The sequence below is a fragment of the Nonomuraea deserti genome (assembly GCF_004348685.1).
GTDB lineage: Bacteria > Actinomycetota > Actinomycetes > Streptosporangiales > Streptosporangiaceae > Nonomuraea > Nonomuraea deserti.
The window spans coordinates 1-55392 of sequence record NZ_SMKO01000038.1 but is presented as its reverse complement, the minus strand read 5'-3'; the positions used below and the strand labels follow the sequence as shown (position 1 = coordinate 55392).

The 55392-nt window shown below is 67.3% G+C and carries 62 protein-coding genes, 2 tRNA genes and 2 pseudogenes (1 of these 66 only partly in view); 31 read left to right on the top strand and 35 right to left on the bottom strand.

Annotated features, from left to right (window positions below):
- Together E1292_RS16995 and E1292_RS16990 are read right to left on the bottom strand one after the other, a co-directional pair.
- Positions 1–1334 carry the 5' portion of a hypothetical protein gene (locus E1292_RS16995; RefSeq protein ID WP_132596186.1) on the bottom strand. The gene continues 37 nt to the left of window position 1, outside the view, so the window shows 1334 of its 1371 coding nt (coding positions 1–1334); the start codon lies at positions 1332–1334; the stop codon falls past the left edge of the window.
- Positions 1335–1603: 269 nt separating this feature from the next.
- Complete coding sequence (locus E1292_RS16990) at positions 1604–3214, bottom strand: ice-binding family protein (protein WP_165974588.1); 1611 nt, start codon at positions 3212–3214, stop codon at positions 1604–1606.
- Positions 3215–3908: 694 nt separating this feature from the next.
- On the opposite strand from E1292_RS16990, the gene E1292_RS55415 reads away from it, so the two are divergent.
- Positions 3909–4778, top strand: a complete 870-nt coding sequence (locus tag E1292_RS55415; RefSeq protein WP_342775663.1) for a L,D-transpeptidase — start codon at positions 3909–3911, stop codon at positions 4776–4778.
- A 189-nt stretch (positions 4779–4967) separates the two neighbouring features.
- Here the strand turns inward: E1292_RS55415 and E1292_RS16980 are convergent, their stop codons facing one another.
- Positions 4968–5186, bottom strand: a complete 219-nt coding sequence (locus E1292_RS16980; RefSeq protein WP_132596185.1) for a hypothetical protein — start codon at positions 5184–5186, stop codon at positions 4968–4970.
- A gap of 804 nt (positions 5187–5990) precedes the next feature.
- Entirely contained in the window at positions 5991–6254 is a 264-nt protein-coding gene (locus E1292_RS16975; RefSeq protein WP_246090159.1) for a GntR family transcriptional regulator, read from the bottom strand.
- 99 nt (positions 6255–6353) lie between these two features.
- Between E1292_RS16975 and E1292_RS16970 the strand changes: the two genes are divergently transcribed.
- Positions 6354–6539, top strand: coding sequence for a hypothetical protein (locus tag E1292_RS16970; protein ID WP_132596183.1), 186 nt, complete (start codon positions 6354–6356; stop codon positions 6537–6539).
- Between the two features lie 31 nt (positions 6540–6570).
- Here the strand turns inward: E1292_RS16970 and E1292_RS16965 are convergent, their stop codons facing one another.
- A complete protein-coding gene (locus tag E1292_RS16965; protein ID WP_132596182.1) occupies positions 6571–6792 on the bottom strand; it encodes a hypothetical protein in 222 nt (73 codons plus the stop codon).
- Positions 6793–7693: 901 nt separating this feature from the next.
- Between E1292_RS16965 and E1292_RS16960 the strand changes: the two genes are divergently transcribed.
- Entirely contained in the window at positions 7694–8131 is a 438-nt protein-coding gene (locus E1292_RS16960; RefSeq protein WP_132596181.1) for a hypothetical protein, read from the top strand.
- Between the two features lie 148 nt (positions 8132–8279).
- Entirely contained in the window at positions 8280–8606 is a 327-nt protein-coding gene (locus E1292_RS16955) for a hypothetical protein (RefSeq protein WP_132596180.1), read from the top strand.
- 19 nt (positions 8607–8625) lie between these two features.
- On the opposite strand, the gene E1292_RS16950 is transcribed toward E1292_RS16955, so the two are convergent.
- From E1292_RS16950 to E1292_RS16940, 3 genes and pseudogenes are all read right to left on the bottom strand, one after another.
- The gene (locus tag E1292_RS16950) at positions 8626–9159 is read right to left on the bottom strand and encodes a hypothetical protein (protein ID WP_246090156.1); all 534 of its coding nucleotides are present in this window, start codon (positions 9157–9159) and stop codon (positions 8626–8628) included.
- A gap of 53 nt (positions 9160–9212) precedes the next feature.
- Positions 9213–9299 (bottom strand): annotated as a pseudogene (locus E1292_RS55775) (hypothetical protein); the annotation flags it as partial.
- A gap of 136 nt (positions 9300–9435) precedes the next feature.
- On the bottom strand, positions 9436–10212 hold the full coding sequence (locus E1292_RS16940) for a transposase family protein (RefSeq protein ID WP_132596177.1): 777 nt from the start codon (positions 10210–10212) through the stop codon (positions 9436–9438).
- Positions 10213–10855: 643 nt separating this feature from the next.
- On the opposite strand from E1292_RS16940, the gene E1292_RS16935 reads away from it, so the two are divergent.
- On the top strand, positions 10856–11317 hold the full coding sequence (locus E1292_RS16935) for a hypothetical protein (protein WP_132596176.1): 462 nt from the start codon (positions 10856–10858) through the stop codon (positions 11315–11317).
- 580 nt (positions 11318–11897) lie between these two features.
- Here E1292_RS16935 and E1292_RS16930 read toward each other — a convergent pair.
- Entirely contained in the window at positions 11898–12431 is a 534-nt protein-coding gene (locus tag E1292_RS16930) for a flavoprotein (protein ID WP_132596175.1), read from the bottom strand.
- The gene (locus E1292_RS16925; RefSeq protein WP_246090155.1) at positions 12428–13756 is read right to left on the bottom strand and encodes an XRE family transcriptional regulator; all 1329 of its coding nucleotides are present in this window, start codon (positions 13754–13756) and stop codon (positions 12428–12430) included. Before E1292_RS16925 ends, E1292_RS16930 begins: the two co-directional genes overlap by 4 nt.
- A 404-nt stretch (positions 13757–14160) precedes the next feature.
- Between E1292_RS16925 and E1292_RS16920 the strand changes: the two genes are divergently transcribed.
- Positions 14161–14442, top strand: coding sequence for a hypothetical protein (locus E1292_RS16920; protein ID WP_132516197.1), 282 nt, complete (start codon positions 14161–14163; stop codon positions 14440–14442).
- Between the two features lie 292 nt (positions 14443–14734).
- Positions 14735–15427 carry a GntR family transcriptional regulator gene (locus E1292_RS16915; protein WP_220446878.1) on the top strand — a complete coding sequence of 231 codons (693 nt, stop codon included), beginning with the start codon at positions 14735–14737 and terminating at the stop codon, positions 15425–15427.
- On the opposite strand, the gene E1292_RS16910 is transcribed toward E1292_RS16915, so the two are convergent.
- The gene (locus E1292_RS16910) at positions 15412–15738 is read right to left on the bottom strand and encodes a hypothetical protein (protein WP_246090154.1); all 327 of its coding nucleotides are present in this window, start codon (positions 15736–15738) and stop codon (positions 15412–15414) included. The two genes, E1292_RS16915 and E1292_RS16910, sit on opposite strands and share 16 nt — an antisense overlap.
- Before the next feature lie 213 nt (positions 15739–15951).
- On the opposite strand from E1292_RS16910, the gene E1292_RS16905 reads away from it, so the two are divergent.
- The 8 genes from E1292_RS16905 to E1292_RS16875 all read left to right on the top strand — a co-directional run bounded on the left by E1292_RS16905 (position 15952) and on the right by E1292_RS16875 (position 21585).
- The gene (locus E1292_RS16905) at positions 15952–16377 is read left to right on the top strand and encodes a plasmid replication, integration and excision activator (protein WP_132596172.1); all 426 of its coding nucleotides are present in this window, start codon (positions 15952–15954) and stop codon (positions 16375–16377) included.
- Positions 16378–16644, top strand: coding sequence for a hypothetical protein (locus E1292_RS16900; protein ID WP_132596171.1), 267 nt, complete (start codon positions 16378–16380; stop codon positions 16642–16644). It abuts the gene before it with no gap.
- A complete protein-coding gene (locus E1292_RS16895; RefSeq protein ID WP_132596170.1) occupies positions 16641–16955 on the top strand; it encodes a hypothetical protein in 315 nt (104 codons plus the stop codon). Before E1292_RS16900 ends, E1292_RS16895 begins: the two co-directional genes overlap by 4 nt.
- Before the next feature lie 91 nt (positions 16956–17046).
- Entirely contained in the window at positions 17047–18471 is a 1425-nt protein-coding gene (locus E1292_RS16890) for an FtsK/SpoIIIE domain-containing protein (RefSeq protein WP_132596169.1), read from the top strand.
- Positions 18468–18623, top strand: a complete 156-nt coding sequence (locus E1292_RS51150; protein ID WP_165974587.1) for a hypothetical protein — start codon at positions 18468–18470, stop codon at positions 18621–18623. The genes E1292_RS16890 and E1292_RS51150 overlap by 4 nt, the downstream gene beginning before the upstream one ends.
- Positions 18620–20224: a replication initiator gene (locus tag E1292_RS16885; RefSeq protein WP_132596168.1), complete on the top strand. Its 1605-nt coding sequence runs from the start codon at positions 18620–18622 to the stop codon at positions 20222–20224. The genes E1292_RS51150 and E1292_RS16885 overlap by 4 nt, the downstream gene beginning before the upstream one ends.
- A gap of 12 nt (positions 20225–20236) precedes the next feature.
- Positions 20237–20443: a helix-turn-helix domain-containing protein gene (locus E1292_RS16880; RefSeq protein WP_132596167.1), complete on the top strand. Its 207-nt coding sequence runs from the start codon at positions 20237–20239 to the stop codon at positions 20441–20443.
- Complete coding sequence (locus E1292_RS16875) at positions 20443–21585, top strand: tyrosine-type recombinase/integrase (RefSeq protein WP_132596166.1); 1143 nt, start codon at positions 20443–20445, stop codon at positions 21583–21585. Before E1292_RS16880 ends, E1292_RS16875 begins: the two co-directional genes overlap by 1 nt.
- 56 nt (positions 21586–21641) lie before the next feature.
- On the opposite strand, the gene E1292_RS16870 is transcribed toward E1292_RS16875, so the two are convergent.
- The 3 genes from E1292_RS16870 to E1292_RS52685 all read right to left on the bottom strand — a co-directional run bounded on the left by E1292_RS16870 (position 21642) and on the right by E1292_RS52685 (position 22596).
- Positions 21642–21717: transfer RNA gene (locus E1292_RS16870), tRNA-Ala, on the bottom strand.
- 15 nt (positions 21718–21732) lie between these two features.
- Complete coding sequence (locus E1292_RS16865; protein WP_132596165.1) at positions 21733–22461, bottom strand: HAD-IA family hydrolase; 729 nt, start codon at positions 22459–22461, stop codon at positions 21733–21735.
- Positions 22462–22476: 15 nt separating this feature from the next.
- Positions 22477–22596, bottom strand: a complete 120-nt coding sequence (locus tag E1292_RS52685; RefSeq protein WP_020542320.1) for a DLW-39 family protein — start codon at positions 22594–22596, stop codon at positions 22477–22479.
- A 550-nt stretch (positions 22597–23146) separates the two neighbouring features.
- Between E1292_RS52685 and E1292_RS16860 the strand changes: the two genes are divergently transcribed.
- Positions 23147–23359, top strand: coding sequence for a heavy-metal-associated domain-containing protein (locus E1292_RS16860; RefSeq protein WP_132596164.1), 213 nt, complete (start codon positions 23147–23149; stop codon positions 23357–23359).
- Between the two features lie 120 nt (positions 23360–23479).
- Here the strand turns inward: E1292_RS16860 and E1292_RS53775 are convergent.
- From E1292_RS53775 to E1292_RS16840, 4 genes and pseudogenes are all read right to left on the bottom strand, one after another.
- Positions 23480–23620: pseudogene (locus tag E1292_RS53775) on the bottom strand (carboxymuconolactone decarboxylase family protein); the annotation flags it as partial.
- Between the two features lie 138 nt (positions 23621–23758).
- Positions 23759–23950 (bottom strand): hypothetical protein, encoded by a 192-nt coding sequence (locus E1292_RS51145; RefSeq protein ID WP_165974586.1) that lies wholly within the window; start codon positions 23948–23950, stop codon positions 23759–23761.
- A gap of 255 nt (positions 23951–24205) precedes the next feature.
- A complete protein-coding gene (locus tag E1292_RS16845) occupies positions 24206–24724 on the bottom strand; it encodes a universal stress protein (RefSeq protein ID WP_220446877.1) in 519 nt (172 codons plus the stop codon).
- Between the two features lie 127 nt (positions 24725–24851).
- On the bottom strand, positions 24852–25565 hold the full coding sequence (locus E1292_RS16840) for a hypothetical protein (protein ID WP_132596162.1): 714 nt from the start codon (positions 25563–25565) through the stop codon (positions 24852–24854).
- A gap of 77 nt (positions 25566–25642) precedes the next feature.
- Here E1292_RS16840 and E1292_RS16835 point away from each other — a divergent pair, with 77 nt between their 5' ends.
- The 3 genes from E1292_RS16835 (at position 25643) to E1292_RS16825 (ending at position 27930) form a co-directional block, all read left to right on the top strand.
- Positions 25643–26179, top strand: coding sequence for an MFS transporter (locus E1292_RS16835; protein WP_132596161.1), 537 nt, complete (start codon positions 25643–25645; stop codon positions 26177–26179).
- Between the two features lie 96 nt (positions 26180–26275).
- A complete protein-coding gene (locus tag E1292_RS16830; protein ID WP_132596160.1) occupies positions 26276–26803 on the top strand; it encodes a copper chaperone PCu(A)C in 528 nt (175 codons plus the stop codon).
- Positions 26800–27930, top strand: a complete 1131-nt coding sequence (locus tag E1292_RS16825; protein WP_132596159.1) for a Dyp-type peroxidase — start codon at positions 26800–26802, stop codon at positions 27928–27930. The genes E1292_RS16830 and E1292_RS16825 overlap by 4 nt, the downstream gene beginning before the upstream one ends.
- A gap of 3 nt (positions 27931–27933) precedes the next feature.
- Here the strand turns inward: E1292_RS16825 and E1292_RS16820 are convergent, their stop codons facing one another.
- Positions 27934–29262: an aminotransferase class I/II-fold pyridoxal phosphate-dependent enzyme gene (locus E1292_RS16820; protein ID WP_132596158.1), complete on the bottom strand. Its 1329-nt coding sequence runs from the start codon at positions 29260–29262 to the stop codon at positions 27934–27936.
- A gap of 34 nt (positions 29263–29296) precedes the next feature.
- Between E1292_RS16820 and E1292_RS16815 the strand changes: the two genes are divergently transcribed.
- Both E1292_RS16815 and E1292_RS16810 read left to right on the top strand, forming a co-directional pair.
- Positions 29297–29935 (top strand): FMN-binding negative transcriptional regulator, encoded by a 639-nt coding sequence (locus E1292_RS16815; protein WP_132596157.1) that lies wholly within the window; start codon positions 29297–29299, stop codon positions 29933–29935.
- 46 nt (positions 29936–29981) lie between these two features.
- Entirely contained in the window at positions 29982–30437 is a 456-nt protein-coding gene (locus E1292_RS16810) for a GbsR/MarR family transcriptional regulator (RefSeq protein WP_132596156.1), read from the top strand.
- 363 nt (positions 30438–30800) lie between these two features.
- On the opposite strand, the gene E1292_RS16805 is transcribed toward E1292_RS16810, so the two are convergent.
- The 6 genes from E1292_RS16805 to E1292_RS16780 form a co-directional block, all read right to left on the bottom strand.
- The gene (locus E1292_RS16805) at positions 30801–31049 is read right to left on the bottom strand and encodes a hypothetical protein (protein ID WP_132596155.1); all 249 of its coding nucleotides are present in this window, start codon (positions 31047–31049) and stop codon (positions 30801–30803) included.
- Between the two features lie 58 nt (positions 31050–31107).
- Positions 31108–31446, bottom strand: coding sequence for a hypothetical protein (locus tag E1292_RS16800; protein WP_132596154.1), 339 nt, complete (start codon positions 31444–31446; stop codon positions 31108–31110).
- A 175-nt stretch (positions 31447–31621) separates the two neighbouring features.
- Positions 31622–32323, bottom strand: a complete 702-nt coding sequence (locus tag E1292_RS16795; RefSeq protein WP_132596153.1) for a class I SAM-dependent methyltransferase — start codon at positions 32321–32323, stop codon at positions 31622–31624.
- A gap of 44 nt (positions 32324–32367) precedes the next feature.
- Positions 32368–33051, bottom strand: coding sequence for a response regulator (locus E1292_RS16790; RefSeq protein ID WP_132596152.1), 684 nt, complete (start codon positions 33049–33051; stop codon positions 32368–32370).
- Positions 33048–34232: a sensor histidine kinase gene (locus tag E1292_RS16785; protein WP_220446876.1), complete on the bottom strand. Its 1185-nt coding sequence runs from the start codon at positions 34230–34232 to the stop codon at positions 33048–33050. The genes E1292_RS16790 and E1292_RS16785 overlap by 4 nt, the downstream gene beginning before the upstream one ends.
- A 476-nt stretch (positions 34233–34708) precedes the next feature.
- On the bottom strand, positions 34709–34990 hold the full coding sequence (locus E1292_RS16780; RefSeq protein ID WP_132596151.1) for a hypothetical protein: 282 nt from the start codon (positions 34988–34990) through the stop codon (positions 34709–34711).
- Positions 34991–35192: 202 nt separating this feature from the next.
- Between E1292_RS16780 and E1292_RS16775 the strand changes: the two genes are divergently transcribed.
- Both E1292_RS16775 and E1292_RS16770 read left to right on the top strand, forming a co-directional pair.
- On the top strand, positions 35193–35618 hold the full coding sequence (locus tag E1292_RS16775; protein ID WP_132596150.1) for a DUF5980 family protein: 426 nt from the start codon (positions 35193–35195) through the stop codon (positions 35616–35618).
- A 96-nt stretch (positions 35619–35714) separates the two neighbouring features.
- Entirely contained in the window at positions 35715–35942 is a 228-nt protein-coding gene (locus tag E1292_RS16770; RefSeq protein WP_132596149.1) for a hypothetical protein, read from the top strand.
- A 34-nt stretch (positions 35943–35976) separates the two neighbouring features.
- On the opposite strand, the gene E1292_RS16765 is transcribed toward E1292_RS16770, so the two are convergent.
- The 10 genes from E1292_RS16765 to dnaA all read right to left on the bottom strand — a co-directional run bounded on the left by E1292_RS16765 (position 35977) and on the right by dnaA (position 48419).
- Positions 35977–36318: a VOC family protein gene (locus tag E1292_RS16765; protein ID WP_132596148.1), complete on the bottom strand. Its 342-nt coding sequence runs from the start codon at positions 36316–36318 to the stop codon at positions 35977–35979.
- Between the two features lie 296 nt (positions 36319–36614).
- Positions 36615–36688 (bottom strand) — tRNA-Ile (locus E1292_RS16760).
- 125 nt (positions 36689–36813) lie between these two features.
- The gene (locus E1292_RS16755) at positions 36814–37497 is read right to left on the bottom strand and encodes a DUF3566 domain-containing protein (RefSeq protein ID WP_132596147.1); all 684 of its coding nucleotides are present in this window, start codon (positions 37495–37497) and stop codon (positions 36814–36816) included.
- 2 nt (positions 37498–37499) lie between these two features.
- Positions 37500–39998: a DNA gyrase subunit A gene (gene gyrA, locus E1292_RS16750; protein ID WP_132596146.1), complete on the bottom strand. Its 2499-nt coding sequence runs from the start codon at positions 39996–39998 to the stop codon at positions 37500–37502.
- Positions 39999–40082: 84 nt separating this feature from the next.
- Positions 40083–42026 carry a DNA topoisomerase (ATP-hydrolyzing) subunit B gene (gene gyrB / locus E1292_RS16745; protein WP_132596145.1) on the bottom strand — a complete coding sequence of 648 codons (1944 nt, stop codon included), beginning with the start codon at positions 42024–42026 and terminating at the stop codon, positions 40083–40085.
- Between the two features lie 338 nt (positions 42027–42364).
- Complete coding sequence (locus tag E1292_RS16740; protein WP_246090153.1) at positions 42365–42862, bottom strand: DciA family protein; 498 nt, start codon at positions 42860–42862, stop codon at positions 42365–42367.
- Positions 42852–44096: a DNA replication/repair protein RecF gene (gene recF, locus E1292_RS16735; RefSeq protein WP_132596144.1), complete on the bottom strand. Its 1245-nt coding sequence runs from the start codon at positions 44094–44096 to the stop codon at positions 42852–42854. The genes E1292_RS16740 and recF overlap by 11 nt, the downstream gene beginning before the upstream one ends.
- Before the next feature lie 69 nt (positions 44097–44165).
- Entirely contained in the window at positions 44166–45110 is a 945-nt protein-coding gene (gnd, locus tag E1292_RS16730) for a phosphogluconate dehydrogenase (NAD(+)-dependent, decarboxylating) (protein WP_132596143.1), read from the bottom strand.
- Between the two features lie 45 nt (positions 45111–45155).
- Complete coding sequence (gene dnaN / locus E1292_RS16725) at positions 45156–46295, bottom strand: DNA polymerase III subunit beta (RefSeq protein ID WP_132596142.1); 1140 nt, start codon at positions 46293–46295, stop codon at positions 45156–45158.
- A 543-nt stretch (positions 46296–46838) separates the two neighbouring features.
- Complete coding sequence (gene dnaA, locus E1292_RS16720; RefSeq protein WP_132596141.1) at positions 46839–48419, bottom strand: chromosomal replication initiator protein DnaA; 1581 nt, start codon at positions 48417–48419, stop codon at positions 46839–46841.
- Between the two features lie 457 nt (positions 48420–48876).
- Here dnaA and rpmH point away from each other — a divergent pair, with 457 nt between their 5' ends.
- The 8 genes from rpmH to E1292_RS16680 all read left to right on the top strand — a co-directional run bounded on the left by rpmH (position 48877) and on the right by E1292_RS16680 (position 55145).
- Entirely contained in the window at positions 48877–49014 is a 138-nt protein-coding gene (gene rpmH / locus E1292_RS16715) for a 50S ribosomal protein L34 (RefSeq protein ID WP_043614899.1), read from the top strand.
- Between the two features lie 63 nt (positions 49015–49077).
- Positions 49078–49443: a ribonuclease P protein component gene (gene rnpA / locus E1292_RS16710; RefSeq protein WP_132596140.1), complete on the top strand. Its 366-nt coding sequence runs from the start codon at positions 49078–49080 to the stop codon at positions 49441–49443.
- On the top strand, positions 49440–49721 hold the full coding sequence (yidD, locus tag E1292_RS16705; RefSeq protein WP_132512467.1) for a membrane protein insertion efficiency factor YidD: 282 nt from the start codon (positions 49440–49442) through the stop codon (positions 49719–49721). Before rnpA ends, yidD begins: the two co-directional genes overlap by 4 nt.
- Positions 49722–49725: 4 nt before the next feature.
- Positions 49726–50676 (top strand): membrane protein insertase YidC, encoded by a 951-nt coding sequence (yidC, locus tag E1292_RS16700; protein ID WP_132596139.1) that lies wholly within the window; start codon positions 49726–49728, stop codon positions 50674–50676.
- Between the two features lie 20 nt (positions 50677–50696).
- Positions 50697–51185, top strand: a complete 489-nt coding sequence (locus E1292_RS16695; RefSeq protein WP_132596138.1) for a Jag family protein — start codon at positions 50697–50699, stop codon at positions 51183–51185.
- 425 nt (positions 51186–51610) lie between these two features.
- Positions 51611–52282, top strand: coding sequence for a 16S rRNA (guanine(527)-N(7))-methyltransferase RsmG (gene rsmG, locus E1292_RS16690; RefSeq protein ID WP_132596137.1), 672 nt, complete (start codon positions 51611–51613; stop codon positions 52280–52282).
- 137 nt (positions 52283–52419) lie between these two features.
- Positions 52420–53355: a ParA family protein gene (locus E1292_RS16685; RefSeq protein WP_220446875.1), complete on the top strand. Its 936-nt coding sequence runs from the start codon at positions 52420–52422 to the stop codon at positions 53353–53355.
- 827 nt (positions 53356–54182) lie between these two features.
- On the top strand, positions 54183–55145 hold the full coding sequence (locus E1292_RS16680) for a ParB/RepB/Spo0J family partition protein (RefSeq protein ID WP_132596136.1): 963 nt from the start codon (positions 54183–54185) through the stop codon (positions 55143–55145).
- Positions 55146–55392: the final 247 nt, after the last annotated feature.

Here is a 55392-nt window from a genome sequence, read left to right as displayed (position 1 = left end):
CCCACCCAGGTGCGCAGGTGTCCTACGAGCCGCAGCAGCGGCCCCGCCAGCAGATAGACACCCACAGCGAGACCATAGGTGAGATAGATCCACTGACCAGTACTCAAGGGCTTGCCTCCAGCCACGAACGGATACCACAATGCGCTGAACTCCGGCGTGTAGAAGCAGATCGGAGCCTCGTACTGGCCAGCTCCGTCGGGCCAGCACACCTTGGGAACGTCGACGTCTCCGAACACCGCGCCGTTGAGGCCGGCCCAGATCGACAGCCCGAGTGCCAGCACGGTGACGAGGTCGGCCCCAGCCGAGTCCCCCGGCCGATGGCACCGCACGGCAAGCGCGAACGCCGCAGGAACCGCCGCGAACAGCAGATATCGTGGCCCCCAGAACGAGGAACCGCTCCATGACCAGTACATCGCGTACAGCAGCAGCAAACCGATCACGAACGCCAGCCACAATTCGTAGAGCTGTCGACCGGCGGCCAGGTCGCGCAGGCGCTGCCGTACGGGCAGGAACAGACCGGGCGCGAAGAAGAGCAGGCCCTTGCCGAAGGAGAGGATCAGCGACAGCAGCCCGAAGAAGATCGGATAGCTGAAACCTGGCAGGCCTGAATACGGCATGATCGTGCGGTTCCCCCGGTCGTCCCCCTCATAGCCCGTAGCGAGTGGACTGCCACGACGCAGCCACGCCTCCGCCATCACCAGCCCGACCGCCGTGAGCACCGCCAGCACCCAGCGCAGTCGCCGGACGTCCCAAACCCACTTGGCGACCATCATGATCAGCGCGGGCAGGGTGGCGGGCGTGTTGGCCACCCCGATGGCGACCGTCAGCCATCCCGGCCACGTTCTGCCTCCGACCAGCGCAACAGACCCGCTGAGGACGAGGATCGCGGTGAACATCTCGCCGTTGTATCCGAGCTGATGGTGGGCGAACATCGACGCGAAGATCAGCAGCAGGATGAACCTTCTCAGAAGCGGCCGGGGCAGCAGGTCACGGAGGGCGAACCAGACGAACACCACCCCGCCGACAAGCAGAAAGAGGTTGTAGCGCAACGTCCACCAGTCCGGCGACCCCCCGATTTCCCCGATCAGCCAGAGCGGCGCCGAGAACAGCGGCCCGACCATCGAGTACTTCCCTTCCGGCACCGCCCCCTGTTCGAGCAGAGCCGTCAGTTGGTGGTAGCGGACCGAGCCGTCACCCCAATCCAACCGGGGCAAAAGAAAGAGCATTCCGGCGAACCCGATGATGATCAGAACTGTTTCGACCGTGGCGGCCAGGCGATTGTCGACCTCGCGAGGCACACGCTTGGTTGGGCGCTCTGCGGCTCTGATGCTCACGCTTCAAGACCATGACGGGTTGCCGATCAAGAGAGAACCAAAGACACGGCCCGGCATCATCACAAGCGACTGGTCTTGTCTAGGGGGATCTCTATCTCCATTCGCCAGCGGCGATGCGAGGGGTGGAGTGCGCGCGAGCCCGTACTGAGCGACGCAGGCACTTTTCGGGTATGCCCACTACGTGCCAAAGCGATGATTGTTGCCGGCTTCTATTCTTTATAGAAGCCGGCAACTTCACTATTGACACCCTCTGTCAACGGACAGAATCTTCAGCCAGCCACCCGAAGGTTCCGCTTGACCAGCTTAGGCATGGGGGCCATCGCCAGCCCCTGAGCACTGGCCATGCGGAACTTGACGTCCTCCAAGCAGAACTCCTCGTCGCAGGACCCATGGCCGCTGTCCCCGTCGCAGTGCTCTGCATGGCAGGGCTCCATGTGGCAAGGCTCGTGATGCCCGGAGTCGTGAGACAGCTCGTGATGGCACCGTCCCTCATCGCAGGCCTCGTGCTCCCCATGGTGGGGAGATTCCACGTAGCACCCCTTGTCGCAGGCCTCACGGTACCCAGAGTGGGAAGACTCGACGTAGCACCCCTTGTCGCAGGCCTCACGGTACCCAGAGTGGGAAGACTCGACGTAGCACCCCTTGTCACAGGCCTCACGGTACCCATAGTGAGAAGCGTCGACGTAGCACTGCCACTTGCCGCAGGGCTCGTGATAACCATGATCGTAAGTACATGGCTGGGGCTTGCTCGGCTTCTTGGTCGGCTTCTTGGTCGGCTTCACGGTCGGCGTCACGGTCGGCGTCACGGTCGGCGTCACGGTCGGCGTCACGGTCGGCGTCACGGTCGGCGTCACGGTCGGCGTCACCGTCGGCGTCACCGTCGGCGTGACCGTCGGCGTGACCGTCGGCGTCACCGTCGGCGTCACCGTCGGCGTCACCGTCGGCGTGACCGTCGGCGTGACCGTCGGCGTCACGGTCGGCGTGACCGTCGGCGTGACCGTCGGCGTCACGGTCGGCGTGACCGTCGGCGTCACAGTCGGCGTCACGGTCGGCGTGACCGTCGGCGTCACAGTCGGCGTCACGGTCGGCGTGACCGTCGGCGTCACAGTCGGCGTGACCGTCGGCGTGGGCGTCGGCCCTTCGCACTCCGCGATGTTGACGGTGTTGGTGTCGAGGCTGACCTGACCATTACGGGCCAGCAGTCGGCCGTCGACGGTGGTGCCTGTGGTCGCCGAGATCGAAGCCAGGGCAAGAATGTTGCCGACGAAGGTGGAGTTCGTTCCCAAGGTCGCGGAGCTGCCCACTTGCCAGAAGACATTGCACGCTTGAGCACCGTTGATCAAGTTGATGTTACTGCCCGATGCGGTGATGAGCGTGGAAGAGATCTGGAAGATGAACACGGCATTGGGATCACCCTCGGCGTCGAGAGTGAGCGTTCCTGTCAGCCCGATTGAAGAGCTGGAGGCGTAAATGCCATGTGTGAGAGTCTGACCGCCGAGGTCGCCTGAAATACTAGTGGCCGGTGTGCGGCCGGCGGCATCGTTGTATGCGATCGTCAAGTCGGATTGCGCCTGAAGGGCTACAGCGTCGGCAGCGTGCTGCGCGCCCAACACGATGCCGGGCGGGAATCCGACGATCGCGGTACCCGGGCTCACTCCCAGATCCCCCGTAATGATACTGGGACCGGTGTTGGTGACCGTGGTCCCCGCCAGAACAGCGAAGGCGCCGGCTGTTCCCAGATCGACTGGGGCTACTTGAGCGGAGCTCTCGCGGGATTGCACGAGAAAGAATGCGACTAGGACCGGGATGAGTATCAAAGCCGCCGCCATACGGGAAAGCCCCGGCAGCCTTAGCAAGGCCTGTTTACAGGTTCTGTCCATTTAGCGAGTCGTTCTCCTTGCAGAAGGGCATCGGATACGCCCGGTTCTTGGTGTCCACAGAAAGCGAGACGTTCAACTGCGCGAGATACCGAACTTTCAGACTTGCCATCAGACCGGTGATCACGGAATCGCAAGAGCATCACCCCGCGACTTGGCACGCTAGTCGTAGAGGTAAGCAATAGTGAGCACCAACGCTTAAACAGAACATAAAGCTCGATCAATATTGGTATGGCCTACACTCCGCATCCTAATGAGTGTTTGGGCAGGTTTGTCGACTTTGCCGGTTGCATTGAGCAAGTCACCACGACAGGCGAATGGGGACGACAGCCGCAATTCCGTAGACCTCGAGGCCGGACATGACTGGACGGCACCTTCACCACCCACACCGATAAACATGATGTTATCGGCGCACATGCGGCGCACGTCATACATCGCCCAGACAGACGCGTACTCGGCCAGGCGTGGCCGGAGGCCATCAGCCAAGACGCTGTGTCACAAATCAGCGAACACAAAGTCGATCGACGAGTCCTGGCAAATCTTTACATTCATCCGGCCGGAGGGGAGATGATGAGCAGTATTCGCTGGTGCTATATCTGGAGCCGCGGAGCCGCGGAGCCGCGGGCGTCCATCATTGCGTCGACAGCGCAAGATGAGGGGGTGATGCCACCACCCTCTCGATATCAACCGTCGAATCATGGGAGTTTTTATGCGTGATCGATTTCACTTCGACATGCTCGGTCGTGTGACCGCTTGGCGCATAAAGATGATTGCGTACGGCGTGGTAATAACGATCACACCCTTGGCCGCCTCTTGCGGCACAGACACAGACGTGCCGCCACGTGCTGTAGCACCATCCAAGGCCGCGCAAGTGATCAGACCTGTATCCGTGTCAGCAGCAGAAGTAGCACGGTTGCCGAAGGCGACAACCTTCACCCGCTTGCGCGGAGCTCCTAAGGACTCGACCCACAACAACCCGGGATCTGGGGTTGTGACACATCCCACGGCACCACAGATTGTCTATGCCCAACCAGGTGGGCGACCACTGGCGATATTGCCGACCACTCAAATGGGAAGTGAGACCTGGGTTCCGGTGGTGGGGAAAGCGCCGGGATGGGTTCGTGTTCTGTTGCCGAGCCGGCCGAACAAGTCGACAGGATGGATCTACAGTGACGGCGGAGGGCTGCAGAATGCTTACAGCCCTTATCGGGTGGAAATCAGGTTGTCCGCTCACAGGCTCACCCTGTTCAAGGCCAATCACCGGCTCCGTTCATGGACAGTGGCCGTGGGGGCTTCGGCCACCCCCACTCCGACAGGACGGACGTTCCTGCTGGCAGCCCTGTCTCCGCCCAAGCCGACGTACACCCCACTGATTCTGCCGCTGGGCCTGCATTCGACTGCCCTTGACAACTTCGATGGCGGGCCCAGCACGATCTCCTTGCACGGCTGGCCGGACGCCAGCGTGTTCGGTCGGCATATCAGCCATGGTTGCGTACGGGTTCCCGCAGCTGCACTGCGCGTGTTGTCCCGCATACCGCTCGGCAGTCCGGTCCTGATCACTGCTTGATCTTCACAACGACATGTGCTGGACATCGCCTTTGCGACGGCAAATGCAGCCTTCCGAGCCAGCTAGGCATCCAACTTCGATCATGCCGATCGAGAGAATGACAACCGGCCCTGCCGGCCTTCCACTTCGCAAAAGCGACGGAATGGCCGAACAGGGCCGATCGGCGTAGAGGTTGACACCTCAAGATTGCTAGCAGATGTTCTGAACGCCCCCCGGGCCAACGGATCCCATGTTCTCGGGCGCAAGCAACGGAAGATTGATCTGCAAAAGCTGGTAGGTCATGGCATGGGCGGGCGGATCACAGGGGGCGATGGCGCGACTGGCTGAGGCAGCGCCCGCGCCCAGCATTGGCATAGTCAGTACGGCGGTGGCAGCAGCCAGCGCGAACATGCGGGAACCGAAACGCATGAGCAGTTGATTCCTTCCTACGATGGGGTCGCGACAACACTACTCACCTCAATGAGGCGACACCATGCTGAACATCCCAAGCAAAGCTAGAAACCGTTCAAGAACTTAGTGTGGAAATACTTATCGTCTTCCCATGCACCACAGCTGGCCTTATCCCTTGGCCAAATGTGTCAGATTGTCCAGGAGATATGGCAGCAACGCAGAATATGCCTGGCCAGAATGGACGCGGACGGCTAGTACGACCGTCCGGAATCACCATGGCACCCTTACGCATCGGGAGTAGGCGCCGCTGCGGGAGAAAGCGCAGTTAGGCGCCTTACCAAATGCCCGATCGGCCAATATACGTCCTCGACGCGGCGGGGTCCGCCCATGCAGTGTTCCAGCCATTACACGGTCGCCATATCGACGCGGCCGGGGTGTCGAGGGCACGGATGATGCGCTCGTACGATCCGGCATCGGGGGCCAGCGCCGGCAGGGCGAGGGCGGGACCGGCTTGGGTGCCAAAAGACCACATCGGCGCTTCGCCACCCCTTCCAGCCCGTGCTTCGCACGGAGAAGCGCTGCAACATGTTGGAGCCGCACTTCCTGCGCGCAGCGCAACTGGCAGGGCGCGCGAAGCACCTCTTCGTCTTCCGTCGTCGGGGGACAACGGGGACACTCGCCGCAGAGAGTGTCCCTTTTGATCTTTCTTCTTTCCCCTGGTAGAAGCCGGTCGAGGGACCCCGGGGACACTGGAGACCCTTCCGTCCCGAGAGTTTCCTACGCGGTGTGACATGACGACGCCGGGAGCAAGCGGATCTGCGATCAACTGGTGTTGCGGTCTGCCGGTTCGGCGTCATCCTCGGGAGGCTTCGGACCGGCGAACGAGCCCAGACCCGGGACCGTGTAGATCACGCCTTCCTCGCGAAGGTGCGCGATCACCTTCCGCGCCGTTCCGCGCGCGATGCCGAACTCCTGGACCATCGATTGCTCGGAGTCCACCAGGTCGCCCGGCGACATGGCCGCGATCCGCCGGCGCATCTCATCGGCCACCTGTCGCCACACGGGGCGATCCTTCCGGAACTCCATCACAGCTCGACCGTAAGCAGGCGTGTACGTGCTCGGAAATGCAGATACGTTCATAAACAGGCATGTACGTGTATGGACGTGTGACGGTAGAGTCAGCGCATGGCCGAGTTGGAGCATCCCGACTTCGACGCGTGGCAGGAGGAGTCCGGCATGTACAGAGCGAGGCATAAGAGGACGAAGCAGGAGATCGAGGCCGACACATGGCGTCGACTCGAACTGCTCGCGTGCGCCGTACAGATCGGGGTCATGCTAAGCGAGTCCGCCGGTGTCCGCGATACCCGATGAACCCCTGGATATCGACTGGACAGCGTACGACTCACGAGGGACACGCTCCCGCGTCCGGGAGTTCGTAACACACGGCGCGATCGAGTACGAACTCTGCCTCGAAGGTGGGCAGTACGTCATCCGGCGAACCGATCGGCGGCGCGCGAACCATCCCACGGTTGTCGAAGCTGGTCGGAATCAATGCCGTCAGGCCATGCTTGAGCTTCGGCGGCTCATCGTCGAGGGATACGCCGACTAGCTTCGGTCGCCTCACCCACTGTCCCTGACCTGCGCAAACGATGGCCATTCAGGAAATGATCTTCCTAGGAGCTCGGCGCAAGTTCAGCGTGGGGGCGGCACAGGGTCATGCCGCCGGACCGGCAACGGAACCCACCCTGGGATATGGAGATCACCCACCCGACTAACTGGAGGTTGAGACATGGTTGTTCCTCTCCGAGGTACCGCCTTCCTTGACCAATACGACGCTGCCAGCGCAGACGCGCGGAGTGGTCCAGGGGCGGCGATCTCAGTCGCAGGGCCTTATCATCCCTGGCTTGCTGGGTACGTGGCCCAGCTCCAGCGGGCCGTGCGCGCACGAGTCGGCGAGGCCTGCTCCCATCTGACGGCGCCGACGGTGATACACGCGGCCGTATGGGCGCCGGGCCGGCTCGTCTGCTCTGCTGCACCGCCCACCTTGTTGCCGCCTCCCCCGCATGTGATCACTGCGGCAAGGTCACGGACCACGTCCGCACAGGGCTATGCGTCGTCGGCCCGCCCCAGGCCACATGCCCAGGCGCCGGGTAGCAACGAGCCACTGCGCGGAGCGGAACGCCCGTCGTACGACGGTTAGCGACTCCCGGAGAACGATCGCTGCCGGACGACGACCACGGGTGGGGTGCGTGACCACGGGACCCGGTAGTCACTCACTTAGTCACTCTCCCCCGCCGAGTGCCCCTCAGCGGGGGAGAGTCTTCCCTGGTGGAGCCTAGGAGATTCGAACTCCTGACTTCCTGCTTGCAAAACGGCCCGATTTTCGAGCGCAACCGCCTCGACCTGCGCCGAAGGCAGTCCGCGAGTGACCATGATTGACCGCTGCTGACCGCCCTTAGTGGCCCGCTAATGGCCCGACGATCACGCCTTGCGCTCACACTGCGATCGATGCCACTCTGACCGGCGTGTACGACGAGAACCTGGTGGGCCTCTGGGACAGTGGGCCCTACGACCTTGGGTACATGGAGACCAGTTGGTTGGGATTTCTGCCGGATGGCCGTGGCTGGAGTGCATGGGAGAACGCCGCCGGTGGCATCGAGGTTGGCCGCTTTCGTTGGCATTGCCCAGAACCTGCAACCCTGGAGTTGCGCTACGAATGGCAAGTTTCCGGTGGATGGCAAGACCCAGGAGATGCATCTCGATTCGGCTCGATCGACAGCCAAGGGCCAGACCACGAAGTGCTGAAGATCAGCTACGTTATCAGGCCAGATGTGACGATCTCGGAGCCATTCACCGCTCTTCACCTGGGCCAAGATGTCAACTTCTGCTCGGCCTACGGTCTGCACCGGCGTGAGCTCTCATTCCAGGACGACCCTGCTTACCACCTCGCACCATGGCAATAGCCATCGGGTCATCGCGGGCTCGGCCGAACTACGACGGCTGCACAGGGCGTCACCCGTTCGGATTCCAGGATTCGAGCTTCGTCGACAGGGACTACGGTGGACCGCACCAAGGCCAACTACTTCGGCCCCATTCCTGGATGGAAAGCTTTTGATCACAGGTTTCGACACCGTGCTCGTGGCTCAAGGTCCCGTCCCGACGGCGATTGAGCGGTTCTTCGACCGGTGGTCCGCGCGCTGGCCACAGCCCCGGATCGCGACTGTCGGCGAGGCCTCCGGCGAGTTTTTGCCGTGGACTCCCGGGGCAATGACATGGGCAGAGTCCACGGACGAAGTGTACGTGGCACGCGACCAGGAGATGCTGGCACACTGGGACGAGTTCGGCTACGCGCTCGACATCCGGGAAGAGGGACCCTTTGCCCTGATGTACGAGCCAGCGGAATGGCGGTCCCTGAAGGCCTTAGCCCAATGCCGTTAACTTTGATCATCTCTGCTGATCAAGCGGCATTGTCGAGTTCTTGAACGTTGTTGTCCGGGGTGGGAAGGGCGTGGACGGCCGCGTCCGGCGGGGTATCGGGTTCGGCAGGTTGTCGCTGGTCGAGAAGCCACAGGGTGATCTTCGTGCGGGGCGGGAGGGGCTTCTTGGCCCGGTCGCGTTGTTTGGGGAAGCGGCGTCCGGATCGGCGTTGTTCGCGATGGAAGGAGTGCGTCCGCCGGGTTTCGGGCAGCAGGTGACGCGGGTCGGTGATTTCGTAGATGACGTCGTCGACCAGGTCAGCAAGCGCTGAGGGGGAAAGCGCCGCCTCGTCGGAGACGTGGCGGCGGACGGCCTCGACGGTGCGGGTGAAGGAGATCCGGTCCGGGTCGATCGCCGCGCTCTCGGCGGCGGTCGCGATCAGGTGGCGGATCGCCTGATAGACACAGAGCAGGGCGTAGATCTCCTGGCGGACCATGTCCGGGGATTTCGAGCGCAGCAGTACGTCAGGGCCGCCGCGCAGCCGGGTCTCCACCTCGCCGATCGCGGTCTCCAACTCCCAGCGTTCGGCGTAGCGGCCGGGAACTCCTCCAGCGTCACCAGCCGCGCGGGCAGATCCCGTCTACGCAGCTCACGAGCGTCACAGGTATCGACCGCAGCATCGACCATGTCCGGCGGGTACGCCGCCGTGAGCACGCCAATCGCGACTCGATCCGGCAGCCCCGGCTCCCGACCTGCCCTTACCCGCTGTCCTGCTCTCACCACACGAAGATCATACCGGCACCGCGACCATCTAAGTTAACGACATTGCCCCACTGAACCTATTTCAGCCTCACGCGGCCTGCTGGGCTACACGATGGTTTTGAAGGATGGCGATGGCCTTGCAGAGGTGGCCGGCCTTGGACGGGCTGCAGCGTAGCTTTCGGAGGATCTTCCAGCTCTTCAGCTGGGCATTCGCGCGTTCGCCGGGGCCGCGAAGCTTGGCGTGGGCACGGTTGGCCTGCTTCTGTGACTCGGGCTTGTCCTTGCCCTTGTACGGGGTGAGCACCGGGCCTTCGGCCCCTTGGTAGGCCTTATCCGCCAGGGTGACGATGCCGGCCTGCTCCAACGCACGCAAGATGCCCCAGATGCGAACTGCGCTCAGATCATGGGCCTTGCCGGGCAGAGCTCCGGACGTCCAAAGGATCGTCCCGTCCGGGGAGGCGATGACCTGTACGTTCATCCCGTGTACCCGGTGCTTGCCGGAGAAGTAGGGCCGGTCCGCCTTGATCCGGTCGGTGCGAATCAGGGTGCCGTCCAGCACCAGGTAGTGCAGCCCGTCCCGCTTGGCCTTGCGCAGCGCCTGGCTCAGTTTCGGCGAGCGCGCTGACAGCAGGGCTACCGTCTCTTCCACATACCGCCATGCGGTCGCCGCTGATACTCCGAACCCGGCGCCGAGCTCGGCATAAGTTTCGCCCTTGCGCAGGTAAACCAGCACCAGCAGGGCCTGCTGAGCGGGGTTGAGCCGCCGCCAGAGCGACCTCATCGTCTTGCGGTGCCGTCGAATCACCCCGGCGACGTAGTTCAGGGTTCGATGCGACAAATCAACGGCAGCACGGTAGAACAGCACCTGAAGCTCCTGGTGGCGACGGTGTGGATTGTGGTGATCAACCCGTCTACCAGGAGCTTCTTTACGTCATCGGTTGAACACCGGCATCGCGATCATGCTGTGACTAGGCCTCTCGCCGCGGAGCCTGAAAAGGGTTCACTGGTCGAGGAGTCGCACGAGGCTATCCGAGACCTTCTCGCCTGCCCGTACGGACTCGTCGATGGGCCAAATAGTACGTATCGCAGACATGCCGATAGGTGCCCAGTCGCAGCATTAAGTCGCGGTGGACATCACGATCGGTGGTGCGCTCCAAGCGCAGTAGCACGTGGTTCATGGTGAGAACTCCTGTCTAAACGAGGCCCCGCAACAGCGCCACCCATGCTTGCCGCCTATCATCTAAGTTAGAATCAGTGGTATAATGGTGCAAAATAATCCCAGGCTTGCGCCTGACAATACAGATATCATGAAAATAACGAAAATTGTGGCCCGCAGAATAACCGCAGACTGGTCTCGTCTTTTTCCTGCGTTCACCGTGTGGCAGTCGCTCCGGCTTATGCGCCGCATTGGACCCGTGCTACAGGGAATCACACTCGACCTATCCACTAGCGGGGAGTCGTATTATCCTCATGCGCATGTGCACGCGCTGACTAAGGATTTCCCGGTTGTGTCTCTCGACTTGTCACAGAGACTCATAACGGCGGCGGGTGTGGGGGAGGGCATTCCTGCCCGTCTCCATGGGGAGAGGTTTGAAGATGCCGCGCGTCGTCTGGAGGCGCAGAGTCAGCTGCCCTTATGGGAGGCGCCAACGCTCAAGCAGATCGTCCACGAGTATCGACGCCATGCCCTGGATGCCCAGCGCTGGCGCCTGCCGAATGCCGAGCCCCAATTAGAGGACAGTGTGCTCGTTCCAGCGGCTGCTGGGAAGCACGTACTCGCAACAGAAAGCCTTCGGCTGGTGTCACACGTCGCTTCGGGTTGGTCGAAACTGGAAGCTCCGCGGGGCTGGGAAAGAACCTCGGATTGGCTGGATTGGCTGGCGGCCAGGATGCATGATACCGAGGGCTTGACGGTCACCGTGGAAGAGCAGATTCTCCGACACAAGTTGTCGGAGGTGCAGACGGCATGAGTGAAATTTTACATTTCCCGGCAGTGGCGCGACTCAACGAATCGCCGGTTGGCGGTTGTACTCGAAATGGGTTATTGCAAGCATATTGTATGCCTCCTCAGCGCCCGCGATGACGAACACCGTTGCCCTTCGAACGGATCTTGTGGCGTTAATTCCGCCCAGAGGACTACGAGATCTACAGAGGCACTAGCGAAGCACACAAGGATCCAGCATTATGTGCACCCGCCCGCTGCCGCCCCCAGGACGAAGGCTCCTTGTGACCTATGGTCGTGCTCTCACCAGCACGGTGATCAGACACGTTTCCGGTGAGCCAGGGTGAGGAACGAACCCTGGATCGTCGATCGCCCCCAGCAATCTACGGCGTCCAGCCATGCAGTGGCGATCGAAGGGCTGCATCTGTGCGGCGGCACGGCAACCCCGGCCGGAGCGTTCGGTTGGTACGGCGGGCTGGCGTGCGGTGCCCGGCCCGGTGTCCCGCCGCCGTTCGGGACCGGCCCCCAGGCCGCACGCCCGGACGGCGGGCGGGCGGAGGGCCGGGGGTACGGCGGCGCGCCGCGCCGCCGTCTTGATACCTAAGGGATCAATTCGGCAAGTTTTCGAGTGTCAGTGCCCAGGGGTAGGTGTCGATGCGTTCGGCGCCGGAGCTTGGTGGGTGTGGTTCGAACTGGCCGGGGCCGAGCAGTACGTGTACGCCTTCGGCGCGGAGCTGGTCGACGCTGCGTTGGAACGGGGTGCGGGAGGCGAGGGCGGTGTTGACGAAGGGCAGGATGATGACGGGGATGCCGAGTCCGGGGGCTTCGGAAAGGACGCCGAGTGCGTAGGTGTCGGCGGTGCCTTGGGCGAACTTGTTGATGGTGTTGTAGGTGGCGGGGGCGACGATGATGGCGTCGGCTCGGGGTGATTTGGGTTCGTGGGGTTTGCGGTACTGGCTGCGGACGAGGCGGCCGGTCTGCTTCTCCAGTTCGGCAACGTCGATGAAGTCCAGCGCTGACGGGGTGGCGATGATCTGGACGGTCCAGCCTGCGTCTTGGGCGAAGGTGACGAGGCGGCCGACGTCGGGGGCGGGTCCTGCGGCGCAGACGATGATGTAGAGGACCTTGCCGGGTTGGGTCACGCGTTGACTCCCAGGGTTGCCGCGTACTCGCGGGCGTCGCGGCGGACGCTGATCGGGGCGGTTGCCAGGATGTCACGTACGAGCCGGAGGGCTGTGGGGCGGCCGGTGACTTCTTCGGGGGCGATCTCGCCTGCGGCGCGCAGGATGTGCAGGGCTCGGTCGTGCTGGTTGCGCATGAGGAAGGCGCGGGAGGTGTCGAGGAGCAGGGTGGCTTTGCGTTCGTTGATCGGGAGCTGCTCTAGTTCGACCTGGCGGGCGTAGTCGATGGCGGTGCCGGCGTCGCCGAAGCGCAGGGCGACGTTGACGCGGTGGCACAGGACGTTGTTGGGGCCGAACGCGGTCCACATGTGGTTGGCGTCGTGGCCGAGTCTGGTTCCTGCTTCGGCGGCTTCGTCGAGGAGTTCGGCGGTGGTGTGGCGGTTGCCGGTGCTGGCGGCGGCGATGGCTCCGCGCAGCAGTAGTGATCCGTAGATGGACAGGTCGTCCGGGGAGGGTGCGGACAGGTCGGCGTCCATGCGTTGGGCTGCGCCGCGTGCGGTGTCGGTGGCGGCGAGGTGGTGTCCGCCGTCCATGAGGGCATGGGTGATGATGCGGGAGCTGGATCCGATCATGAGCGGGCTCTGGCTGGCGTGGCCGGCTTGGACGCTGCGGTCTGCGGCGAGCCAGGCGAGGCCCTTGTCTTCCTGTTTGAGCAGGATGGAGGCGGTCACGTGGTAGGCCTCGGCGGCCAGGGCGTGGGCTCGTAGCCGGTCGTCGCCGTGCAGGGAGGTGCAGGCGGCGCGGAGTTTGCGCAGGAGGGCGGGCAGTTTGGCGGTCACCTGGGCGTACCGGCAGGCCTGGTAGTTGCGTTTGGCGGCCGAGACGGCGTCGGCGAGGGATGCGAGGTTGATGGGGCCGTCTGGCGGGGTGGAGTAGTCGACGAGTGTGGCGGCGATCTTCTCGATATCGAGGTCCGCGGTTCGGGTGGCTGCCTGTGGGGCGAGTACGGCGCTGAAGAGTGCTGCTCCGGTCAGGCCGACGAATTCACGGCGTCGCACGTCCTCGTCCTCTCCTGGTCCGACGAGATCCACCACGCTCGGCGCTCTTGTGACGCTCTCGACCGTTGTGGAGGTCTTTGTGAGCGTACGTGCGCGTCTGGTGGGGGTGAAGCCCAGGTCTTCCGGGTCGAGGTGGGTGACCTCGGTCAGTGCCAGCCGGTAGGGCTCGCGGGGCCAGGTGACCTCGCCTGCTTCCCAGCGGCGTAGGCGTTCCTCGTCGCAGGTCAGGGCGTGCTTGATTCCGCTCTTGCTGAGGTTGACCATTTTGGCCATTTCGGCTCGGGTCAAACCGGCATTCTGGCGCCAGTTCCGAAGTCGCTCATTTGGTGTCGCTTCGGGCATTTCTGGCCTTCTTTCCGAGCGGAGATCGAAAAGGGGGTTAAGAGGGGGGCCTATCGGCGGGTCCCCTCATTCTGCTTTGCCGGTGGACTTGCCATCAATCAACAACGTAAGTGAAGCGGACTTCCGCCGCAGGAAGTACCGGAAACGACTCGCGAGGAGATGGCGACGGTGACCCGGCCAGACGAGAACTGCGAGGCAAGCCCCTGCCCTGCGTGCCGGGGACGTGGTTACAAGCTGACAAGCTCGCGCCGCGCTCTCCTGATCAGCACTGACGGGGAGGAGGCGGAACGGATTGGGGAGCGGAAGTGTCTCGACTGCCTCGGCGACGGCCAGGGCGAAGGGAGCGGGAGATGAATTCGATCATGCAGGCGGCTATGAACGGCTTCGGCCAGCAGGACGAGGCGAACGCCCTCATCCGGCTGCGCGACGAACTCGTGAGCCTGCGCGTCCGGGCCGAACTGCGCGACAACAACAGTGCGCTCATGGTGCACCGTCTGGAGCACGGGCTACCGGTGTGGGTGTTCGTCGGCTACGGCGGGACCCACTACTCGTGGCAGAACGCCGAGAAGCGTCATCCGGTCGATGACGTGAAGGGCGCTGCGAACGTCTTGGCGGAGTACGTCGCCAAGTAGCAGGCAGGCGCGGCGGGGCAGTGACGGCACCCGATCGAGGGGATCGGGCGGCTTACCCCCTTCCCCGTCGCGCCTCACCGCCCGGCGGACGGTCGAGTCCACGCCCGGATGAAGGGTCCGCCCCCGGCCCCTCCGCCGACTGTCTGCCGGGCCATCATCTCGTGTGCGCTTGTGCCGTGACGTGGACACGGTGCGCCAGGCCAGGCTACGCTCAAACTTGGTAAAACAACCTGTCGGGTGTTGGACGGTCATCATGTCGCTAGAGTCCGTGCCGCCGAAGTATGCGCAGCTTGTGCAGGCCCTTCAACGGCGTATCGAGTCGGGAACCTACCCGCCCGGCTCCCTGCTCCCCAGCGAGCACCAGCTCATCCAGGAGTTCAGCGTGTCCCGGCCCACGGTGGTCGCGGCGCTGCGGGTGCTGCGTGAGCAGGGCTGGATCGAGTCGCAGCAGGGCAAGGGCCGGTTCGTACGCGGCCGTCCCGCGATGGCGTCAGTGGAGTCCAACCGTCCCGGACAGGCGTACCTGACCAGCCCGGAGACCGACAACCCTGGCGAGCTGATCGAGGCCGGCGCCGTAGCCCTGCCCAACCGGGTGGCGACGCTGCTGAAAACGGCACCCAAAAGCAAAGCGTTCCTGCGCCGGCGGTTGGTGCTGCGGGAGGGCGAGCCGAGTGAGCTGGTCTCGTTGTGGCTGCCGCTGGAGTTGTCAGAAGGCACCGACCTGACCAGTGGCGAGCCGTTGCCACAGGGCATCCGTGAGCATCTGACGATGCGAAAGGGAGTGCGCTTCGATCACATCGTGGAGCAGATCACCGCGCGCATGCCCACCACCCAGGAAGCCAAGCAGCTCGGCATGCCGAAGAACGTGCCGCTGCTGGCCGTCTTCGGCGCGGTCCGTGACGCCTCCGGGCGTCCGCTCGCTGTGGTCGAGGTGCTGCTCCCAGCCGACCGGCACGAGCTGGAAGACGCCTACCCGGTCGCGTAGGGAACCACGACGACCTGATGGGGGTCTTCGTAGACCACGGTGCCGGGGTCGATCTCCTCGACGCGCACGCATGCGACGCCGTGGGCGGCGAGGATCGCCAGGTAACCGGGCACGCGTTCGAGGAGATGGGTCGCGGTCGGCCTGAACCAGGCCGTGGCCTTCGGGTTCAGCGTGCGGTCGTAGACGTGGGGGTCGACGTCGCTCGGATCGATCAGGTTCGCGTGGAACCAGGCGTGGTTCTCCTCCTTGAAGCGTGTCTCCTCCGGCGATAGTTGGCCGTGTTTGGCCAGGCCGTTGATGAGGCCGAACACGCCAGGGTGGACGCCTCTCGCGTTCGGGGCAGGGCTCTGAAACCTCACGTACACGCCCCTGATCATCCGTGTTTGCGCGGGGTTGTCGCTACCGAATCGGTAAGAGGTCCGTCACCACCGACCTAGTCACTTGACGTAGCAAGTTTGTGCGGCCTATTCTCAGAGCATCACTTGATAGGTCAAGTGTCAGTCAGTCAAGAGAGGAGAGCCATTATGGCTCTGCAAGGCCCCATCCCCGTCACCTTCGCCATGGTCTTCCCGCACGGCTGCTACATCGTCGGCGAGGTCGAGCCCGTCAAGGACTTCGACGCCTCCGCCAACGGCCGGTTCGTGCAGGCCCGCGACAAGCAGACCGCAGAGCTGGTCTGGCAGGTCGCGGTCATGGACGGTGACCCAACCCTCAAGCCCGCCCAGAAGACGGTGGCGGTCAAGATCCTCGCGCCGGTCCAGCCGGTACCCCCGTCCCCGATGGCAGGGCTGCCGTTCACGCCGGTCGAGTTCGACGGCATCACCGTCACCCCGTACGTCAACGCCGCCGGACGGCTCGCGTACTCGATCAAGGTGCGTGAGATGCACGCACCCCGCCAAACCGCACAGCCCGCTCCGAGCAAGGCTTCGGCCGGAAAGGACGCCGCCTAAATGACCCGCCGCCGTACCCCACGTACGAGCGTGATCCGGCTGACCACCGGGCACGCCGCCCGCACCCTCACCCACCCCTACGCCCGCCGCCAGCCCGTCCTGGCGCTCGACTTCGGCGCCACCTCCGTCCTGGTCACCACCCACGGTCCCGCGACGGTGGAAGACCTGGAGTTCGCGCGCCAGCTCGCCCGCGAGGCATCCCGCTTCGCCCGCTCGCTGGAGCGCAGCCTTCACAGCCTGCCCGACGGCACGGGGGTCGCGGCATGACCCTCGGCCCCTACACCTACCTCACCCTGTCCATGCATCCCGGCTGCGAGCCGCACGTCGGGATCTCCTTCCACACGCCGCAGCTCAAGGTGCGTGCCGGACTGCTGCTCAGCAGCCCGCGCCCGTACCTGGAATTCAGCACGCACGAGGCCGACGTACACATCTCCACCACCGGGGCCGGACCGGTCACCGACACCGACCTGGCCAACGCTCGGGAGATCTTCAACGCCGCCGCTCGCTACCTGGCCGACTGCGAGCAGCTCCACGCCGAACAACTGGCCGACAAGGACGCCACCGACACGGCGGCCTGACAGCAGGCGGGGCCGCCAGAAGCGGCAACTTCCGGCGGCCCCCTTTCACATCTCTCCCCTGACTTGCTCCATCACGGAAGGTTCCCAGCTTATGTTCAAGCGGCTGCCTGGCGACGAGGCGCGCAACCTCGTCTCCACCACGCCCGACACGGCCGTCGTCTTCCGCCCGGCCGTCGTCACTACACCCGCCATCATCACCATCGTCATCCTCGTCTGGCGCATCCTCGCCGGGCTCGTCCGCACCATCTGGCGTCACCCCATCGCCACCGCCATCCCAGTCGTTCCCGGGGCTGTCTGGTACCTCTACGGCTGGCCGCCGGCGGCCTGCCTGGTCGGCATCGTCGTCCTGGGCCTCCTCGCGTGGGCGTTCATCGACCGGGCGTCCTTCGCCCACCTGGTCGGCTACCGGCTGCTGGCCTGGTGGCGACTCATCTGGGTCTACCGCCGGCACTGGCAACCCGTCATGATCGTCTCCGGTCTCGGCCGTCACCTCCGGGGCCGCGACTACCTGCCCCGGCTCGGCAAGGTCACCTGCACCTTCTGGGCCGACATCATCACTGTCCGCATGCTCAAAGGCCAGGCAGTCAAGGACTGGGCCGACCGCACCGACCACCTGGCCCAAGGCTTCGGCGCGAAATCCTGCCGGGTCGCGCTGTCCCAGGCCGGACGGCTCACCCTGACCTTCCCGCGCAACGATCCCCTCTCCACCCCACTGCCAGCGCTTCCCGTCCCAGAAGAGCCGACCGTGGGTCCAGTGGAGATCGGCCGGTGCGAGGACGGGCGGCCATGGCGGCTCAAGGTCCACGGCACACACGTCCTCGTCGCGGGCGCGACCGGGGCCGGCAAGGGATCGATCATCTGGTCCGTCATCCGCGCCCTGCTCCCCGCCGCCAGTGCGGGCCTGGTCGAGTTGTGGGCGCTCGATCCCAAACTGATGGAGCTGTCCTACGGACGCGACCTGTTCGGCCCCAGGTACGCGGCCACTCCCGAAGAGTGCGCCGACCTACTGGACGAAGCCGTGTGCGTCATGCAGAAACGGGCTGCCCGTTTCGCCGGGCTCCAGCGCTCCCACACCCCCACCGTCGACGACCCGTTCGTCCTGGTCGTGGTGGACGAGGTGGCGTTCCTGACCGCCTACCAGTCCGACCGGCAACTCCGGCAACGTATCTCCGCCGCGCTGGCCACGCTCACCACCCAGGGACGCGCGGTCGGCGTCGGCGTCCTGGCCGCGCTCCAGGACCCGCGCAAAGAGGTCATGAACATCCGCAACCTGTTCCCCGACAAGATCGCCCTCCGCCTCGACGAGTCCGAACAGGTGGACATGGTCCTCGGCGACGGCGCACGCGACCGGGGAGCCCTCGCCGACCACATCTCACCCATCCCCGAACGCGGCGCGGGCGTCGGCTACATCCGGCTGGAAACCAGCCCCGATCCGGTCCGCGTCCGCGCCGCCTACGTCTCCGACGACGACATCCGCGCCATGGCCGCCACCTTCACCGGAGGTGAGGACCGATGACGCTCGCCCACGCCCTGGAGGGCCTGCGCTGCTCCGTCTGCCGCACCCTGAACGCTCTGCGGCTCGACCCGGCCCGCGCCCTGGTCGAGTGCCGCGAGTGCGGCCAGAGCGCGCTCATCGTCACCGACTCCGACGAAGGGAGGTCCGCATGACCCATCCGCACGACCGCGCTCTCCCCCGGGCCGTCCGCCAAGCCATGCCGATAGCCCGGGACATACTCGAAGAGGTCGCCAAGCAGCACGGCGTCTGCATCCGCCCCGTCCCGCTGCGACGGCTCGACACCATCACCGGCAAGTCCGAGATCATCGACGTACCGTGCGGGGCCGTCCTCGACAGCAAGTGCCCGCCCTGCGCCAAGCGCAACCGGCAGCTCCGCATGGCCCAATGCCGCGAAGGCTGGCACCTCGACACCGAACCCTCCATCACGCCCGACGAGCCGAACGAGGAACAGCGCTGGCTGGTGGAGTTCCGCGCCGACATGCAAGCCAAGCGTGATGCCGCCGAGCAGGCCGGCGACGACACCACCGACCTGGACGCCGTCCTGTCCGGCCTCGATGACGAGATCAACAACGCTGGCATGCGGGGTAGCGTCACCGGATCCGCGGTGCCCAAGCGCACCCGATCGACCCGGCGGCGGCAGGACGCACCGGACCTGCCCAAGCGCAAGATGACCAATACCACCCTGGGACGCACCTTCACCAGCGGAGATGGCAAGACCTACCGGCCGTCGCTGTTCGTCACGCTCACCCTGCCCAGCTACGGCAAGGTCCGTAACAGTGTCCCGATCGATCCCGACACCTACGACTACCGGCGCGCGGCTCGGGACGCGCTGCACTTCTCCAAGCTCGTGGATCGCTTTGTGCAGAACTTGCGCCGGGTTGCGGGCTATGACGTGCAGTACTTCGCCGCCGTGGAGCCTCAGAAGCGGCTGGCGCCGCACCTGCACATGGCTATACGGGGAACCTTGCCGCGTGCGGAGATCAAGCAGATCGCCGCCGCCACCTACCACCAGGTGTGGTGGCCCCAGGCCGACGAAGTGCGCTTCGACGGCGATCACCTGCCCGTCTGGGACGAGGAGGCCGGCTACCTCGACCCGGCAACCGGCGAGGTCCTGCCCACCTGGGACGAAGCCCTCGACGCTCTGGACGAGGACGCCGAACCCCTCCACGTGCTGCGCTTCGGCGAACAGGTGGACGTTCAAGGCGTCCTCGCCGGAACCCCGGACGCCGACCAGTGCATCCGCTACCTGTCCAAGTACCTCACCAAATCCATCGGCGACACCCTCGACGGTGGCCAGGCCCAACGCGAGCACGCCACCCGCATGCTCGACGCCCTGCGCTACGAACCGTGCTCGCCCACCTGCCCGAACTGGCTGCGCTACGGCGTCCAGCCCAAGAGCGCCAAACCCGGCATGACGCCCGGCCACTGCCGTGGCAAGGCCCACAAGCCCGAACACCTCGGCTACGCCGGACGCCGTGTCCTGGTCTCTCGTAAGTGGTCCAACAAGACCCTGGCCGAGCACAAGCAGGACCGCCGTACCTGGGTCCTGGAAGCCCTCGGCCAGACCGACGAACCCACCGACCTACACCGCTACATCTGGCGACCTGTCCCGGCCGGAGACGCCAACGTGCCGCCGTTGGCCGTACGGCTCCTCCGGTCCGTCCACGAACGGCAACGCTGGCGAGCTCACCTCAGAGAGCTGGAAGCCAGAGCAGCCGGACAAGATCTTTCGGCAATTCCGCAGGCCGCGTGAAGGGGGAGAGACATGGACCAACTGCTGACCGTTGACGAAGCGGCCGATGCGCTCAACACCTCGGTGCGCTTCGTCCGCCGACTGATCGCCGAACGCCGGATCGAATTCGTGAAGGTCGGACGCCACGTCCGCATCCGCGAGTCCGCACTGATCGCCTTCGTCGTGGCCGGAACCGTCACGCCGATGACCACCGGCACCGTCAAAGGGAGGGCTGCCTGATGGCCAACAGAGACGGTCACCGCCGTTTCGGCAATATCCGCAAGCGAGAGTCCGGCCGGTTCCAAATTCGCTATCCAGGACCGGACGGGCGTCTGCGGACCGGGACCACAACCTACGCCACCCGAACTGAGGCCGACCGTGCTCTCACGATCATCGAAGCTCAGATGATCGCGGGCGACTGGACGGATCCCGATCGCGGCAAGGTCCTGGTGGGCGACTACGCGCGAGCGTGGATCAAGGAACGTCCCGGCCTGCGCCCCAAGACCATCGAGAACTACACGTGGCTGCTGGAGCGGCACATCATGCCCACTCTTGGCGGTGTCCAGGTCGGCAAGCTGACAACCCAGATGATCCGCGCGTGGCGGTCCGAACGGCTGGAGCATGGCGTATCGGTCTCGACAGTCGCCAAGGCGTACCGGTTCATGCGGGCCGTTCTGATGACGGCGGCGGAAGAAGACAAGTTGATCAGCCGCAACCCCTGCCGGATCAAGGGCGCCGACAATGAGCACACACCCGAGCGTCCCGTGATCACGGTGTCTCAGGTGTTCGAGCTCGCCGACCGGATGGCGGACAGGCGGTTTCGAGCACTGATCCTGCTGGCCACGTTCGCCAGCCTGCGGTGGGGTGAGGTGATCGCACTTCGACGGCATGACCTGGACCTGGTGGCGCGCACGGTCCGGGTCCGGGAACAGCTCATCGAGCTGGACGGCGGGGAGATGCGCCTGTGCCCGGTCAAGTCCAAGGCCGGTCGTCGTATCGTCGGCATCCCCGCAGTGATCGTTCCGGCGCTCACCCAACATCTCGCGTCCTATGTCGAGCCAGAAGAGGACGCCTTCGTGTTCCTGGGCAAGCTGGGCGGGTTCCTGCGGGGCAGCAACTTCCGGCGTGCCGCGAAGTGGGGTGAGGCGCTCAAGGAGATGGGGCTCGCCGGCCTGCACTTCCACGATCTTCGCCACACGGGCAACACGCTCGCCGCGCAGTCAGGGGCGAGCCTGGCCGATCTCAAGGCGCGGATGGGGCACGACAGCGATCGGGCGGCGCTCATCTACCAGCACGCCACCAAGGACGCCGACCAGCGGATCGCGGATGCGCTCAGCGCTCGTGTGGAGGCTGAGAGGAAGAGGCTGGGCCAGGATGGCTAATGGCCCGTTAATGGCCCGAACACCCCGTCACAAGATCAGTGGCGGGGTGTTTTCCCTGGTGGAGCCTAGGAGATTCGAACTCCTGACTTCCTGCTTGCAAAGCAGGCGCTCTGCCAACTGAGCTAAGGCCCCTTCGACGAAGATAGCTTACCGGGCCGACGAAGCCACCTGCGTCGTACCGAGGTCGTCGCTCAACACCAAGCTCGGGAAGTCTGCGATCGAGTCGAGGAGGTGGGTGGCGCCGCCCTTCAGGAGGCGCTCCCGGCTGTGGACGCCCGTCAGGATGCCCGCCACGATCGATGCCCCGGCTCGTGTGCCGCACAGCATGTCGTTCTCCGAGTCGCCGATCACCGCCACGTGCCGTACGTCCGCCACCTCCGTGCGGAGGACGGCGTGCAGCACCATGTCGGGCCAGGGGCGGCCGCGGCCGCCGGCGTCTTCTGGGGAGATGGCCAGGTCGATCTTGTCGTGCCAGCCGAGCACGCTCAGGACGCGGCTCAACGTGATGCGGCTGAAGCCGGTGATCAGGGCCAGTTTGATGCCGTTGCCACGGAGTTTGTCGAGGACCTCCATGACTCCGGGCATGGGCGTCAGACCTGCCCGCTCCAACGCGCCCTCATAGGAGCGTTCGAACGTCAGGTTCGCCGCCTGGGCCTGGGCTTCGTTCCCGGGGAAGATCCCGCGGAAGACATCGATCGTGGGACATCCCCGGGACCGGTGCACGTGAACCATGGCACGCGCGTAAGCCCCGGTCCCGGGCACTATGCCCTGGGTCGCGATCGCCTCGGCAAAGGCGCGCTCGACCATGGCGATGTCACCGACTGTGGTGCCTGCCAGGTCCAGGCACACCAGCTTGATGGGGACGACGTCACTCATCGCCTCGCCGGTCGGTTAGTTCTCGCTGCCGGTCGCCTCGGTCCAGAGATCAAGCTCTGCGCGGTCGGCCTGCACCTTACGCCAGATCAGCAACCCCCCAAGGGCGATCAGCGCCAGAACGAGCAGCTTCTTCACGGTGTGACCCCACTTCTTCGACGGTCTCACCTGCCGGGGTGAGACCCAACGGTTGACAAGCAGCCTAGCAAGGGATGGCTGCGCTACCTGTGTTGCGGATGTGTGGAATGTGCGATGGACGAGTGTTCAGCCGCAGGTGGGACCCGAATACTGCCCCATCTCGGACGAGCATCCGACAACCATCTATCGGCAGCCCTCATGGGCAACAGCTCGATCATGCCAAATATCCGGCGCGGATGCGCGAAACGTCCGTGCCCGAGGTCAGTTCATGCGCGCAGGGAGGAGGCCGGTGAGCCTGATCCTGGTGGATGTGTGCCCGGGAGGAGCGTAACCCGAGGTGGGCGCGCTTGCCAGCCGTCTGCGGGTCGGATTGTGGTTGCTGATCCAGAAGGGCAGGGGCGGGGCCCAGGTTTCGGGTACGGGGTGCGGGTCAGGCGCGGCACCGTAGGGACTGTTTGCTCAGGACGAACATGCTCGCGTCCGGTGCCTTCGAAATACGGTAGGGGGGTACGGTTAACGGAGCAATCGCACACGTCCTGAGGAGATCGCCATGAGCACTGCCACCTACACCGTCACCGGCATGACCTGCGGCCACTGCGTGAGCTCGGTCAAGGAAGAGGTCAGCGAGGTGGCCGGGGTGACGTCCGTGGAGGTCGACCTGGCAGGTGGCCTGCTGACGGTCGGCAGTGACGCTCCTGTCGACGCGGCGCTGATCGCCGCGGCGGTGAAGGAAGCCGGTTACGAGATGGGCGGGCAGGCCTGAGCTCGGGGGTCGCCGCCGCGGCCTGGCTCCGATCGCGGAGGTGACGAGGTCGGCGAGTTGCTGCTCGGTGAAGAAGGGGGCCTCGCGCCAGACGGCGACGGCGTGGAGGCGGGCGTCGCTCTCCCCGGCCGTCTTGGCGTCGGTGCTGTGCATGTCGACGCAGTAGACGCAGCCGTTGATCTGGCTGGCGCGCAGGCGTACGAGTTCGAGGAGGGGTTTGGGCAGCGTGCTGCGGGCGACGAACGCGTCCAGGCCGGCCATCGCCTGGTAGGCGTCGCGGGCGAGCGTTCCGAGGTCCACCCGTTCGGTCATGCAGCCATCTTGGAGCGCCAGCGAGTTCCGTTTCGGCGAGCGCCCGCTCGAACCCCTCCAGAGCCTCGACCGGGCGGGCCGCGTCGTCTACGTGGGCTCGTTCTCCAAGACCCTGCTGCCCATGCTCAGGCTCGGCTTCCTGGTGGCGCCCGCCTCGCTAGGGCCGGCGCTGCGCGCGGCCAGGCGGCCGTCGGGCTGGCACGGGGAGGTGCCGACGCAGGCGGCGCTGGCCCGCTTCACCGACGAGGGCCTGCTGGCCAGGCACATCAGGAAGTCCACCCGTGTGTACGCCGCCAGGCACGCCCTGGTCGCCGAGGCGCTGGCGGCCGACGAGCGCCTGCTGCCGGTGCCGTCCGCGGCGGGGCTGCACCTGTGTGCCCGCCTCGCGCCCGGCGTGTCCGTACGCCCCGCGCCGGAGGTGGCGGTGGAGCGGCTGGAGGCGTACTGCGGGGAGCCCCGGCCCAGGCCGGCCTGGTGCTGGGCTACGGCGCGATCGCGACGGACGCCATCCCCGAGGGGTTGCGCCTGCTGCGGTCACGGATGTCGGCGGCTCCAGAACCCGCGAGCCCGCTCCCCTGACATCTCCGGGTCGTCCGGCGACGTCGGTTGTCGCACGATGACTACGGTGGTGCGGGCGTGTCGGGCGCAGTACATGCTGGTCGAGGGCATGAAGATGCGGCTGAACAGCCCGCGTCTCCCCCGCCCCAGCACCAGCAGGTCGCCTTCGCGGGCCAGATCCACGAGGTGGTAGCCGGGGTCGCCGACCCGGCCGACCACCGCCGTCGTGAGATCCTCGGGCACTCCGCCCGCGACGTCGTCGAACACGCCGGTGATCACCTCTGAGCAGCGCGCCTCCTCACCCGCTCTGATGGCGTGCTGCACGGGCAGCGCCTCAGGGAACGGGTGGACGGGCGCGCGGCTGACGTGCACGGCGACCAGGGCCATCCGGTGCAGCCTGGCCGCGCCGATGGCCCAGGCGAGCGCCCAGCGCGATGACGGCGACTCGTCGACCCCGACGATCAGCCTCGCACCGCCGGGCAGTTCCTGTTCCACGGTGCCTCCTGTTGAGAAGTACGACCATAGTGCGCCTACCCGTCGATTACCGGGAGGTGGCATTTTGGAACCTTGGCGTCGCCGCGTGGAAAACCAGAGGGAAGGCCCGGCTCGGTGAGCGGCGCGATCAGACCAGCTTCAGCAGGCCGCCGCGCAGGGTGTCCCGTTCGTCCGCCGACAGGATCCGGTACGGCGCCGCGGCCCGCAGGTTGGTCTCCGCCTCGATCCCGGCGCGCAGCGGCCCGTCCGCCAGGGCGACGATCCCGGCCGCGGTCAGGCCTTCCGCCTGCCAGGCCGTGGCGTGCGCGTCGGCGCGGTGGTGGCGCAGCGCGGCGATGCGGTTGAACAGCAGCACCCCCGGCGAGGTCCCCTCCGGTTCGTACGGCGGCGCCGCCACCTCCAGCGCGCCGCCCGGCACGCGTTCGGCCGAGTCGAGCACCCGTCCCGCCAGGTTTGCCAGCGCGGGCAGGTCGTGGCCGGCCCAGACGCGTTCGGCCGCGGCGGCGTGCAGGTCGTACAGCCTGTGGATGAACGCCAGCCCTTCGCGCGTCGGCCGGAGCCGGCCGCCGGGGTCCTCGGTCATGGTGCCTTCGCGCAGGTGGTCGTCGAGTTCGGGGAGCGCGGCGTCGCCGTAGCGGTAGAGCGTGGCCAGCTGCGGCCGGGTGAGCGGGCGCAGGGGGAGGGTGAAGCGCAGGTCGACCAGCAGGCCCGGGGTCACGCCGGACGACTCGGCCAGGTCGGTGACCGATCGGAGTGCCGCGGCGTGCAGGTTGACGTGGGCCGCGTCGATGATCTGGGCGATCGTCGCCGCGTATTCCGACAGGTCATGAAATTTCGGCATCAGGTGGATTATGCCGGTGTGTAAGGGGATCGAGGAGTGCCGAGCGGACCGGCCGGACCCCATGGAATGCTAAGCGTATGGCCGCGCCGCTCCGCTTCGCCCGCACCACGGTGTTCGCCGTGGTCTGCCTGGGCCTGGGCGTGGCGGCTCACGTGCTCGGCGGCGCCACCGTGCCGGCTCCGGCCATGGCGGGCGGGCTGGCGGTGGCGTTCGGGGCCGCGTACGCGCTGGCCGGGCGCGAGCGCTCGGTAACGGTGATCCTGCCGCTGCTGGCCGCGCTGCAGATCGTCATGCACGTGCTGTTCTCGATGTCGCACGCGGCCACGCCGCACCAGATGGCCGGCCACCTCCATTCGGGGCTGGTGCCCGACCTCGGCATGCTCGTCGCCCACGGGTGGGCGGTCGCGATGACCGCGCTGTGGCTGGCACGCGGCGAGGCCGCGCTCTGGTCGCTGCTGCGGCGCCTGGCCGTGCGGCTGCTGCTCATCTGGCTGCCGCTGCTCACGACTCCTTTCTCCACACCCCTGTGGACGGCGGAGCCGCGCGTGCTCCGCCCGGCCGTGCTGCGCCACGTGGTCAGCAGGAGGGGTCCTCCGCGGGTTGTCGCCGCCTGACCCTCGGGTCACGGCAAGACGGCTTTCTGTCGACAACAGACAACCCCACGCCCGGCAGGGCCTGCTTCGGCATGCCGGGCGGAGAAAGGCCATGCCATGTTCTCTCGTCATGCCCTCATGCTCGCCGCCACCGTGGTGGCGCTGGCCGGCTGCGGCGGCGGCTCGACCACCGCGTCCGCGCCCGCCGCCACGACCGCGGCCGCGGCCGCCCCGTCCTCGTCGGCCGCCGCCGGGCTCTCCATCGCCGACCCCTGGGTGAAGACCGTCAAGAAGGGGATGACCGCGGCTTTCGGGACGCTGGTCAACAACGGCGACACCGACGTCACCATCGTGTCCGGCACGTCGCCGCTGTCGCCCACCATCGAACTGCACGAGGTCGTGGAGTCCGGCGGCAAGATGGTCATGCGGCCGAAGGAGGGCGGGTTCGTGGTGCCCGCGCGCGGCACGCACGAGCTCCAGCCCGGCGGCGACCACATCATGCTGATGGGCGTCACGGAAGAGGTGAAGCCCGGGGCGAAGGTGCCGTTCACGCTCCAGGTGAAGGGCGGGCAGCCGCTCGAGTTCAGCGCCGTCGGCAAGGACTTCGCCGGCGGCGAGGAGGACTATCAGCCGGGGCACGAATGATCAGCCGTAGAGGGCTGCTGGCCGGGGGCGCCGCCACCGCGGCGGGCGCCTTCACGCGCCGCGAGACCCCGCCGCCGACCCATGCCGAGCGGGCGAGGGTGGAGCCGTTCCACGGCCCGCACCAGGCGGGCGTGGCGACCGCGCCGCAGGTCCACGCCGTGTTCGTCGGGTTCGACCTGCGGAAGGGCGTCCGCAGGGAAGCCGCCGTCCGGCTGCTCCAGCTGCTCACCGACGACGCCGCCCGCCTCACCCAGGGCCGGCCCGCCCTGGCCGACACCGAGCCGGAGCTGGCCGCGGATCCGGCCGGGCTGACGATCACCTTCGGGTTCGGGGAGGGGCTGTTCGAGGCGGTCGAGGTGGACTCGCCGGTGCGCCCGCTGCCCGCGTTCGAGACGGACAAGCTGGACAAGCGGTGGAGCGGCGGCGATCTCCTCGTCCAGGTGTGCGCCGACGACGGTCTGACCGTCGCGCACGCCGTACGGATGATCGTGAAGGACGCGCGGTCGTTCACGCGCGTGCGCTGGACCCAGCGCGGGTTCCGTGGCGGGGCCGGAGGGGAGACGCAGCGCAACCTGATGGGCCAGGTCGACGGCACCGTGAACCCCACCGACCTGGACAAGGCCGTCTGGATCGGCCAGGGCCCGGCCGGGATGCGCGGCGGCACCACGATGGTGCTGCGCAGGATCCGCATGCGCCTGGGGACGTGGGACGCCGTCGACCGCGTGGCCAGGGAGTTCACCATCGGCCGGCGGCTCGACACCGGCGCCCCGCTGACGGGCCGGGCCGAGCGCGACGAGCCCGACTTCGACCGGAAGAACCATCTGGGGTTCCCGGTCATCTCCGAGTACGCCCACATCAGGCGGGCCCACGTCGCCGATCCGGCGCAGCGCATCCTGCGCCGGCCGTACAACTACGACGAGGGTCTGACCGAGGACGGCGAGTCGGACTCCGGGCTGCTGTTCGCCTCCTACCAGGCGGACATCGACCGGCAGTTCGTGCCCGTCCAGCGGCGGCTGGCCGAGGGTGACCTGCTCAACGAGTGGGTCACCGCGATCGGCTCGGCAGTCTTCGCCATCCCGCCGGGGTGCGCACCCGGCGGCTGGATCGGGGAGGGGCTGCTGGGTTAGCCGCTAGCCGTACCGGCCGGTCGAAGCGGGACGCAGGGCGGCGGCGAGGTCGTCGGCGAGCACGTCGATCTCGTCCTGCCCCAGCGTGGCCGCGGTGAGGCGCAGCGCCGGCGGCGTGGCCACCCGGTTGCGGGCACCGGGGGCGGCGGCCCAGCCGCGGGCCAGCAGCCGGGTGATCGCCGTGGACTCGTCCGCGACGGGGACCCACACGTTGAGCCCGGTGCGGCCGTGCGCGGTGACGCCGCGCGCGGCCAGCGCCGCCACCAGGCCGTCCCGGCGCCGCGCGTACGCCGCGGCCACGGCCGCGGTGTCGACCGCCTCCGTACGCCAGAGGTGGGCGACGGCGCGCTGCAGCAGGTGGCTGACCCAACCGGTCGCGAGCCGCTGGCGCCCGCGCAGCCGGTCGAGGGTGGTCGGGTCGCCGGTCACCAGGGCGAGACGGAGGTCGGGGCCGAGCGCCTTGGCGGTCGAGCGGACGAGGATCCACCGCCGCGTGACGCCGGCCAGCGGGTGCAGCGGCAGGTCCACGAAGCCGGAGCCGTGGTCGTCCTCGACGAGGAGCACGTCCCGGTGCGCGGCCAGCAGCTCGCGCAGGTCGGCGGCGCGCTCGGCGGAGACGGCGGCGCCGGTCGGGTTCTGCGCGCGGGAAGTGACCACCACGGCGCGGGCCCCGGCCAGCAGGGCCCGGCCGAGCTCGTCCGGCAGCGGCCCGTCGTCGTCGAGCCGCATCGGCACGATACGCAGCCTCATGGCGGTGACCAGGTCGAGCAGGGACGTCCAGCCGGGGTCCTCGACGGCGACCGCGTCGCCGGGGCGAAGGTGGGCGGCGAGCACCCGTTCGACGGCGTCGAGGGTGCCCGACGTGATCGCCAGCGGCGCGGGGGGCAGGCCGTCGGCTCGCAGGCGGGCCCCGGCCAGGGCGAGCAGCTCCTCGTCGTCGCCCGTCCCGTACATCGCGGGCCGTTCCTGGTGCGCGCGGGCCGCGGCGGCGAGGGCCTCGTGCAATGCCGGCAGCAGGGCGGGGTCGGGGTTGCCCTCGGACAGGTCGCGCACGCCTGGCGGCACCTCGATGCGGATCTCCTCACGGAAAGTGCTGGCCGGGCGCGGCCTGACCCGCGTGCCACGCCGCCCGGCCGTCTCGACGACCCCGCGCTCGCGCAGCAGCCGGTACGCCGCCGCCGCCGTGTTGGGGCTGACCCCGGCCAGCGCGGCCGCCTCGCGCACCGGTGGCAGCATGCGGCCGGGCGGCAGCCGCCCTTCGGACACGGCGGCCTCGACACCCGCCGCTATCTCGCTGGCCGACCCACCGGCAATCGTGTACGTTTCTAGCACAAATCTTATTATGTACTAATACAAAGAGGTTCGGGTGCTTATTCATCCATGGGACGCGGCTCGCGACAAGGAAGAGTGGCAGACCTGGCTCCGTACACGGGATTTCGGCCAGCTCGCCGCCAACGGCGTGAACGGCGGCCCGCCGATCCTGGTGCCGACGCACTTCCTGTTCGACGGCGACAAGGAGGTCGTGCTCCACCTGGCCCGGCCCAACCCGATCTGGCCGGCCATCGAGGCCTGCCCGACGGTGGTGGTGAGCGTGCACGACGACTACGCCTACATCCCCACCGGCTGGCGTGCCGACTCGCCCGAGGCCGGCGTGCCGACCAGTTACTACGCCTCGGTGCAGCTCACCTGCGTGGCCGAGATCGTGGACGGCAAGGAGGGCAAGGTGGACATCCTGCGCCGCCAGCTCGCCCACCACCAGCCGGACGGCGACCACGGCGAGATGCGCGCGGACGCGGGGCCGTACCACCGGATGTTGTCGGCCGTTCGGGGGCTGCGGCTGGAGGTGGTGGGGGTGCGGGCCAAGTTCAAGTTCGACGACCACCGGCCGGTGGAGCAGCGCGAGCGCATCGCCGCCGAACTCGCCGCACGCGACCTGCTGCACGACGCGGGCGCCAGGGTGCAGCAGCTCAGACGGCTGGCTGACCGGCTGAGCGAGACGGCATAAGACAGCGGAAAGTACCGATATGAACGCTTAACGTTACAATGTTCGCATGAGCGAGCAGGATGGCCCCGGACGTGAGCGGGTCCTCGCCTGGGTCGAGCGGGTGGCGGCGTTCGTCTCCGAGGAGTGGGGGCTCGCTCCCATCAGCGGCCGGATCCTGGGCTGGCTCATGGTGTGCGACCCGCCGGAGCAGACCGCGTCCGACATCGCCGGGATCATCGGGGCCAGCCGCGCGTCCCTGACGACCAATCTCCACCTGCTGACGTCCCACAGGCTCATCCGCCGTTTCCGCAAGACCGGGGAGCGCAACGTCTACTACGAGATCGAGGACGACGCTTGGGCCAAGATCGTCCGGCAGAAGCTGGCCGTGTTCGCCGCGTTCGACGAGCTGGCCGCGGAGGGCCTGCGGCTGGGCTGGCGCGACCTGGCACGGACGGCGCGCATCCGCGCGGCCAGGAAATCCATCGCCGAGGCGCTCCACCAGGTCGAGGCGGGGGCCGAGTGAACAGCCCTATCCCAAGGCTGTGGATAACCGGCCCTTGTTGTGGATAACCCCGCCACCTCGGGGAGCTCGACCGGGCCCGCCGACGACAGTGCCGCATCGCGGCCGGCGGCCTGCACGTCACCGGAAACCCATCGCCCGATCCGCCGGACAGGCCCCCTGACCTCGTATCATCACCTAATGTGATGGTTCATCACGCTCCGGGTCGGGCGTATAACAACCTGATATCGCCTCGCCCGAATGGGCTGACAGCGGCTCCATCCGCCACGCACCGGCCTGTACACAGCCCTGTGGACAACCGCCCATCCGCCACCCGCCGGCACCGGCCGCCGGGGTACGCGGCGGACGCCGCGTACCCCGCCACGCTCACATGCCGGCGCGCCCCTGGTAGGGCACGTTGCCCGCGAGCGGGATCACCTTGACGGACGCGCCCGGGCAGGCGGAGCAGCCGGCGTGCAACCAGGGCGGCATGCTGATGGCGCCACGGTGCCGCCAGACGATGAACTCGCCGCCGAAGTCCGCGTGGTGCCGGGCTTCGTAGGTGTCCTGCCAGACGGTGTGGCAGTTCTGGCACTGGAATGACCAGGTTTCAACAGAGGAATCGGTTTCGCGCACGAGGAATCGCCTCCTGGGATCGGCGCGGTCAGACGGGCAGGAAGGTGTTCCCGCCGGCCTAGATGCGCCAGATGCCCAGGTGGGTGAGCCGGTCGACGCCCGTACGCCAGCGCGTGACGAGCCGCGGCCGCGGCGGCGTGAAACGGGCACGCGGGAGCCCGTGATCGCGTCCAGGGAAGGGGAGAGGCGCCAGAACCCCGCCGCCGGCGCACCGGCCGCCCGCCGGTTTCCCCGCGTGCCGCTTGAACGTCGAGCGTCGAGGCGGGCACGAGTCGTCCCGGCCGTCACCGTGATCGACGTGGACGGAGTCCCCGTGGACGACCGACGCGGCGTGCACCGGCTGCCACGGCATCGGCCACACGCCCACGCAAATGACGACCCCGACCAGAAGGGTCAACCACCGCTTCCGTCCGAGCCGCTCGATCCTTCGTGAGCCGGAGACCACACGTGAACGCTACATCGCCCTATGTCATCAACCGACTACTTAGAGGTGATATCTCCGTCTATGGCAGGACGTTAGCGAGGTGGACAGAACCCCGGCCCTCGTCCCCTTCCCCCCTCCGACGCGGCCTTCACGAGACGGCGCTGGTCATCTGCGGACGGGATGGGCCGGCCCCCGCCCGGTAGACGGAGACGGCGTAGGGCCGTGAAGCGTCCCGCTCCACCCGCTCGGCGAGCTTCGTGACCGTCGGACTCCCGTCGATGAACCCGTGCAGCCGCTCCGCCTCCGGCCACGGGTGCACGAGGACGAGGACGCCTCCAGGCGCCAGCAGCGAACGCAGCCGCTCCGATGCCCTGCGCAACCTGTCGCCACGGCCGATGTAGTAGAGGGTCTCCGCGCAGAACACCAGGTCGTACCGGTCCCGCTCCTCGTAGCCGAGCAGGTCGGCATGGACGAACCGGACCCGCGCGCCATCACCGCTCGCGCGCTCCCTGGCCCGTCCGAGCGCCCTCTCCGACACGTCGAGCCCCGTGATCCCGGCATCCGGCCAGGTCATCGCCAGCATCTGCGTGAAGACGCCCTCGGCGCAGCCCACCTCCAGGATGCGGGCGTACGTCCCCTCGGGCAGCTGGTCCAGCGTGGCCCGGTATTTACGGCGCTCGTACGAGTCCGTGGCGAGCGACCACGGATCGGGCCGGCGATGCCACCAGTCGAAATACCGGTGCAGCACCTTCCCCTGAGCCCTCGGGCCGAGGAGGGAGAAGGTCCGGAAAAGGGTGCGATGCAGCAGCTCGGGAATCCTGGGCACGGGGGACGACACCAGACCTTTCACGGCAGTGGTCGTGTCCCGAACCTACGAGCGGAACCGCCGGCATGTCATGGCGCTGCAGGGGGATCGTGGGATCTAGCTCCGCCGTAGGGGGTGACCAGCCCGGTCTGGAACGCGTACACCGCCGCCTGCGTGCGATCGCGCACCCCGATCTTCGTCAGGATGTTGCTGACGTGGCTCTTCACGGTCTGCTCCGCGATGACGAGACTGCCGGCGATCTCGGTGTTGGACAGGCCGTGCGCGATGAGCGTGAGGATCTCGCTCTCGCGCGGGGTCAGCGGGCCCGACGCCTCCCCGGTGAACGGCCGTGGCGGGCCCAGCCGGGCGAAGGCGCTGATCAACCGGCGGGTCACGGACGGCGCCAGCATGGCGTCCCCGTTCGCGACGATGCGCACGGCGTCGCCCAGCTCCCGCGCCGTGGCCTTCTTCAGCAGGAAGCCGCTGGCGCCGGCGCGCAGCGCCTCGTAGACGTACTCGTCGAGGTCGAAGGTGGTAAGCATCAGCACCTTCGTGCGCCCGGCGAGGCGGCGGGTGGCCTCCAGGCCGTCGGTCCCCGGCATGCGCACGTCCATCAGCACGACGTCGGGCGTCAACGCGGCGGCCTTGACCAGCACGTCGTCACCGTCGACGGCCTCGCCCACCACCTCGATGTCGGGCTGGGCGTTGAGCAGCACGACGAACGCCTCGCGGACCATCGACTGGTCGTCGGCGATCAGCACCCGGATGCTCACCTGGCCTCCGTCCCGTCGAGCGGCAACCGTACCGTCACCTCGTAGCCTCCGTCCGGCCGCACCCCCGCCCTCAGGTCTCCGGCCAGCATGGCCACGCGCTCACGCATGCCGAGCAGGCCGTGCCCGGGGCGGGCGGACGATGGAGGCGGGTGAGGCGGCGGGTCGTTCTCGACGCGGATGTGAAGATCGCCAGGTTCGTACGCCACCTCGACGCCGACCCGTGCGCCCGGAGCGTGCTGGAGCGCGTTGCTCAGCGCCTCCTGCACGATCCGGTACGCCGACAGCTCCACCCCCGGCGGGAGCGGCCTGCGTTCGCCGTCGACATGCATGATCACCGGCGTGCCGGCCGCCCGCAGCCGGCCCACCAGCTCCTCCAGCCGGTCAAGGGTCGGCTGTGGGCTCGCCTCGTCCGTACCGTTCCTGAGCAGGTCGAGAATGCGGTGGAGCTCGGTAAGCGCCTCCACCGCGCTCGACCGGATCGTGGCGAAGCTCCTCGCCAGCTCCGGGGGAGGATCGGGCACACGGTAGGGGGCCGCCTCGGCCTGCACCGCGACGACCGACATGTGGTGGGCCACCACGTCGTGCAGCTCCCTCGCGATCCTGGCCCGCTCTTCCAAGAGAGCGGAGCGGGTCTGCTCCGCCAGTGCCTTCTGGTCCGCCGCGGCCACCCGGCGCAACGCCTCACGATGCCCGCCGAGCGCGCCCATGGTGATCAGCACCATGCCCGACAACAACGACATGTCCATCAGGCTCACCAGCGTCTGCTCGCCCGGCAGCCCCGCCCACAGGACGATCCCGGCCGCCAGCGTGCCGAGCCACATCTCGGCCAGCAGCACGTGCCGGGCCCCGAACCCCACCAGGCCCAGCACGGACACATGCGCGACCAGCACGGGCGCCGGCCACACCATCCCGTCCAGCTGGGCATGGGACGTCACGGCGGCCGCCACGGCCGCGACCAGAGACAACCACCACGCCGCCCTGGGCCGGAATCGGGACACCACCAGCGCGATCGCCGTCGCCAGCCCGAGAGTGCCTGCCGTCACGTTGCGTACGCCGTAGTCGTCGAGCAGGGTGTGCCAGACGATCGCGGCCAGCACCACCCCCAGAGCGCCCACCAGCGGCACGGTCACCGCCGAGCGGAGCGGCAGGGCGAGCCCCGCGCCTTCCGCGTCGATGGCCAAGACCCACCGCGCACCATGTCTCACCCGGTCACTCACCCGATCTCCCTGCCTCGCGCGCCGGCCCCTCCCCGATCAGTCTGTGTCAAGCGCGTACGTCGTGCCGGATGGAAATCCACCGGTGGCGGGGGAAACCATTCGTGAATGCGCTGACTATTCAGATGACAATTTGGAGGTGAAGTTTGTCAACGGAGCACGCGTGGGCAAAGGTAGTGCAGGAACCCATCTCACGGAGGGGCAGCGATGAAACGACGCCCGGTCATGGTGAAAGTGGAAGAGACCGTGCTGCGGGTCGGGGCGGTGACGGCGTCCAACTCCACGGGAAACTGAGGCACGCGGCGTTTCAACTGCGTAACCGCGGAAACTCGACGGGACCGCCGGCTGTTCCGGTCAGCGCCGCACGGCGACGAAATTCATCACCATTTTGCCGCTGTGGGGACCGGGACAGCCTCGCCGCCCTTCCATTGCTCCGGAGGCCCCTACAACGGCCGCTCCAGCCGGTGCCGCACCGGCACGAAGTCCAAGGCGTCGAAGAAGTCCAGAGCCCCGGTGTTGAAGTCCCACACGTCGTGAGGAGGCTTGAGCAGCCCGCCTCCTTTCCCGCCGTACGCACGGCAGCGACCAGGGCGGTGCCGACCCCCGTACTTCTCGCGTTTTAGAAAGGCATCGAAAAGCGGGACGAGTTCGTCCGGCGAGGAGGCCGCGCGGAAGACGTCCGGCCGTCCCGCGACGTGGGGTTCCGGCGTGCGGTGGGGACGCACGCGTTCGCGTCGACGGACATACGGTCCGGCATCGCACCTCCTGCGCCTCCGACTGAACCAGGCAGCCTTACTCGGGGCGGTTCGGACGATCATTGAAGGGTTCCGTCTGCCGCGAGGCGGCAAGCGGCTTTTCCTTGATCCTTGACTAGTTTAAATTTGAACAGGCAAGAACGTCCACAGCAGAGACACCAAGGAGGCAGCCGTGCGCACGATCAAGAGAACCGCCAGGCTGGCGCTGGGCGCGGCGGCCGGCGCGGCGTTGGCACTGTCCAGCACCACACCGGCCTCGGCGAGCACGTGGGAGCTGAAGCACTCCCACCAGAAGATATGTGTGCAAACCAACTACAGCCACAGCACCTACCTCATTGCCGCGGTCGTCGGAAGCTGGTCCACGACCATCCACATGGGGATGAAGAACCTGCCCGCCGGCTCGACCAACGAGAGCGCGCCGATCCCACCCGGATCCAACTACACCGACCCGGAGGACGGATCCACAACGATCAACGGCTGGATCGGGCTGACGTTCCCGCCGCTCCCGGTCGGGACGTACGAGTCGCAGTTAGCCGCCTCGGACGGTACGCGGACCGAGTCCAACCCCGTCACCATCAACGTCAAGGCCTGGTGCTAGTCATGACCGACGCCAGGTGATCCCCGGGCGGGGGAGTGTCCGGAACCGGCGCGCGGCACGAACCGGGCACTCCCGACCGCCCGCGATGATGGAGGCATGGCAGACGACAGAACCCGGTGGGACCTGCACGTGGAGATGTACGCCACCGAGGAGCAGGCGCGGGAGATCAAGGAGCAGGTGCAGCGCCTGCTGTGCCCCGATCCCGGCCATCGTCCACCGTGCGCGATCCCCTGGTCCACCAGCCTCCACGAAGCCGAGGGCGAAGACACGGCCGACCTGGAGCAGCAGTATCTGATCGAGCACGGCGGCGACTCCCGCGGCTGAGACAGCCAGCGGGCCGCCACGCAGCCCGAGAACCTCAGACCGGTCCGCCGCCGAAGCTGATCTCATTGCCCTCAGCGTCGCGGTAGGTCACCTTGGTCACGCCGCCCTCGTACGTCGCGCGCCGGGCAGGCTCGATGCCCCGCCGGGCGATCTCGGCGACCCGGCCGTCCAGGTCGTCGACGAACTGCAGCACCAAGGCGTTCCCCGCCCGCTCCGGGTCCTGAATGATGTAGAGGTAGCGGTTCTCGGCCGTCTCCCAGACCGCCTCGATGTCGTTCGGCAGGAACGAGGGAGCCCCGCCGAAGAGCTGCTCGTACCACGGCAACGCCGCGGCGTAGTCGGTGACGGGGATGCCCGCGAAGAGGTCCTGCGCCATGTCGTCCTCCACGTTCGTGGTCGATGTGTCGCTGATGCTGACCCCGGCGACGTCGAGAACTCACCGGCTTCCGACGCGTCCTGTCCCGGAAGCCGCCTCCCGTGCGCCTCCGCCTCCCCCTACGCGCGCCGGTTGCGCGCGGTCGTTCACGCCAAGCAGTTGGAGGTCTGACCACCGAATGCGTGCGCCCGGTAGGGCACGCTTGGAGCGACGACACTCCGTGCGGCAGACACCGGACAACAGGAAAGCCACTTTCCTGTTGGTCGGAAAGTGGCTCTTTATGTGATCAGACTAGGTGGGGCTACCAGGACTTGAACCTGGGACCTCTTCCTTATCAGGGAAGCGCTCTAACCGTCTGAGCTATAGCCCCGCGCACACCGAACGTTATCGCATCCGGCGATCGGAGGCGAACCGGTTGTTCGGTCGAGAAAAGCTTACCGTGTCCGGCGTGCTGCTCGCGCCGTGCCGGTGCAGGGCACGGCGCGAGCTCACGGGCTATTCGGCCTCGCTGAAGGTCACCTCGACGCCCCCGACCAGGTCGGAGGCGACGTTGTAGATGACCGCCCCCAGCGTGGCCAGGGCCGTGATGAGCACGACGTTGACCGCTCCGATCAGGGCGGTGTAGCCGAGGATGCGTACCGGCTCGAACCAGGACGCGATGTCGATCGGGATGGAGTTCTGGCCCTGCTCGCCCTGGCCGAGCTGGTTGACCAGGTCGACGATCGAGTCGAACACCCCCAGGGCGGACAGCACGCCGTACAGCACGGCCACCGCCACGAACAGCACCACGAAGCAGACCAGGGACACCACGAAGCTGAACTTCATGGCCGACCACGGTTCGACGCGACGCAGGACCAGGTGGGCCTTGCGGGGGAGCCGCGCCCCCGCGCCGCTCGACTTCTTCTTGGGCAGCTCGACCGCGGGCGGCGGCGGAGCCTCCGTGGCCAGCGACGGGCGGATGCGGACCGTGTCGTTGCCCTCCGGCTGCTGCGGCGCCTGCTGCTGCGGAGGTGGCGGCGGCGGCCCGGGCTTGGAGTCGTCTTTGGCCGGGAAGGGCCTGCCCTGCGCGGGCGAGGTGTCCCGGCTCTCGTCGAAGGTCTCTTTCTCTGCGGGCCGCTTCGGTTGCTGTCCGTTACCCGAAGCCGCCTTTGTCCTGGCGGAGCCACCTTGGGCGCTCATGACTATTCTCCTCCCCCGTCTTCCTCACTCTCCATCGAAGTCTCCATGGACTCCGCGTTCCGGGCGAGGGCCACCACGCTGTCGCCTTCAGCGAGATTCATCAATCGCACTCCCATGGTCTGACGGCCGGACTGTTTGATCTCACCGGCACTCGTCCGGATCACCCCGCCGGCTGACGTGATCGCGAAGACCTCGTCCTCTGGATTGACCATGACGGCTCCGACCAGCTTGCCACGGGAGGATACGATTTTCGCAGTAAGCACGCCTCTACCGCCACGGCCTTGAACTGGATATTGCTCCACTGGCGTCCGTTTTGCGTACCCAGCCTTCGTAGCGATAAGCACGTGTTGACCGTCGGCGATGCGATTCATGGCGAGAAGTTCGTCACCTTCGAGGAACCTCATCCCGATGACACCACTGGTCGCCCGGCCCATGGGCCGCAGCGCGTCGTCGGAAGCGGTGAACCGGATCGACTGCGCCCCCTTGGAAACGAGCAGCAGATCGTCTTCCTCGGAGACCAGCCGGGCCCCGATGACCTCGTCGTCGTCGCGCAGGTTGATCGCGATCAGACCGCCGGACCTGGGGGAGTCGTACTCGGCCAGGCGCGTCTTCTTGACCAGCCCGCTGCGGGTGGCGAGGACCAGGTAGGGGGCGACGTTGTAGTCACGCAGGTCGAGGACCTCCATGACGGTCTCGTCGGGCTGCATGGCCAGGAGGTTGGCCAGGTGCATGCCGCGGGCGTCGCGGCCGGCGTCGGGAAGTTCGTACGCCTTGACCCGGTAGACCCGGCCCTTGTTCGTGAAGAACAGCAGCCAGTGATGCGTCGTGGTGACGAAGAAGTGGTCGACGATGTCGTCCTGGCGCAACTGCGCGCCGCGTACGCCCTTGCCTCCGCGCTTCTGGGCGCGGTAGAGGTCGGTGCGGGTGCGCTTGGCGTAGCCGCCCCGGGTGATCGTGACGACGATCTCCTCTTCGGCGATCAGATCTTCGATCGACATGTCGCCGTCGTAGGCGATGATCTCGGTCTTGCGGTCGTCGCCGTAGCGGCCGACCAGCTCGGCCAGCTCGTCGTTGACGATCTCGCGCTGGCGGGCCTCGCTGGCCAGGATCGAGTTGTACTCCGCGATCTGCGTCATCAGGGAGTCGTACTCGTCCTGGATGGACTGCCGCTCCAGGGCGGCCAGCTTGCGCAGCTGCATGTCGAGGATGGCCTGCGCCTGGATCTCGTCGATCTCCAGGAGCCCCATGAGGCCCTGCTGGGCGGCCGAGGCCGACTCCGAGGCCCGGATGAGGGCGATGACCTCGTCGAGCCGGCCGAGAGCCTTCAGCAGCCCGCTCAGGATGTGGGCACGCTCTTCGGCCTTGCGCAGGAGGTAGCGGGTCCTGCGGACGATGACCTCGATCTGGTGGGCCACGTAGTGCCGGATGAACTGGTCGAGCCGGAGCGTGCGCGGCACGCCGTCGACCAGGGCCAGCATGTTGGCGCCGAAGGTGTCCTGGAGCTGGGTGTGCTTGTACAGGTTGTTGAGCACGACCTTGGCGACCGCGTCGCGCTTGAGCACGATCACCAGGCGCTGCCCGACCCGCGAGGAGCTCTCGTCGCGTACGTCGGCGATGCCGGTCAGCTTGCCCTCGCGCACCAGCTCCGCGATCTTCAACGCCAGGTTGTCGGGGTTGACCTGGTAGGGCAGCTCGGTGACGACGAGCGCCTGCCGCCCCTTGTCCTCCTCGACCTCGACCACGGCCCGCATGGTGATCGAGCCGCGGCCGGTGCGGTAGGCGTCTTCGATGCCGCGCCGGCCCACGATCAGCGCGCTGGTGGGGAAGTCGGGCCCCTTGACCAGCTTTATCGAGGTTTCGAGCAGCTCTTCGTCGCTCGCCTCCGGGTTTTCCAGCGCCCACTTGACCGCCGAGGCGACCTCGCGCAGGTTGTGCGGCGGGATGTTGGTGGCCATGCCGACGGCGATGCCGCCCGAGCCGTTGACCAGCAGCTGCGGGAAACGCGCCGGCAGGACGTCGGGCTCCTGCGACTTGCCGTCGTAGTTGGGCCGGAAGTCGACGGTCTCCTTGTCGATGTCGCGCAGCATCTCCATGGCGATGGGCGCGAGCTTGCACTCGGTGTAACGCATCGCCGCCGCGGGGTCGTTGCCCGGCGAGCCGAAGTTGCCCTGCCCGTCGACCAGCGGATAGCGCAGCGACCACGACTGCGCCAGGCGCACCAGCGCGTCGTAGATCGAGGTGTCGCCATGGGGATGGTAGGTGCCCATCACGTCACCGACGACGCGGGCGCACTTGAAGTAGCCGCGGTCGGGACGGTAGCCACCGTCGTACATCGCGTAGAGCACCCGGCGGTGCACCGGTTTGAGCCCGTCGCGCACGTCCGGCAGCGCCCTGGACACGATGACGGACATCGCGTAGTCCATGTAACTGCGCTGCATCTCGGACTGGATGTCCACAGGCTCGATGCGGTCGGCCGGGGGAGTGGTGTTCACGTCCGTCACAGGTTGAGGTCCTTCTTCATGGAACGATGAGCCATGTCCTGCGGCTCACCGCAGGTAGCCGAATCTGCACCCACGGCCGGTCGCTCAGACGTCGAGGAAACGAACATCGCGAGCGTTGCGGATGATGAAGTCGCGCCTTGCCTCGACATCCTCGCCCATCAGCACGCTGAACAGGTCGTCGGCCTGGGCCGCGTCGTCGAGCGTGACCAGGCGCAGGAGCCGGGTCTCCGGGTTCATCGTGGTCTCCCAGAGCTGGGCCGCGTTCATCTCGCCCAGCCCCTTGAAGCGTTGTACGTTGTCGCGCGGCCGGGGGTCGGGCTTGCCGTTGGCGATGCCCTCGGCGATGACCGCGTCGCGCTCGGGGTCGGAGTAGGCGTAGGAGGCGTCCTCACCCTTGCGGTCCCACTTGATCTTGTAGAGGGGCGGGCACGACAGGTAGACGTGCCCCGCCTCGATCAGCGGCCTCATGAACCTGAACAGCAGCGTCAGCAGCAGCGTGTTGATGTGCTGGCCGTCGACGTCGGCGTCGGCCATCAGGATGACCTTGTGGTAGCGCAGCTTGGTGATGTCGAACTCGTCGTGGACGCCGGTGCCGAGCGCGGTGATCAGCGCCTGGACCTCGTTGTTCTTCAGGACCTTGTCGATCCGCGCCTTCTCGACGTTGAGGATCTTGCCGCGGATGGGCAGGATCGCCTGGAAACGCGAGTCGCGGCCGCCCTTGGCGGAGCCGCCGGCCGAGTCGCCCTCGACGATGAACAGCTCGCACCGCTCCGGGTCGTTCCACTGGCAGTCGGCCAGCTTGCCCGGCAGGCCGCTGCCCGACTCGAGCAGTGACTTGCGCCTGGTGAGGTCGCGGGCCTGGCGGGCCGCGAGGCGGGCGCGGGACGCCTGCAACGACTTGTTGATGATGTCTTTGGCCTCGCCGGGGTTGCGCTCGAGCCAGTCGCGCAGGTGGTCGTTGCACGCCTTCTGGACGAACGACTTGGCCTCGGTGTTGCCGAGCTTGGTCTTGGTCTGGCCCTCGAACTGCGGGTCGGAGAGCTTGACGGAGATGATCGCGGTCAGGCCCTCGCGGACGTCTTCGCCGGAGAGGTTGTCGTCTTTGCCTTCTTTGAGGAACTTCTGCTCGCGGGCGTAACGGTTGACGATCGACGTCAGCGCCGCTCGGAAGCCCTCCTCGTGGGTGCCGCCCTCGGCCGTGTTGATCGTGTTGGCGAAGGTGTAGACAGACTCGGCGTAAGAGTTGTTCCACTGCATGGCGATCTCGACCGCGATGCCGTCGCCCTCTTCCTCGAAGGAGATGATCGACGCGTGCGCCGGCTCCTTCTTGGTGTTGAGGTGCTGCACGAAGTCGGCCAGGCCGCCTTCGTAGAGGTAGGTGACCGTACGCACGTCGCCGTTGATGTAGTCGGGACGCTCGTCGGTCAGGGTGATCGTCAGGCCCTTGTTGAGGAAGGCCATCTCCTGGAAGCGCCGCGAAAGGGTCTCGTAGTTCCAGGTCGTGGTCTCGAAGACCTCGGGGTCGGGCCAGAACGAGATCGTGGTGCCGGTCTCGTCGGTACCCTCGCCCTTGGCCAGCGGCGCCATGGGCTTGGAGTGTTCGTAGCGCTGGCGCCAGTAGTAGCCGTTCTGCTTGACCTCGACGTCCATCGCGGTGGACAGAGCGTTGACGACGGCCGAGCCGACGCCGTGCAGGCCGCCGGAGACCGCATAGGACTGGCTGTCGAACTTGCCACCCGCGTGCAGCGTGGTCAGCACGACCTCGACCGCCGAGCGCTTCTCCACCGGGTGGATGCCGGTGGGGATGCCGCGGCCGTCGTCGACCACGCGCACGCCGTTGTCGGCCAAGAGCGTGACGTCGATCCTGGTGGCGAAGCCCGCGAGGGCCTCGTCCACCGCGTTATCCACGATCTCGGTGACCAGGTGGTGCAGACCTCGCTCCCCGGTGGAGCCGATATACATACCCGGGCGCTTGCGAACCGCCTCAAGCCCTTCGAGTACGGTGATTGAGCTAGCGTCGTAGGACAACTGCGAAATCCTCCTGCCGCGGACACGCGGCGGGGGTCGCCATGATTGTCACAAGCTGCCCCTGCCGTGCCCGTCACCGTCGTGAGTGCCCCGATGCGCGGTCACCCAGGGGAGTCGGCTTGCTGCCGGGGTGACACGCAAGCGGACGTGTCCGGAATCCTTTTTCATTCTACCGCCTCCGGAGCCTCAAGGTGGCAACGAACGCGCCTGTGATGCCCGCTAGCTCGTTCTGCCCCCCGGGCCGCATCCCCCCTCCGGATAGGGGGGCTTATCGCGTCTGTGGCTTTCTGATCGCCCTTGGCCCCTATCCACAACGTCCGGGCACGCGTTGGGCGCGGCTATCCATAAGTGTCGCCGGGGCCCCGACTTCCGGTCACCCGCAACCCGCCTGACGGGCGCGGGGCGTTCTGCGGCCCTCTGACCTTGACCTTCGTCACCGTGCCGTCGCCGAGCTCCTCGTTGAGCCTGCGTACGAGGGTGCGCGCGAGCAGCCGCACCTGCGTGGCCCAGGCCGTCGAGTCGGCCACGATCAACACCTCGCCGTCGTCGAACGACTCGGGCTTGGTGTGGGCGGCCAGGTCGGCGCCCACGATGTCGGCCCAGCGCCCGAACACCCCGCCGACGGCCGCCGGGCGTTCCCAGCCGCGGTCGGCGAGCAGGTCGGCGATGGCACGCCCGAAAAGTTGTGGATCGCCGCCCCCACGGCGCGGCCCGGCCGCTCTGCGCCTGGGCTCGCGCCGGGGGAGCTGGCCGCGTTTGGCCGCGTCGGCCTTGGCCTGGGCGAGCTTCTCCCTGGCCATCGCGGCGCCTCTGGCGGCGTTTTCGTCAGCGGACACGGGTCACGCTCCCCTCGGCGACGTCGTATCTGCCCCCTGACAGCTCCCGGGGCACGTCGTCGGGCACGGCCGCGGTGATGAGCACCTGCTCGGCCGGTGCGACGATCTCGGCGAGGCGGCGCCTGCGCTGGGTGTCGAGCTCGGCGAACACGTCGTCGAGGATCAGCACGGGATCACCGCCGTCGGCACGCAGCAAGTCGTAGGCGGCCAGCCGCAGCGCCAGCGCGAACGACCAGGACTCGCCGTGGCTGGCGTAGCCGCGGGCGGGCAGGTCGCCGAGGCCGAGGATCAGGTCGTCGCGGTGGGGGCCGACGAGCGTGACGCCTCGTTCCAGCTCGGACTGGCGCACCTCCAGCAGGCGCTCGCGGATGCGCTCCTCAAGGGTTTTCCCCAGGTCTGTGGATAACGTCTGTGCAGCGGAAGATCCCCGCTCACCGGCGTCTTCGAGCAGTTCGCCACCCTCGTCGTTGTCCCCACCTGTGGACAACGTGCTGCGATAGGCCAGCGTCGCCGGAGCGCTCGCGGGGGCGAGCGCGGCGTAGGCCCCCGCGACCAGCGGGTGCAGCGCCTCGATGAGCTCTAGCCGGGCCCGCAACAGCTCGGCGCCGTGCCTGGCGAGGTGGGCGTCCCACACCTCCAGCGTGCTCAGCACGTCGCCCGCGCCGGCCGCGGCGAACCCGGTGTCGCTCTCCGCCCTTCTGGCGCTCCTGCTGCCCCTGCGGGCCTGCGCGGCCGTACGGAGCAGGGCGCCGCGCTGCTTGAGCACCCGGTCGTAGTCGGCGCGCACGCCGGCGAACCTGGGGGCCCTGGCCACCAGCAGGTCGTCGAGGAACCGGCGGCGCTCCGACGGGTCGCCCTTGGACAGCGACAGGTCCTCGGGGGCGAACAGCACGGTGCGCAGCAGGCCCACGACGTCGCGCGCCCTCGGCACGGGCGAGCGGTTGAGCCTGGCGCGGTTGGCCCGGCCCGGGTTGATCTCCAGCTCGATGAGCGCCCGCCGATCGTCGCGCTGCACGGCGCAGCGTATGACCGCCCGCGTGGCGCCCTGCCGGACGAGGGGCGCGTCGCCGGCCACCCGGTGACTGGAGTGCGTCGCGACGTAGCCGAGGGCCTCGACCAGGTTGGTCTTGCCCTGGCCGTTGGGCCCCACGAACGCCGTGACGCCCGGCTCCAGGCCGAGCTCCACGGACGCGTAGGACCGGAAGTCGGTCAGCGAGAGGTGGGCGACATGCACCCCACGAAGGTTAGTGGGCCACGCCCGCCTCCGGGGTCACCGGCTCGCGAAAGGCGGCGGAGGCCGCGACTACCGTTCGCTCTCGCGGGGCGGCGTGACGTCGGCCCCGGGCGCGTCGGCGCCCTTGCCCGTGCTGCCCTCCGCCGCGGTGGTCGCGTGGCCGCCGAACTGGTTGCGCAGCGCCGCGACGACCTTCATCGCGGGGGAGTCGTCCTGCCGCGAGGCGAACCTGGCGTAGAGCGCGGCGGTGATGACCGGCAGCGGGACGGCGTGGTCGACGGCCGCCTGCACCGTCCACCGGCCTTCGCCGGAGTCTTGTGCGTAGCCGCGGAGCTGGTCGAGGTGCTCGTCGTCGTCGAGCGCGCGTACCAGCAGGTCGAGCAGCCAGGAGCGGATCACGGTGCCGGTGCGCCAGCTGCTGAAGGAGCCCTTGACGTCTTTGACGACGTCGGAGGCCTCGAGCAGCTCCCAGCCCTCCGCGAACGCCTGCATCATGCCGTATTCGATGCCGTTGTGAACCATCTTCGCGAAGTGCCCGGCGCCGACGTCGCCGGTGTGCACGAATCCGTCCTCGCCCTCGGGCTTGAGCGTGTCGAAGATCGGCATGATCCGCTCGACGTGGGCGGAGTCGCCGCCGCACATCAGCGCGTAGCCGTTCTCCAGGCCCCAGACGCCGCCGCTCACGCCGCAGTCGACGAACCCGATGCCCTTCTCCGCCAGCTCGCCGGCGTGCTTCTGGTCGTCGCCGTAGTGGGAGTTTCCGCCGTCGACGACGATGTCGCCCTCGTCGAGCAGCTCGCCGAGATCGTCGATCGTGGTCTGGGTGGGCTTGCCCGCGGGCACCATCACCCAGACGGCACGTGGCGCTCGCAGGCGCTCGGCCAGCTCTTTCAGGCTGCCCACGTCGCTGATCGCCGGGTCACGGTCGTAGCCGACGACCTCATGACCGCCGCGGCGCAGCCGCTCGGCCATGTTGCCGCCCATCTTGCCCAGTCCGACCATGCCGATCTGCATGTTGTCTACCCCCTAGTCAGGCTTCCATCATCCCCGAAGGCCGGGTCAGCCTGACAGGCGGATAGGCATGATCAGGTAGCGATAGTCCGCCGCGGCCGCGTCGTCCACAGGCTTGCCACCGGTGAGGATAGCGGGCTTCGTCGCCGTGGTCATCTGCAGCCGGGCCACGTCGGAGTCGATGGCGCCCAGCCCTTCCAGCAGGAACTGGTGGTTGAAGGCGATGTTCATCTCCTCGCCCTCGTAGTCGACGGGCAGCGCCTCGACGGCCTGCGCCTCGTCGCCGCTGCCCGCCTCCAGCACGACCTCGCCGCTTCTGAAGGCCAGCCGTACGGGGGTGTTGCGCTCGGCGACCAGGGCCACACGCTTGACCGCCTCGACGAACGGGCCTGTGGACAGGTCGGCGCGGGCGGAGAACTCGGTGGGCAGGAGCGAGCGGTATTTGGGGAACTCGGGGTCGAGCAGCCTCGTCGTGGTGCGCCGCCCGGCGCTGGAGAAGCCGATCATGCCCTCGCCGGTGCCTCCGGCGGAGCTGAGCGCGATCTCCACCTCGGCGCCGGTCGCGCCGAGCGCCTTGGCGGTGTCGGCGAGCGTCTTGCCGGGGATCATCGCGATGGCGGCGAAGTCGGGCTGCCCCGGCTGCCACTTCAGCTCGCGTACGGCCAGCCGGTAGCGGTCGGTCGCGGCGAGGGTCACCGTGTCGCCCTCGATCTCCATGCGCACGCCGGTGAGCATCGGCAGCGTGTCGTCCCGGCCCGCGGCGACGGCGACCTGGCCGACGGCCGAGGCGAACACGTCGCTGCCGACGCGGCCCGCGGCCGGCGGCATGGCGGGGAGCGACGGGTAGTCCTCCACAGGCATGGTCAACAGGGTGAATCGCGCGCTGCCGCACGTGACGACCGCCTTGGCGCCGTCCACCACGAAATCCACAGGCTGTGCGGGAAGTGACCGGGTGATCTCGGCGAGCAGCTTGCCCGAGACGAGCACGACCCCCGGCTCGCCGGTGTGGACCTCGAGCGTCACCTCGGCGGAGACCTCGTAGTCGAATCCGGAGAGCTTGAGCTGCTGCTCGTCCGTGACCTCCAGGCGCATGCCGGCGAGCACGGGCACCGACGGTCGCGCCGGGAGGCTGCGTGCCGTCCATGCCACCGCCTCAGCGAGGACGTCTCGCTCGATTCGGAACATCACGGTGATCAGCCTCCTGGGTTCGTCGTTGCTTCAAGGATCTCAAGGATCCACCCTCCCGGACTCGCGCTCCGGGAGAACCCCTCTATGGGTCTTTGAGTTTCTTAGTAAGAGAGATAAGAGGTCATCACACTAGGGGCTGTGGGTACTGTGGACAACCGGCGTCTTGGCAGGTCAACGGCCATATTTTCATCCACTGACGCTGTGGGCGACGCCTGGGGAGAACTTCCGCGCCTGGGGACAGAGATTCTTCGCCCACAGGCCGTCCCCAGATCTTGGTGCCTTCATCCACGGCCGGACCGGGGTTATCCACGAGGTTTCCACAGGTTATCCACGGGGTATTGGGGCTCCTTCTGGAGCCCCAAATCCGTTGTTCACAGTCTGTCCACACACTGTCCACTGGTAGTCCCCAGGTTCTCCCCAGGATGTCCCCACCGTTGTCCCCAGCCATTGTGGATGGATTTTTCCCAGCATTGCCGGGCGAACGGCGAGTGAATTTTTGCGTTTGCGCTGGTCCACAGTGTTTTCCACAGGCTGTGTATGAACTCAAGATCCACGGGGTGTCTGCTTGATCCGCATTGTCAGCTCGTTGACCTGGTTGTACATCGACCTTCGCTCCGCGATGAGCGACCGGATCTTGCGCTCGGCGTGCATCACGGTGGTGTGGTCACGGCCCCCGAATTGCTGGCCGATCTTCGGCAGCGACAGCTCGGTCAGCTCGCGGGCGAGATACATGGCGATCTGCCGGGCGTTGACGAGCGCCCGGCTGCGGGAGGTGCCGCACAGGTCGTCGATGCTGATGCCGAAGTACTGAGCGGTCTCGCTCATGATCGCCGCGATGGTGATCTCGGTGTCGGACTCCGAGGTGATGAGGTCCTTCAACACCACCTCGGCGAGCTGCAGGTCGACGCCCTGCCGGTTGAGGCTGGCGAACGCGGTGACCCTGATCAGGGCGCCTTCGAGCTCTCGGATGTTGGTGGAGATGCGGCTCGCGATGTATTCGAGCACCTCGGGCGGCGCGGCCAGGCCCTCCTGGATGGCCTTCTTCCTGAGGATGGCGATCCGGGTCTCAAGCTCGGGCGGCTGCACGTCGGTGATCAGGCCCCACTCGAACCGGTTGCGCAACCGGTCCTCCAGCGTGATCAGCTGCTTGGGCGCCCGGTCGCTGGAGATGACGATCTGCTTGTTGGCGTTGTGGAGCGTGTTGAAGGTGTGGAAGAACTCCTCCTGCGTCTGCTCCTTGCCCTCCAGGAACTGGATGTCGTCCACCAGCAGGATGTCGATCGCGCGGTAGCGGCCGCGGAACCCGTCGGCCTTGTGGTCGCGGATGCTGTTGATGAAGTCGTTGGTGAACTCCTCGGAGCTCACGTACCTGACCCGCGCTCCGTCGTACAAGCTCTGGGCGTAGTGGCCGATCGCGTGCAGCAGATGCGTCTTCCCCAGCCCCGAATCGCCGTAGATGAAGAGAGGGTTGTACGCCTTCGCGGGGGATTCGGCGACCGCCACGGCCGCCGCGTGGGCGAACCGGTTGCTGGCGCCGATGACGAATGTCTCGAATGTGTATTTCTGGTTGAGACGGGCTGGTTCGCTGGGCTTGTTGCTCTTAGCCTCCCAGCGGTTCGGCGCCGGCTCGGGGCTCTTTTCCACAGGCGGTGTGTACGGCTGCGCCTGTTCAAAAGAGAAGCTCTGCTGTGGATATTCGGTGGATATCTGGGGCTGCTCGGGCTGTGGAGAGTAGAACTGTGGAGGCTCGGAAGCCTGGTTGTGCTGCGGTTGCACAGGCTGTGCATAACGCGGCTGACTCTCCACATCCTGGGGATAACTGAGAGCCACAGGCTGTTGATGAATGTCCCCAGGCGGCTGCTCCGGCGCCGTCGTGTCGATCATCACCGCCAGCCGCATCGTCCGGCCGAGCTCCTGCGACAGCGCGTGCGCGACGAGCGGGCGCAGCTTGCCCTCGATGAGGTCCTTGAGGAAGTCGTTGGGGACGCCGAGCACGATCGTGTCGTTGGCCAGGGCGATCGGACGCACCATCGACAGCCATGTGCGCTGCTGTACCGGCACGTTCTCGTTGAGGAAGTTGGCCAAGGCCCTCGCCCATACCGTGCCGAGGTCGACAGCGTTCATGATGCGGCTTCCCCTCCTCCCTCTCGCGGCCCCCCGCGATCGTTTATCCACATGGCGCGGCCGCCCCCGGCTCTCGGCGACCCCTTCGTCCACAGCGTGGCTGCCGGGCTTCCCGTCCCGGCCTCCACAGGCCCTCCACAGGAGATCCACAGGTTGTGCACAGCCTTGGGGCAGGCCCAGAAGGGCCGACAGTATCCATGTGCACAGCTGCGTTCAAGACGTTGTCCACAGCGTAGTGGCACCTGGGCGCACATACTGTGGACGCTGGCGCGGCAGTGGAAAAGTCGCCTGTGGATTAGTGGATAACCGGTCTGGTTTGACCTGGACCGCGCTTCCCCCGTAACGTACGACGGTCGGCTTGTCACGCGACGGCTATTTCGCGTGCCCTCGCTTCCCTGACAGGCCATCCTGTGTGTTAAGCGCCGTCGTGGCGCATCATCAAGCCTGGAGCCCACCCGTGAGCAAGCGTACTTTCCAGCCGAACAACCGTCGCCGCGCGAAGACCCACGGCTTCCGGCTGCGGATGCGCACCCGGGCCGGTCGCGCCATCCTCGCCGCTCGCCGCCGTAAAGGCCGCGAGAAGCTGTCGGCCTGATCGACCCGCGCCTGATAGTCGGCCCGCCGGTGCATCTCGCCGGCGGGCGTTAGGCGTATAACGGTGCTGTCCCGTCAATCCCGCATGCGACGCGGGGACGAGTTCGAGGCGGCGGTGCGGCGCGGCAAGCGCGCCGGCCGACCGACTCTAGTGGTGCATTTCACCATCTCCGGGGAGAACGACCCCCTGGTGGGTTTCGTGGTGAGCAAGGCCGTCGGTGACGCCGTGACGCGCAACAAGGTCAAGCGACGGCTCCGACACCTGATGCGGGACCGTCTTGACCGGCTGCCGCGAGGTAGCCTTCTGGTGGTACGCGCCAATCCACCGGCCGCGTCCGCGCAATTCGAGCAGCTGGCCGCCGAGCTCGATTCCGCGCTGGAACGTTTGCTCAGGCGGCACGAGTCCTCGACGGGTGGACAGCAGAGATGACAGAGCAGCCGCAAGTGGTGGCGCCGAGCCCCGCCGCTCGGGCGCTCATCCTCCCCATCCGGTTCTACCGGGCCTTCATCGGCCCGTTGCTCGGTCCGCGCTGTCGGTTCTATCCGTCGTGCAGCGCGTATGGACTCGAGGCGATTGCCGTGCACGGAGCATTGCGCGGCACATGGCTGACTGTCCGGCGCATCGGGCGGTGCCACCCATTCCATCCCGGAGGTATTGACCCGGTGCCCCCACGCCCGGTCCGGTCCCACGAAACGCAAGGGAGATAGCTCGGTGGAGCTGTCCTGGCTGAGCTGGCTGTACCAAGCCGTAGCCCAAGTCATCATCTGGATCCATACTGCATACAGCACGGTCCTCAACCCGGACAGCGGGCTGACCTGGGCGCTGACGATCATCACGCTGACCGTGTTCATGCGGATCCTGATCTTCCCGCTCTTCCTGAAGCAGATGCGATCTTCGCGGAAGATGCAGGAACTCGCCCCCAAGGTGCAGGAGCTGCGCAAGCGCTACAAGAACGACAAGCAGCGGATGAACCAGGAGGTCATGGCGCTCTACCAGGGCGCCGGAGCCAACCCCCTCGGCGGCTGCCTGCCCGTTGTCGCGCAGTTCCCCATCTTCATCTCCATGTTCACCGTGCTCCAGAAGATGGCCAACGGCGAGCCCGACTACGGCATGACGCAGGAACTGGTCGACAGCGCGAGAAGCGCCCACATCTTCGGCGCCCCGCTGCCCGCCCACTTCTGGATGTCGGCCGAACAGCTCGCGACGTTCCAGGCCGGCGCGGTGCAGACGAAGATCGTGCTGGGCATCTTCGTGGCGATCAGCTCGCTCACCACGTTCCTCACCGTGCGGCAGAGCGTCACCCGGTCCATGGCCCAGATGCCGGACAACCCCATGGCGCAGCAGCAGAAGATCCTGATGTACATCTCGCCGCTGTTCGCCATCTTCAGCCTCAACTTCCCCCTCGGCCTGATCCTCTACTGGGTCACCACCAACGTGTGGACGCTCGGCCAGCAGCACTGGTTCTACAGCCGGCACCCGATGCCGCAGTACGACGCCAAGGGCAACGTGATCCCCGTGCCGCCGAAGCAGGGTCTGATCGCGAAGATTCGCAAGACACCCCCTGAGGAGCAGGCGCCGCCGCCCCCGCCGGAGCCTAAGATCATCAGGCAACAGCCGAGCCGGCAGTCCCGCAGCAAGCGCACCGGCAGCAAGAAGTCGTGAACACGAAGGAGAGGCCGGCCATGACCGAGGCCGAGCAGGAGAAGGCTCCTGATCTCAGCGCGCTGGAGCAGGAAGGCGAGATCGCTGCCGACTACGTCGAGGGCCTTCTCGACATCGCCGACATCGACGGCGACATCGACATGGACGTCGAGGGCGACCGCGCCCTGGTCTCCGTGGTCGGGCTCAAAGGCACGGAGCTGGTGGGGCCCGGGGGAGAGGTCCTGGAAGCGCTGCAGGAGCTGACCCGCCTGGCCGTGCACCGGCAGACCGGCGAGCGTTCCAGGCTGATGCTCGACGTGGCCGGCTACCGCGAGCGCCGCAGGGCAGAGCTGACCAAGCTCGGCACCGAGGTCGCCAACCAGGTCAGGGAGCACGGCGAGCCGAAGTCCCTGCACCCGATGACGCCGTTCGAGCGCAAGATCGTCCATGACGCCGTGGCGTCCGCCGGGCTCCGCAGCGAGTCGGAGGGCGAGGAGCCTCAGCGGTACGTCGTGGTCCTGCCTGCTTGACACGTCCCAACCGGCCGTCTGCCCGCCGCCTGACCGCGGGGCAGGCGGCCGTTCGTATGTTCGCCCGCTGATCGTGGCCGGCGGCCACGGGCCACGCGCTCGTCCGCACCGCCTCTGTGGCGTGCGCGGTCGTCCGCCTGGCCTCCGTGGCTCGCGCGGTCGTCCGCGCGGCCTCCGTGGCTCGCGGGCGTCCGCCCGGCCTCTGTGGCTTGCACGGTCGGCCGCGCGGCCTCTGTGGCTCGCGCGGTCGGCCGCGCGGCCTCTGTGGCTCGCGCGGTCCGGCGTCAGCCTCGGGACAGCCCGCTAGTCTTCCCCTGTGATCGCACATCTAGCCTTGGGTGGGGGACGAATTCCTGACGTCCTCGCGGTCCCGAGGGCGATCGGCGTCCAGCTTCGACCAAGCACCAAGAAAGGGCCACCGACCAGTGAGCGATGAGCTTCCGGAGCCGCCGGAGATAGCGCGCGACGTCTTCACCGGGGAGGCTTGGGGGCGTGCGAACACGTACGCCGAGCTGCTGGCGGGTCCTGGAGTCGTCCGCGGGCTGCTGGGTCCGCGGGAGGTGCCGCGGATCTGGGATCGTCACCTGCTCAACTGCGCGGTCGTGGCGGAGGTCGTGCCGCCCGACGTGCGCCTGGTGGACATCGGCTCCGGCGCCGGGCTGCCGGGGCTCGTGCTGGCGATCGTCCGGCCGGACATCACGGTCACGCTCCTGGAGCCGCTGCTTCGGCGTACCGTGTTCCTGCAGGAGTGCGTCGACACGCTCAAGCTCGGCAACGTCGAGGTGCTGCGCGGGCGGGCGGAGGAGCTGGCGGGCAAACGCGAGTACGACATCGCCAGCGCTCGTGCGGTGGCCCCGCTCGAACGCCTCCTCGGATGGGCCATGCCGCTGCTGTGCGAAGGCGGCGAGCTGATCGCCATGAAGGGGGAGCGTGCCGCGGGCGAGCTCGCCGAGGCGGAGGCCGAATTGCGCGCCACCGGGGCCCGAACGGCTGAGCTCGTGACCGTCGGGCGCGGTAAGGTCGAGCCGCCTGCAACATTGGTTCGGGTGGTAGCGGGTCGCGCGCCGGAGCGAGCCGGGCGGCGACGAAGGAGGTGACGGTTGTGCCAGTCGCGTCAAGCGGTCTTGGCTGGCCGGGCAGCCGTTCGTCCGAGAGTCCAACCGGAGTTGGCTGGCCCGAAATGGGCGTGTCGCGACAGTCAATTCCCGGCACCGGCACACCACTCGTTGAAAGGATGGCCATCGTGACCCAGACCCCCCTGAACCCCGGTGAATCGCCGTTGGTACGAGAGGCGCTCAGCTCAGTGGTTTCACGTGAAACATCCGCAACCCAGACGGCCATCCAGTCCGGCGAGAGCCCCACAGGTGGCGACGGCACCTGGCCTCGGCCGGCCAAGACGAGGGTGATCGCGGTGGCCAACCAGAAGGGCGGCGTAGGCAAGACCACCACCTCAGTCAACATCGCCGCCGCCCTGTCGATGCACGGCCAGCGAGTCCTCGTAGTCGATCTTGACCCTCAGGGCAACGCTTCCACAGCGCTGGCCACGGAGCACCGCGGCGACGTCCCCGACGTCTATCAGGTGCTTGTGGACGACCTGCCCATGGCCGACATCGTCAAGCAAGTGCCCGACATGCCCAACCTCTATTGCGCTCCGGCCACCATCGACCTGGCGGGTGCGGAGATCGAGCTGGTCTCCCTGGTGGCGAGGGAAGCCCGCCTCCGCCGCGCGCTGGCGGCCTACGACGCCATCGACCTCGACTACATCGTCATCGACTGCCCGCCGTCCCTCGGGCTCCTGACCGTGAACGCCTTGGTGGCCGCGGACGAGGTCATGATCCCCATCCAGTGCGAGTACTACGCGCTGGAGGGCCTCGGCCAGCTCCTCAGGAACGTCGACCTGATCAAGGCGCACCTCAACCCCACCCTCAACCTGTCGACCATCGTCCTCACGATGTACGACGGCCGCACCCGGCTGGCCTCGCAGGTGGCGGACGAGGTGCGGGCCCACTTCGGCGATACGGTGCTCAACACGGTCATCCCGCGCAGTGTCCGCCTGTCGGAGGCGCCCAGCTACGGGCAGTCGGTCATGACCTACGACCCGGGGTCCAGCGGCGCGATGGCCTACATGGACGCCGCCCGGGAGATAGCACACCGCGCCACGGTCGCCTGAACTTCGCACCATCCCCGCAAGGCGTGGTCGCCGCGCCTCGACCGCCGGAGTGTTCCCAACGTCGTCCGAGCAAGCCGCACCCGCTCACGTCACCTCCGCGGAACGTACACTCCCGCTCACCTCTCTCCCGCCGTCTCACTTGGACCGCCTAGCCCTTGAGCTACACGCGGAGAGCCCACCCCGACATACGCCGACCAACCCAGCCTCGGCGGCCGACCCCGCGTGCGGCGGCCCACCCAGCATCGGCGGCCGGCTCGGTATAGGAGGACTGACCCGGCGTGCGGTGACCGACTCTGCGTCTGGGCCGACCCGGCATAGCGGGCCGACCTGACATGCGAGACTGACCGCGGCGTGCGAGGAGTGACTCGGCATAGGAAGGATTGTCCCGGCGTGCGGCGGCCGACCCGGCGTGCGGCGCCGCCCTGGCATTCGAGGGCTGACATGGCAGCGGGGCTGCCGATCCGGCATTCGGGGCTGGCTCGGCGCAGCGGGCCGACTCGACATGTGAGAGCTGATTCCGGTGTGCGGCGGCCGGCGTGACATACGAGGGCTGATCCAGACGTGCGGCGGCCAGTGCGGCGGGTCAAGGGAAACCGGCGTTCGCCGGAGCTCCCCAGGCTCGTAGCAATCACCGTGACGTCGCGCCGGCTTCGCTGGTGCGGGGGAGAGCGCGTGAGATCGCGGGGGCGGTCATGAGTTGGGCAGATTTGTGATCGTCTCGGGGTAAATCCAACGGGACGGTGTGTGGCGAGCGGACACTCCGTCCGGCGCGCAACGGTAACCTCTCCAGGAGTGACCGGAATCGACCGGCTGGATGAGGAGACGCAGTGAGTCAGCAGCGGCGGGGATTGGGCAAGGGGCTCGGGGCGCTCATCCCGACCGGTCCCATCGTTGACGGCACGGGGGCGGTCCCGTCCTCGGCCAACGGGTCAACGGCGGAGACGGGCCCGAAGCCGGTCGCCGGGGCGTACTTCAAGGAGATCGCCCTGGAGGCGATCGTTCCCAACCCGCGCCAGCCTCGTGAGGTCTTCGACGGCGAACGCCTTGAGGAGCTTGCGAAGTCCATCCGCGAGGTGGGCCTCCTGCAGCCGATCGTGGTGCGGTCAGTCGGTGGTGGGCAGTACGAGCTGATCATGGGGGAGCGGCGCTGGCGGGCGTGCAAGCAGGTCGGTCTCGACCCGGTTCCCGCGATCGTCCGCAACACGCAGGACACCGACCTCCTGCGGGACGCGCTCATCGAAAACCTCCAGCGCGAGCAGCTGAACCCGCTGGAAGAGGCCGCGGCCTACCAGCAACTTCTTGACGACTTCCAGGCGACGCACGACCAGCTGGCCCAGAAGGTCGGCCGTTCCCGTTCCCACATCACCAACACCCTCCGCCTGCTGAACCTCCCGCCCGAAATCCAACCCAAGGTTGCCGCCGGTGTGATCAGCGCCGGCCACGCGCGGGCTCTGCTCGGGTTGAGCTCCGTAGAGGAGCAGATCCAGCTCGCGCAACGGATCGTGGCAGAGCTCCTTTCGGTACGGGCGGTCGAAGAGATCGTCGCCATGGGGAGCGCCCAGGCCGCCCAGAACGCTCCCCGCGAACGCCAGCCCTCGAAGCCCACCGCCCCCGGGCTCACCCATCTCGCCGACCGCCTCTCCGACCACTTCGAGACCAAGGTCAAAGTCGATCTGGGACGCCGTAAGGGCCGCATCGTCGTGGAGTTCGCGACGATCGATGACCTTGAGCGCATCATCGACACCATGGCGCCTGAGGCCGTGCGGGCGATGCGGGACGCGCAGGAGTGACGTGCGGCTGTTTCACGTGAAACCACGCCAAGCCTGATGCGTTGTTTCACGTGAAACGCTCGGCCCCGCTCACACGTCGGAGGGTGCGGGCAGGTCGTTGCAATCCCCGTGGGGTCAGGCGATGGAAGCTCCGTAAGCGATGAATCCTCGCGCAGTCGGGCACGGTGCCCCTCACGCGTCCAGCCACCGGGATAATCCTCGACGCGGGGACGCGGGGACGCGGGGACGCGGGGACGCGGGGACGCGG

Excerpts from the sequence above, each read along its gene's own strand:
- E1292_RS16990 (WP_165974588.1), bottom strand. The coding sequence starts at position 3,214 with ATGGACAGAACCTGTAAACAGGCCTTGCTAAGGCTGCCGGGGCTTTCC.
- E1292_RS55415 (WP_342775663.1), top strand. The coding sequence starts at position 3,909 with ATGGGAGTTTTTATGCGTGATCGATTTCACTTCGACATGCTCGGTCGT.
- E1292_RS16980 (WP_132596185.1), bottom strand. The coding sequence starts at position 5,186 with ATGCGTTTCGGTTCCCGCATGTTCGCGCTGGCTGCTGCCACCGCCGTA.
- E1292_RS16975 (WP_246090159.1), bottom strand. The coding sequence starts at position 6,254 with ATGGAGTTCCGGAAGGATCGCCCCGTGTGGCGACAGGTGGCCGATGAG.
- E1292_RS16970 (WP_132596183.1), top strand. The coding sequence starts at position 6,354 with ATGGCCGAGTTGGAGCATCCCGACTTCGACGCGTGGCAGGAGGAGTCC.
- E1292_RS16920 (WP_132516197.1), top strand. The coding sequence starts at position 14,161 with ATGAATTCGATCATGCAGGCGGCTATGAACGGCTTCGGCCAGCAGGAC.
- E1292_RS16905 (WP_132596172.1), top strand. The coding sequence starts at position 15,952 with ATGGCTCTGCAAGGCCCCATCCCCGTCACCTTCGCCATGGTCTTCCCG.
- E1292_RS16900 (WP_132596171.1), top strand. The coding sequence starts at position 16,378 with ATGACCCGCCGCCGTACCCCACGTACGAGCGTGATCCGGCTGACCACC.
- E1292_RS16895 (WP_132596170.1), top strand. The coding sequence starts at position 16,641 with ATGACCCTCGGCCCCTACACCTACCTCACCCTGTCCATGCATCCCGGC.
- E1292_RS16890 (WP_132596169.1), top strand. The coding sequence starts at position 17,047 with ATGTTCAAGCGGCTGCCTGGCGACGAGGCGCGCAACCTCGTCTCCACC.
- E1292_RS51150 (WP_165974587.1), top strand. The coding sequence starts at position 18,468 with ATGACGCTCGCCCACGCCCTGGAGGGCCTGCGCTGCTCCGTCTGCCGC.
- E1292_RS16885 (WP_132596168.1), top strand. The coding sequence starts at position 18,620 with ATGACCCATCCGCACGACCGCGCTCTCCCCCGGGCCGTCCGCCAAGCC.
- E1292_RS16880 (WP_132596167.1), top strand. The coding sequence starts at position 20,237 with ATGGACCAACTGCTGACCGTTGACGAAGCGGCCGATGCGCTCAACACC.
- E1292_RS16875 (WP_132596166.1), top strand. The coding sequence starts at position 20,443 with ATGGCCAACAGAGACGGTCACCGCCGTTTCGGCAATATCCGCAAGCGA.
- E1292_RS16865 (WP_132596165.1), bottom strand. The coding sequence starts at position 22,461 with ATGAGTGACGTCGTCCCCATCAAGCTGGTGTGCCTGGACCTGGCAGGC.
- E1292_RS16860 (WP_132596164.1), top strand. The coding sequence starts at position 23,147 with ATGAGCACTGCCACCTACACCGTCACCGGCATGACCTGCGGCCACTGC.
- E1292_RS16840 (WP_132596162.1), bottom strand. The coding sequence starts at position 25,565 with ATGCCGAAATTTCATGACCTGTCGGAATACGCGGCGACGATCGCCCAG.
- E1292_RS16835 (WP_132596161.1), top strand. The coding sequence starts at position 25,643 with ATGGCCGCGCCGCTCCGCTTCGCCCGCACCACGGTGTTCGCCGTGGTC.
- E1292_RS16830 (WP_132596160.1), top strand. The coding sequence starts at position 26,276 with ATGTTCTCTCGTCATGCCCTCATGCTCGCCGCCACCGTGGTGGCGCTG.
- E1292_RS16825 (WP_132596159.1), top strand. The coding sequence starts at position 26,800 with ATGATCAGCCGTAGAGGGCTGCTGGCCGGGGGCGCCGCCACCGCGGCG.
- E1292_RS16810 (WP_132596156.1), top strand. The coding sequence starts at position 29,982 with ATGAGCGAGCAGGATGGCCCCGGACGTGAGCGGGTCCTCGCCTGGGTC.
- E1292_RS16770 (WP_132596149.1), top strand. The coding sequence starts at position 35,715 with ATGGCAGACGACAGAACCCGGTGGGACCTGCACGTGGAGATGTACGCC.
- E1292_RS16765 (WP_132596148.1), bottom strand. The coding sequence starts at position 36,318 with ATGGCGCAGGACCTCTTCGCGGGCATCCCCGTCACCGACTACGCCGCG.
- E1292_RS16755 (WP_132596147.1), bottom strand. The coding sequence starts at position 37,497 with ATGAGCGCCCAAGGTGGCTCCGCCAGGACAAAGGCGGCTTCGGGTAAC.
- gnd (WP_132596143.1), bottom strand. The coding sequence starts at position 45,110 with ATGCAGATCGGCATGGTCGGACTGGGCAAGATGGGCGGCAACATGGCC.
- dnaA (WP_132596141.1), bottom strand. The coding sequence starts at position 48,419 with ATGAACGCTGTCGACCTCGGCACGGTATGGGCGAGGGCCTTGGCCAAC.
- yidD (WP_132512467.1), top strand. The coding sequence starts at position 49,440 with ATGACAGAGCAGCCGCAAGTGGTGGCGCCGAGCCCCGCCGCTCGGGCG.
- E1292_RS16695 (WP_132596138.1), top strand. The coding sequence starts at position 50,697 with ATGACCGAGGCCGAGCAGGAGAAGGCTCCTGATCTCAGCGCGCTGGAG.
- E1292_RS16685 (WP_220446875.1), top strand. The coding sequence starts at position 52,420 with ATGGCCATCGTGACCCAGACCCCCCTGAACCCCGGTGAATCGCCGTTG.